The organism is Alteromonas sp. MmMcT2-5, assembly GCF_022348315.1.
In the GTDB taxonomy this organism is placed as follows: domain Bacteria; phylum Pseudomonadota; class Gammaproteobacteria; order Enterobacterales; family Alteromonadaceae; genus Alteromonas; species Alteromonas macleodii.
Window position 1 is genome coordinate 1 of the sequence record NZ_JAKRFB010000009.1, and the last position, 57,671, is coordinate 57,671.

At 44.4% G+C, this 57,671-nt stretch carries 57 protein-coding genes and 1 other annotated feature (1 of these 58 running past the window's edge); of the genes, 26 read left to right on the plus strand and 31 right to left on the minus strand.

The window, feature by feature from the left end:
- Window positions 1-147 precede the first annotated feature (147 nt).
- Window positions 148-2,190, minus strand: coding sequence for an NADPH-dependent 2,4-dienoyl-CoA reductase (locus MHN09_RS06235; RefSeq protein ID WP_049587748.1), 2,043 nt, complete (start codon window positions 2,188-2,190; stop codon window positions 148-150).
- Window positions 2,191-2,308: 118 nt separating this feature from the next.
- Window positions 2,309-3,148 carry a crotonase/enoyl-CoA hydratase family protein gene (locus MHN09_RS06240; RefSeq protein ID WP_110288609.1) on the minus strand — a complete coding sequence of 280 codons (840 nt, stop codon included), beginning with the start codon at window positions 3,146-3,148 and terminating at the stop codon, window positions 2,309-2,311.
- 137 nt (window positions 3,149-3,285) lie between these two features.
- Between MHN09_RS06240 and MHN09_RS06245 the strand changes: the two genes are divergently transcribed.
- Complete coding sequence (locus tag MHN09_RS06245) at window positions 3,286-3,906, plus strand: TetR/AcrR family transcriptional regulator (protein WP_014949985.1); 621 nt, start codon at window positions 3,286-3,288, stop codon at window positions 3,904-3,906.
- A 43-nt stretch (window positions 3,907-3,949) separates the two neighbouring features.
- On the opposite strand, the gene MHN09_RS06250 is transcribed toward MHN09_RS06245, so the two are convergent.
- Window positions 3,950-5,602 carry a choline dehydrogenase gene (locus tag MHN09_RS06250; protein WP_239239654.1) on the minus strand — a complete coding sequence of 551 codons (1,653 nt, stop codon included), beginning with the start codon at window positions 5,600-5,602 and terminating at the stop codon, window positions 3,950-3,952.
- A 213-nt stretch (window positions 5,603-5,815) separates the two neighbouring features.
- On the opposite strand from MHN09_RS06250, the gene MHN09_RS06255 reads away from it, so the two are divergent.
- Window positions 5,816-6,541: a DUF1439 domain-containing protein gene (locus tag MHN09_RS06255; protein WP_239219124.1), complete on the plus strand. Its 726-nt coding sequence runs from the start codon at window positions 5,816-5,818 to the stop codon at window positions 6,539-6,541.
- A gap of 28 nt (window positions 6,542-6,569) precedes the next feature.
- Here the strand turns inward: MHN09_RS06255 and MHN09_RS06260 are convergent, their stop codons facing one another.
- The 3 genes from MHN09_RS06260 to MHN09_RS06270 are packed head-to-tail and all read right to left on the minus strand — an operon-like array spanning window position 6,570 to window position 9,951.
- Window positions 6,570-8,009, minus strand: a complete 1,440-nt coding sequence (locus MHN09_RS06260) for a wax ester/triacylglycerol synthase domain-containing protein (protein ID WP_239219126.1) — start codon at window positions 8,007-8,009, stop codon at window positions 6,570-6,572.
- A 10-nt stretch (window positions 8,010-8,019) separates the two neighbouring features.
- Window positions 8,020-8,685, minus strand: coding sequence for a TetR/AcrR family transcriptional regulator (locus tag MHN09_RS06265; RefSeq protein ID WP_014976915.1), 666 nt, complete (start codon window positions 8,683-8,685; stop codon window positions 8,020-8,022).
- 57 nt (window positions 8,686-8,742) lie between these two features.
- The gene (locus MHN09_RS06270; RefSeq protein ID WP_014976916.1) at window positions 8,743-9,951 is read right to left on the minus strand and encodes a DUF445 family protein; all 1,209 of its coding nucleotides are present in this window, start codon (window positions 9,949-9,951) and stop codon (window positions 8,743-8,745) included.
- Between the two features lie 414 nt (window positions 9,952-10,365).
- On the opposite strand from MHN09_RS06270, the gene MHN09_RS06275 reads away from it, so the two are divergent.
- On the plus strand, window positions 10,366-11,826 hold the full coding sequence (locus tag MHN09_RS06275) for a DUF3336 domain-containing protein (protein ID WP_014976917.1): 1,461 nt from the start codon (window positions 10,366-10,368) through the stop codon (window positions 11,824-11,826).
- A 78-nt stretch (window positions 11,827-11,904) separates the two neighbouring features.
- Window positions 11,905-13,338, plus strand: a complete 1,434-nt coding sequence (locus tag MHN09_RS06280) for a hypothetical protein (protein WP_049587740.1) — start codon at window positions 11,905-11,907, stop codon at window positions 13,336-13,338.
- A 228-nt stretch (window positions 13,339-13,566) separates the two neighbouring features.
- On the opposite strand, the gene MHN09_RS06285 is transcribed toward MHN09_RS06280, so the two are convergent.
- From MHN09_RS06285 to fadR, 4 genes are all read right to left on the minus strand, one after another.
- A complete protein-coding gene (locus MHN09_RS06285) occupies window positions 13,567-14,316 on the minus strand; it encodes a hypothetical protein (protein WP_049587739.1) in 750 nt (249 codons plus the stop codon).
- A 183-nt stretch (window positions 14,317-14,499) separates the two neighbouring features.
- On the minus strand, window positions 14,500-14,859 hold the full coding sequence (locus MHN09_RS06290; protein ID WP_014949994.1) for a phasin family protein: 360 nt from the start codon (window positions 14,857-14,859) through the stop codon (window positions 14,500-14,502).
- A gap of 174 nt (window positions 14,860-15,033) precedes the next feature.
- Entirely contained in the window at window positions 15,034-17,211 is a 2,178-nt protein-coding gene (locus MHN09_RS06295; RefSeq protein ID WP_049587737.1) for an oligopeptidase B, read from the minus strand.
- A 354-nt stretch (window positions 17,212-17,565) separates the two neighbouring features.
- Entirely contained in the window at window positions 17,566-18,276 is a 711-nt protein-coding gene (gene fadR, locus MHN09_RS06300; protein ID WP_014949996.1) for a fatty acid metabolism transcriptional regulator FadR, read from the minus strand.
- A gap of 430 nt (window positions 18,277-18,706) precedes the next feature.
- On the opposite strand from fadR, the gene nhaB reads away from it, so the two are divergent.
- The 3 genes from nhaB to MHN09_RS06315 are packed head-to-tail and all read left to right on the plus strand — an operon-like array spanning window position 18,707 to window position 21,363.
- On the plus strand, window positions 18,707-20,281 hold the full coding sequence (nhaB, locus tag MHN09_RS06305; RefSeq protein ID WP_049587735.1) for a sodium/proton antiporter NhaB: 1,575 nt from the start codon (window positions 18,707-18,709) through the stop codon (window positions 20,279-20,281).
- 3 nt (window positions 20,282-20,284) lie between these two features.
- Window positions 20,285-20,812, plus strand: coding sequence for a disulfide bond formation protein DsbB (gene dsbB / locus MHN09_RS06310; RefSeq protein WP_049587733.1), 528 nt, complete (start codon window positions 20,285-20,287; stop codon window positions 20,810-20,812).
- Window positions 20,809-21,363 (plus strand): GNAT family N-acetyltransferase, encoded by a 555-nt coding sequence (locus MHN09_RS06315; RefSeq protein WP_049587731.1) that lies wholly within the window; start codon window positions 20,809-20,811, stop codon window positions 21,361-21,363. The genes dsbB and MHN09_RS06315 overlap by 4 nt, the downstream gene beginning before the upstream one ends.
- A 15-nt stretch (window positions 21,364-21,378) precedes the next feature.
- On the opposite strand, the gene MHN09_RS06320 is transcribed toward MHN09_RS06315, so the two are convergent.
- The 11 genes from MHN09_RS06320 to MHN09_RS06370 all read right to left on the minus strand — a co-directional run bounded on the left by MHN09_RS06320 (window position 21,379) and on the right by MHN09_RS06370 (window position 32,110).
- Window positions 21,379-21,873: a YcgN family cysteine cluster protein gene (locus MHN09_RS06320; RefSeq protein WP_049587729.1), complete on the minus strand. Its 495-nt coding sequence runs from the start codon at window positions 21,871-21,873 to the stop codon at window positions 21,379-21,381.
- A complete protein-coding gene (locus MHN09_RS06325) occupies window positions 21,870-22,538 on the minus strand; it encodes a fumarylacetoacetate hydrolase family protein (protein WP_049587727.1) in 669 nt (222 codons plus the stop codon). The genes MHN09_RS06320 and MHN09_RS06325 overlap by 4 nt, the downstream gene beginning before the upstream one ends.
- Complete coding sequence (locus MHN09_RS06330; protein WP_239239656.1) at window positions 22,538-23,620, minus strand: lytic murein transglycosylase; 1,083 nt, start codon at window positions 23,618-23,620, stop codon at window positions 22,538-22,540. Before MHN09_RS06330 ends, MHN09_RS06325 begins: the two co-directional genes overlap by 1 nt.
- A gap of 6 nt (window positions 23,621-23,626) precedes the next feature.
- Window positions 23,627-23,923, minus strand: a complete 297-nt coding sequence (locus tag MHN09_RS06335; RefSeq protein WP_014950003.1) for a YcgL domain-containing protein — start codon at window positions 23,921-23,923, stop codon at window positions 23,627-23,629.
- Between the two features lie 120 nt (window positions 23,924-24,043).
- Window positions 24,044-25,201, minus strand: coding sequence for a ribonuclease D (rnd, locus tag MHN09_RS06340; RefSeq protein WP_014950004.1), 1,158 nt, complete (start codon window positions 25,199-25,201; stop codon window positions 24,044-24,046).
- A 62-nt stretch (window positions 25,202-25,263) separates the two neighbouring features.
- Window positions 25,264-26,916 (minus strand): long-chain-fatty-acid--CoA ligase FadD, encoded by a 1,653-nt coding sequence (gene fadD / locus MHN09_RS06345; RefSeq protein ID WP_014950005.1) that lies wholly within the window; start codon window positions 26,914-26,916, stop codon window positions 25,264-25,266.
- Between the two features lie 121 nt (window positions 26,917-27,037).
- Window positions 27,038-27,877, minus strand: coding sequence for an alpha/beta hydrolase (locus tag MHN09_RS06350; protein ID WP_014976929.1), 840 nt, complete (start codon window positions 27,875-27,877; stop codon window positions 27,038-27,040).
- Between the two features lie 99 nt (window positions 27,878-27,976).
- Window positions 27,977-28,630, minus strand: a complete 654-nt coding sequence (locus MHN09_RS06355; RefSeq protein ID WP_014950007.1) for a Slp family lipoprotein — start codon at window positions 28,628-28,630, stop codon at window positions 27,977-27,979.
- 343 nt (window positions 28,631-28,973) lie between these two features.
- Window positions 28,974-29,267 carry a hypothetical protein gene (locus MHN09_RS06360; protein WP_239239658.1) on the minus strand — a complete coding sequence of 98 codons (294 nt, stop codon included), beginning with the start codon at window positions 29,265-29,267 and terminating at the stop codon, window positions 28,974-28,976.
- Window positions 29,268-29,395: 128 nt separating this feature from the next.
- Window positions 29,396-30,112 (minus strand): tRNA (adenosine(37)-N6)-threonylcarbamoyltransferase complex dimerization subunit type 1 TsaB, encoded by a 717-nt coding sequence (tsaB, locus tag MHN09_RS06365; RefSeq protein WP_239239661.1) that lies wholly within the window; start codon window positions 30,110-30,112, stop codon window positions 29,396-29,398.
- Window positions 30,113-30,190: 78 nt separating this feature from the next.
- Window positions 30,191-32,110: an ATP-dependent DNA helicase gene (locus MHN09_RS06370; protein ID WP_014976931.1), complete on the minus strand. Its 1,920-nt coding sequence runs from the start codon at window positions 32,108-32,110 to the stop codon at window positions 30,191-30,193.
- A gap of 252 nt (window positions 32,111-32,362) precedes the next feature.
- On the opposite strand from MHN09_RS06370, the gene MHN09_RS06375 reads away from it, so the two are divergent.
- Both MHN09_RS06375 and MHN09_RS06380 read left to right on the plus strand, forming a co-directional pair.
- On the plus strand, window positions 32,363-32,602 hold the full coding sequence (locus MHN09_RS06375) for a hypothetical protein (RefSeq protein WP_150141446.1): 240 nt from the start codon (window positions 32,363-32,365) through the stop codon (window positions 32,600-32,602).
- A 297-nt stretch (window positions 32,603-32,899) separates the two neighbouring features.
- Window positions 32,900-33,706, plus strand: coding sequence for an EAL domain-containing protein (locus MHN09_RS06380; protein ID WP_239219137.1), 807 nt, complete (start codon window positions 32,900-32,902; stop codon window positions 33,704-33,706).
- 75 nt (window positions 33,707-33,781) lie between these two features.
- Here the strand turns inward: MHN09_RS06380 and MHN09_RS06385 are convergent, their stop codons facing one another.
- Window positions 33,782-34,213: a hypothetical protein gene (locus MHN09_RS06385; RefSeq protein ID WP_239239664.1), complete on the minus strand. Its 432-nt coding sequence runs from the start codon at window positions 34,211-34,213 to the stop codon at window positions 33,782-33,784.
- 1 nt (window position 34,214) lies between these two features.
- Window positions 34,215-35,135, minus strand: coding sequence for a cation diffusion facilitator family transporter (locus MHN09_RS06390; RefSeq protein WP_239239667.1), 921 nt, complete (start codon window positions 35,133-35,135; stop codon window positions 34,215-34,217).
- Between the two features lie 162 nt (window positions 35,136-35,297).
- On the opposite strand from MHN09_RS06390, the gene MHN09_RS06395 reads away from it, so the two are divergent.
- From MHN09_RS06395 to MHN09_RS06405, 3 genes are all read left to right on the plus strand, one after another.
- Window positions 35,298-36,353: an SRPBCC family protein gene (locus MHN09_RS06395; protein ID WP_239239669.1), complete on the plus strand. Its 1,056-nt coding sequence runs from the start codon at window positions 35,298-35,300 to the stop codon at window positions 36,351-36,353.
- A 47-nt stretch (window positions 36,354-36,400) separates the two neighbouring features.
- Window positions 36,401-36,802, plus strand: coding sequence for a GFA family protein (locus MHN09_RS06400; protein ID WP_239239671.1), 402 nt, complete (start codon window positions 36,401-36,403; stop codon window positions 36,800-36,802).
- A 317-nt stretch (window positions 36,803-37,119) separates the two neighbouring features.
- A complete protein-coding gene (locus MHN09_RS06405) occupies window positions 37,120-37,815 on the plus strand; it encodes an EF-hand domain-containing protein (protein ID WP_239239674.1) in 696 nt (231 codons plus the stop codon).
- A 50-nt stretch (window positions 37,816-37,865) separates the two neighbouring features.
- On the opposite strand, the gene MHN09_RS06410 is transcribed toward MHN09_RS06405, so the two are convergent.
- The 3 genes from MHN09_RS06410 to MHN09_RS06420 form a co-directional block, all read right to left on the minus strand.
- Window positions 37,866-38,084, minus strand: coding sequence for a hypothetical protein (locus MHN09_RS06410; RefSeq protein WP_110288592.1), 219 nt, complete (start codon window positions 38,082-38,084; stop codon window positions 37,866-37,868).
- Window positions 38,085-38,169: 85 nt separating this feature from the next.
- Window positions 38,170-39,474, minus strand: a complete 1,305-nt coding sequence (locus MHN09_RS06415; RefSeq protein ID WP_239239677.1) for an alpha-amylase family glycosyl hydrolase — start codon at window positions 39,472-39,474, stop codon at window positions 38,170-38,172.
- Window positions 39,475-39,587: 113 nt separating this feature from the next.
- Window positions 39,588-40,496, minus strand: coding sequence for a sulfite exporter TauE/SafE family protein (locus tag MHN09_RS06420; protein WP_014976941.1), 909 nt, complete (start codon window positions 40,494-40,496; stop codon window positions 39,588-39,590).
- Window positions 40,497-40,649: 153 nt separating this feature from the next.
- On the opposite strand from MHN09_RS06420, the gene MHN09_RS06425 reads away from it, so the two are divergent.
- The 4 genes from MHN09_RS06425 (at window position 40,650) to MHN09_RS06440 (ending at window position 42,941) form a co-directional block, all read left to right on the plus strand.
- The gene (locus tag MHN09_RS06425; RefSeq protein ID WP_239239680.1) at window positions 40,650-41,132 is read left to right on the plus strand and encodes a DUF2244 domain-containing protein; all 483 of its coding nucleotides are present in this window, start codon (window positions 40,650-40,652) and stop codon (window positions 41,130-41,132) included.
- A 116-nt stretch (window positions 41,133-41,248) separates the two neighbouring features.
- Window positions 41,249-41,518, plus strand: coding sequence for a DUF6482 family protein (locus tag MHN09_RS06430; RefSeq protein WP_257721543.1), 270 nt, complete (start codon window positions 41,249-41,251; stop codon window positions 41,516-41,518).
- 180 nt (window positions 41,519-41,698) lie between these two features.
- Window positions 41,699-42,271 carry a YSC84-related protein gene (locus MHN09_RS06435; protein WP_239239683.1) on the plus strand — a complete coding sequence of 191 codons (573 nt, stop codon included), beginning with the start codon at window positions 41,699-41,701 and terminating at the stop codon, window positions 42,269-42,271.
- Window positions 42,272-42,644: 373 nt separating this feature from the next.
- Window positions 42,645-42,941, plus strand: a complete 297-nt coding sequence (locus MHN09_RS06440; protein ID WP_336246532.1) for a hypothetical protein — start codon at window positions 42,645-42,647, stop codon at window positions 42,939-42,941.
- A gap of 15 nt (window positions 42,942-42,956) precedes the next feature.
- Here MHN09_RS06440 and MHN09_RS06445 read toward each other — a convergent pair whose 3' ends face one another.
- Window positions 42,957-43,196, minus strand: a complete 240-nt coding sequence (locus MHN09_RS06445; protein WP_239239686.1) for a hypothetical protein — start codon at window positions 43,194-43,196, stop codon at window positions 42,957-42,959.
- Window positions 43,197-43,426: 230 nt separating this feature from the next.
- Window positions 43,427-43,545 (plus strand) — a sequence feature (His leader region).
- Window positions 43,546-43,595: 50 nt separating this feature from the next.
- On the opposite strand from MHN09_RS06445, the gene hisG reads away from it, so the two are divergent.
- The 8 genes from hisG to hisIE are packed head-to-tail and all read left to right on the plus strand — an operon-like array spanning window position 43,596 to window position 50,736.
- Window positions 43,596-44,498: an ATP phosphoribosyltransferase gene (gene hisG / locus MHN09_RS06450; protein WP_239239689.1), complete on the plus strand. Its 903-nt coding sequence runs from the start codon at window positions 43,596-43,598 to the stop codon at window positions 44,496-44,498.
- 13 nt (window positions 44,499-44,511) lie between these two features.
- Window positions 44,512-45,816 (plus strand): histidinol dehydrogenase, encoded by a 1,305-nt coding sequence (gene hisD, locus MHN09_RS06455; protein ID WP_239239692.1) that lies wholly within the window; start codon window positions 44,512-44,514, stop codon window positions 45,814-45,816.
- Window positions 45,816-46,895 carry a histidinol-phosphate transaminase gene (gene hisC / locus MHN09_RS06460; protein ID WP_049588647.1) on the plus strand — a complete coding sequence of 360 codons (1,080 nt, stop codon included), beginning with the start codon at window positions 45,816-45,818 and terminating at the stop codon, window positions 46,893-46,895. The genes hisD and hisC overlap by 1 nt, the downstream gene beginning before the upstream one ends.
- The gene (gene hisB / locus MHN09_RS06465; RefSeq protein ID WP_239239694.1) at window positions 46,892-47,962 is read left to right on the plus strand and encodes a bifunctional histidinol-phosphatase/imidazoleglycerol-phosphate dehydratase HisB; all 1,071 of its coding nucleotides are present in this window, start codon (window positions 46,892-46,894) and stop codon (window positions 47,960-47,962) included. The genes hisC and hisB overlap by 4 nt, the downstream gene beginning before the upstream one ends.
- The gene (gene hisH / locus MHN09_RS06470; protein ID WP_239219142.1) at window positions 47,962-48,591 is read left to right on the plus strand and encodes an imidazole glycerol phosphate synthase subunit HisH; all 630 of its coding nucleotides are present in this window, start codon (window positions 47,962-47,964) and stop codon (window positions 48,589-48,591) included. The genes hisB and hisH overlap by 1 nt, the downstream gene beginning before the upstream one ends.
- Window positions 48,591-49,328: a 1-(5-phosphoribosyl)-5-[(5-phosphoribosylamino)methylideneamino]imidazole-4-carboxamide isomerase gene (hisA, locus tag MHN09_RS06475; protein WP_049588644.1), complete on the plus strand. Its 738-nt coding sequence runs from the start codon at window positions 48,591-48,593 to the stop codon at window positions 49,326-49,328. The genes hisH and hisA overlap by 1 nt, the downstream gene beginning before the upstream one ends.
- Entirely contained in the window at window positions 49,310-50,122 is an 813-nt protein-coding gene (gene hisF / locus MHN09_RS06480) for an imidazole glycerol phosphate synthase subunit HisF (RefSeq protein WP_039222819.1), read from the plus strand. The genes hisA and hisF overlap by 19 nt, the downstream gene beginning before the upstream one ends.
- Window positions 50,119-50,736 (plus strand): bifunctional phosphoribosyl-AMP cyclohydrolase/phosphoribosyl-ATP diphosphatase HisIE, encoded by a 618-nt coding sequence (gene hisIE, locus MHN09_RS06485; RefSeq protein WP_015067587.1) that lies wholly within the window; start codon window positions 50,119-50,121, stop codon window positions 50,734-50,736. The genes hisF and hisIE overlap by 4 nt, the downstream gene beginning before the upstream one ends.
- A gap of 157 nt (window positions 50,737-50,893) precedes the next feature.
- Here hisIE and MHN09_RS06490 read toward each other — a convergent pair whose 3' ends face one another.
- The 4 genes from MHN09_RS06490 to MHN09_RS06505 all read right to left on the minus strand — a co-directional run bounded on the left by MHN09_RS06490 (window position 50,894) and on the right by MHN09_RS06505 (window position 55,865).
- On the minus strand, window positions 50,894-51,754 hold the full coding sequence (locus tag MHN09_RS06490) for an alpha/beta hydrolase-fold protein (RefSeq protein WP_239239696.1): 861 nt from the start codon (window positions 51,752-51,754) through the stop codon (window positions 50,894-50,896).
- Between the two features lie 91 nt (window positions 51,755-51,845).
- On the minus strand, window positions 51,846-52,691 hold the full coding sequence (locus MHN09_RS06495) for a formate/nitrite transporter family protein (protein WP_187446635.1): 846 nt from the start codon (window positions 52,689-52,691) through the stop codon (window positions 51,846-51,848).
- On the minus strand, window positions 52,660-52,860 hold the full coding sequence (locus MHN09_RS06500) for a hypothetical protein (protein WP_155279853.1): 201 nt from the start codon (window positions 52,858-52,860) through the stop codon (window positions 52,660-52,662). The genes MHN09_RS06495 and MHN09_RS06500 overlap by 32 nt, the downstream gene beginning before the upstream one ends.
- 89 nt (window positions 52,861-52,949) lie before the next feature.
- Entirely contained in the window at window positions 52,950-55,865 is a 2,916-nt protein-coding gene (locus MHN09_RS06505; RefSeq protein ID WP_342340032.1) for a pitrilysin family protein, read from the minus strand.
- A 329-nt stretch (window positions 55,866-56,194) separates the two neighbouring features.
- Between MHN09_RS06505 and lepB the strand changes: the two genes are divergently transcribed.
- On the plus strand, window positions 56,195-56,848 hold the full coding sequence (gene lepB, locus MHN09_RS06510) for a signal peptidase I (RefSeq protein ID WP_049588638.1): 654 nt from the start codon (window positions 56,195-56,197) through the stop codon (window positions 56,846-56,848).
- 444 nt (window positions 56,849-57,292) lie between these two features.
- On the plus strand, window positions 57,293-57,671 hold the start of the coding sequence (locus MHN09_RS06515) for a TonB-dependent receptor (RefSeq protein WP_239239701.1). Its footprint extends 2,216 nt past the window's final position; the window shows 379 of its 2,595 coding nt (coding positions 1-379); the start codon lies at window positions 57,293-57,295; its stop codon lies off the right edge, out of view.

A 57,671-nucleotide genomic window follows, 5' to 3' on the forward strand; every position in this document is an offset into this window, starting at 1 on the left:
TCCACGGCGAGAACGCAGCTTCCCCCGAACAGTTAAGAAGAGACCACAGCGATACAGCAGAAAGAAAAATGCCGCTCACCTTAAGTGAACGGCATTACCTCTCCATGAGGCGCTTATAATGCTAACAAGGTTGGGTTTACTAGCTCGTTAAACCGCAGCGCACACGCGCGTTCCCTGATCGATGGCCCGTTTTGCATCTAGCTCTAATGCTTCGTCTGCACCACCAATTAAGTGATAAGGCATGTTTAAGCCTTCAACGATATCACGCATCGGCTCTTGGCCTGCACAGATGATAATGTTGTCTACCGGCAATACTTGGCTGTTACCATCAACCGTAATATGTAGCCCTTCGTCATCAATTTTATCGTAGCTTACACCTGGGATCATGGTCACGCCTTTGGCTAGTAGACCCACTCGGTGTGCCCACCCCGTTGTTTTGCCTAGACCCGCGCCAACTTTGGTTGTCTTGCGCTGCAACAGGAAAATCTCTCTTGGCGATGGCTCAGGCTGCGGCTTAACGCCTTCGATGCCCGCGCGAGCAGAGAAGGTCATATCAATACCCCACTCTTTCATAAATGCAGGAATATCTTGGCTTGGCGTTTCTTTGCCATGAGACAAGTACTCAGCGGTATCAAAACCAATTCCACCAGCGCCGATAATGGCCACTTTATTGCCAACGGGTTTCTTTTCCTTCAATACTTCGATATAGGTCAGCACTTTTTCGTGCTCAATGCCTTCAATCGCTGGCGTACGCGGCTTGATCCCCGTCGCAATCATCACTTCATCGAAACCTTCGTCGTTTAGCGCAGCCGCATCAACATAAGTATTCAATTTAAGGGTAATGTTTTTATGAAGCTCGATTTGGCGCTTGAAATAACGCAGCGTTTCGTAGAACTCCTCTTTGCCTGGAATTTGTTTGGCGATATTAAATTGACCACCAATTTCACTAGATGCATCATAAATCACCACGTCGTGACCGCGCTTGGCAGAAGTCACTGCCGCTGCTAATCCAGCTGGGCCCGCACCTACCACTGCAACACGCTTTTTGGTTTCTGCAGGCTTGATGTTAATTTCAAGCTCGTGACAGGCTCGTGGATTTACCAAACAGCTGGTCATTTTGCCGTTAAAGACATGGTCTAGGCATGCTTGGTTGCAGCCAATACAGGTATTAATTTCGTCGGCTTTATTTTGCTGGGCTTTGCGGACGAAGTCAGGGTCTGCCAAGAACGGACGTGCCATAGACACCATATCTGCATCGCCGCGAGACAACACTTCTTCAGCAACTTCAGGCGTGTTAATACGGTTCGATGTGATCACTGGAATTGAAAGCGCCTCTCTGAATTTTGCGGTAACCCACGTAAATGCCGCTCGCGGTACTTTAGTGGCAATGGTTGGAATACGCGCTTCGTGCCAACCAATGCCGGTGTTAATAATAGTTGCACCGGCTTTTTCAATTTCTTTGCCAAGCTGCACGACTTCATCATAAGTAGAGCCACCTTCCACCAGGTCTAGCATCGATAAGCGATAAATAATGATGAAGTTCTTACCTACCGCCTCGCGCACGCGGCGTACCACTTCAATAGGCAGACGGATACGATTCTCGTATTCGCCCCCCCACTGATCGTCACGGTGGTTTGTGCGCTTTGCAATAAACTGATTAAGGAAATAGCCTTCAGACCCCATGATCTCAACACCATCATAACCCGCGCGCTGGGCTTGAGTTGCGGCTGTAATGAAATCTTTAACTTGCTTCTCAATCTCGTCAGCTTCAAGTGCCTTGGGCTTAAACGGATTAATAGGCGCTTGTACCGCAGAAGGTGCAACAAGCTTAGGGCTATACGCATAGCGCCCCGTGTGCAGAATTTGCATACAGATTTTACCGCCAGCAATGTGCACCGCGTCAGTCACTTCTTTGTGGTTTTTCACCGCTTCGTCTGTATCTAAACGAAACGTTGACGGATGGGTAGCGCCCTCTTCGTTTGGTCCTATACCACCTGTAACGATAAGCCCTACGCCACCTCTGGCACGTTCACCATAAAATGCCGCCATACGTTTATGGCCGTCGGGTAATTCCTCTAAGCCCGTGTGCATAGAACCCATGAGCACGCGGTTCTTTAGGGTAGTGAAGCCTAAGTCTAAAGGACGAAATAAATGAGGGTAAACGGGATGATCGGTAACGGTCTGATTCATGATACATTCCTGAAAGTCGTTTTGGCTTGGTAAAAGCCGTTAAAAAGCCTGTTTAAATATTCTTATCTAATGCGCTCATTCTCTGAAGGCGCTATGTAATTCAACGAATTACATTCACTTACGAATTCATTTTCTTAATGGCTGGGTGTAATGGCGGATATTCCGGCAGCGTTTTGGTTTTCTGTGCTTCCATGGCTTTAAACACATCTTCCATTTGGAACATGCCCGCTTGCCATGTGGCCATATAGGTCAAGCTCTCTGCCACCGTGTGTTCTACCGCGTAGTTAATCATAGTCTTAGTGCCTGAAACTGCTAACGGCGAATTCATTGCAATCTGCTGAGCTATTTTCATTACCGCGTCTAGCATGGCAGTTTGGTCATCGAATACCTGATTCACAAAGCCAAGTTGCTGCGCTTCTGCGGCACCAAAGTTGCGCCCGGTATAAGCCAGTTCTTTAACTATGCCAATGGGAATAAGTTTTGGAAGTCGCTGAAGTGTGCCTACGTCCGCCGTCATACCTAACTGGGTTTCTTTTATGGTGAAAAAGGCGTCTTGGGTGCAATAGCGCATGTCGCATGCACTAAGCAAATCTACTGCACCACCAATTGCCCCGCCCTGCACGGCACCAATAACCGGCATACGCGCCTGCTCTATGGCGGTAAAGCTATCTTGAAGCAACATCACCATACGGCGCATACGCTCTGCTCTGCGCGACGGGTCGCCCTTGAAGTCTTCTTTCATATTCAGGAACACCGATAAGTCCATACCGGCAGAGAAATGCTTACCCGTTGATGAAATAACAATGACACGGGCGTTGCCTTCATCGTCTATTTCACGAATAGCCGCTGGCAATTCGGTCCAGAACTCTGGGATCATGCTGTTCATTGCGTCGGGGCGGTTTAGTACTACGTGGGCAATATGACCCTCTTGTTTTACTTCTAATGTAGAGTACTTCATGGTTTGCGCTGTCTCCTTGGGCTGTTCCTGTTAACAAATTTGCAAACTAGACAGCGTCAAGATAAAAGGCTATGTTGACAGTGTCAAGATAAAACGTTATCTATTCGTCTCAATTTGAAAATGGAAACATCGGGTTTATGGCTAATGCAGTACAAAGCTACCATCACGGCGACTTGCGCAGCGCACTGATAGAGGCGGCAACGGCGCGTCTGTCTGAATACGGCGTTGATAGTTTATCTCTCAGAAAGCTGGCAGAAGATGCCGGAGTGTCACGTACTGCGCCCTATCACCATTTCAAAGACAAGAGTGCGCTTTTAAGCGCCATTGCAGCCAAAGGCTTTAGCGATTGGCATACCGCAGCTAAACGAATCTTCGAACAAGAAGACAAAACACCGCAGGCACGTTTCCGCGAATTTGTGCACGAATACATTGGCTACGCTGCCGACAACCCAGAGATGTACGAATTGATGTTTGGTCGCACAATTTGGCAAAACCAAGCGGCGACCAACGATCTGAAAGAGGTTGCATTTCCCTGCTTTCAGTTTCAAGTGACGATGACGCGCTATTGGCAAGATAAAGGGCTTCTCCCAAATAATCAGGATGCGCTGAGACTCGCACAGGTTACTTGGGGCACGTTACACGGGATTGCACGATTGCTTATTGATGGTATCTACGCTGACAGCAGTCATATCGAGGAAATGTGTGATTGTGCAGCAGATTTGTTTATGCAAAAGCAAATGGATGCTTATAACGGATGAATTGCCAGAGCGAGACGAAGACTCGCTCGTAGCACTTTTTTAGTTACGCCGATTCCGCTTTAGCCATAGATACTGGCTGGCCTTCGTGCGTCGCTTTAATAAACTCAGCAGCACGTTCAGCAATCATGACGGTGGGCGCATTGGTATTGCCGCCAATTAGGCTGGGCATCACAGAAGCATCTACCACTCTAAGACCTGCTATACCTCTTACCCGCAATTGGGTATCAACCACTGCCATCTCATCGTCATTACTGCCCATTTTACAGGTACCAATTGGGTGATAGATGGTTTCAGCACGCTCACGTAAAAACTCTAAAATTTCTTCATCTGTTTGTGCTTCTACCCCAGGATATAGTTCACTGCCTTGGAACTTGTCGAAGTCTGGTGCAGATAGCAGCTTACGAGCAATGCGCACACCTTCAATCATGACTTGCTGATCTTCCTCTGCAGTCAAATAATTGGGGTCAATAAGGGCTTGATCAGCAGGATGGTTGCTTTGAAGCGAAATAGTGCCGCGACTTTTGGGGTATAGACAGCATACGTGAAGGCCATAACCGTAACCAAAAGCTAACTGTCTTCCATGGTCGTTTAAAATTGCCGGTAGAAAGTGAAACTGAATGTCTGGGCCTTGTGTCGCTAAGCTTGAGCTAACAAAGCCACCTGCTTCGGCTATGTTGGACGAGAAAATACCTTTGCGCCTAAACGCATAGTCTGCGGTGGCTTTTACGTAGGAAGGTAATGCCCCTAATGCCACGGCATAGCCCTCTCTCGCTTTACAAGTATATTGTACAATTGCATCAAGATGGTCTTGTAAGTTTTGGCCCACACCAGGCAAATCTTGCTGAACAAAAATCCCCTTTTCTTCTAGCTCTGCTCTGGGTCCTATACCTGAAAGCATCAGAAGTTGTGGTGAATTAATCGCGCCGCCACACAGGATAACTTCGCTTTTAGCAAAATAGCGATTTACTACGCCTTTTTCACGTACCTGAACGCCAATTGCACGCCCCTCTTTTAACAGCACTTTTTCGGCTGCGACTCTAGTAAGTACAGTTAAATTGTTGCGATGCTTGGCCTGCGTTAAATACCCCTTCGCCGTTGAACAGCGTTGCCCCTTGGCCTGTGTAACATGGTAATACCCTAACCCTTCCCTGTCGTCTCGGTTAAAGTCGTCAAGCTGTTGATAGCCTGCAATCGACGCTGAGTTCACAAATGCGTCTGACAGCACGCTGGTATGCCTAAGCTTGCTAACATTGAGTGGGCCGCCTGTGCCGTGGTATTCATCAGCACCTTCTTCAAAGTTCTCAGAGCGTTTGAAATAAGGCAGTACATCATCAAACGACCAACCTTCAGCCCCTTCTTCGTTAGCCCAGCGGTCGTAGTCTTCTTTTTGCCCGCGAATATAACACATCGCATTAACCGAACTGCTGCCGCCCAAGGTTTTACCGCGGGGCCAGAACAGTTCTCTGTCATACATCTCTTTTTGGGGTGCTGTGTGATAACCCCAGCCAATCCCCTCAAATCTACTGAGTAAAGACAACCCAAACGGGATATGAATAAGCGGATTAGTGTCCTTTGAGCCAGCCTCTAATAGCAAAACATCTAACGCGGGGTTTTCTGATAAACGGGTGGCAAGCACCGCGCCCGCAGAACCGCCGCCTACAATAATGTAATCGTATTTGCTCAGTACTTCGCTCATTTCGCTAACTCCTTGAGGGCAAGACTATTAAATGTTAAAAAAATGTTGTGGTACGACCAGATTACCAAACAACACTTCGCCGAGAAAAGACTTAAATTGTAAGATTTAAAAAATCTAATAATCCTGATAACTTAAGTCTATATCGAAGTAGCCCCTACTCTGAAAAAACTAACAACAAGCCACCGCCTAGTAGATTTAGGCTAAGAATGAACGTTGACCAAAAACCTATCGTTTAAAGACAAATGTAAAGTCTACCTTGCACAATGGCTTGTGAAATGGGGCAAGCTGAAGCACGACGACTTCACGAAATCAGAGCTTCATGACCTCGTAAAAGGCAGCTTTCCTTACTCATTCACTTTCGATATCCCCATGGGAACTGGCACGGTTACCGTGCTTGAAGGAAACATCACGCTAGATAGTGAAAGCAACCGTATTGGTCTGCAGTGCCTCGCTGCGCTTAATATTGTGGTTGCCACCACGACTATTTATCGCGCTCATGTTGTATTTACCGTGTCAGCTTCACCCTATTACGACAAAAATATGAGTACACTCTATTTGACAGGCGTCGCCACTGACAGCGTCACCTTAGTTAACGATGATTACGCGTTGATTAAAGACACGCAATTTCTGATGTCGCGACTCTTCCCCAAAAGCGTTAATTCTTTGCTTGGTGGCTCTTTAAAATCAGCGTTATCACTGTTTAGCGCCGGCACATCCGATATAGCTGCAGACTATCTAAAGGTCTATTTATCTGGCTCGAAACAAGCCGTGTTGGACTACCACATCCCTCTCATTAACAACGCCATTAAAAAGCAAATTAAGCAGGAAGACTTAAGCCATACCATGCGTAACGACCATTGGCGCGAGGTTCTGTTCTCAAAAGCTGGCCAAAACGTGCGTATAGAAGACGACGTGCTGCGCTTCTACCTCATTGAATGACAACGCTTACTGTTTGGAACAATGCACGCTAGTGATCTGACACAATAGAAACAGGGACGGTATCCACCTGTTCACCAATATCGACGATGTTTAACCTGGGATCGTCCACACTTGCTTCTAGCATATCGAACGCCTCTTTGACGTAGCGCGCTAACGGCTGTAGCGATTCAATATTCTTATTGCAGCACACTAATCCCACATTTGCCGTGCCTGCATATGTCATAAGCGTAATATTTACCCCGCCACCAGGCGTCATGGTAGAAATGGGGTAACAAGCCAGAAGCTCTGCATCTTTTAGATACCGCGTATCTTTTGGCCCAGGTACATTGGAGATTAAGATGTTGGCAATGGGTTTGACTACGCTAGATAGCCTTAACCACTCAAAGACCAGTGCAAGCGATTGAATCACAATGGTATAGCCGCTAAATGCTGCGGGCCGCGCGTGCTGCGCTGCATGTTTTACAATGCGGTGATTCACTACGATTTGGCGCAAACGTAAATAAGGATCAGTTTCGCCGTGAGCAAGCTGCACCGGCACAATAGCTATCTTATTACCCGTGGTTTTCTCGCCGGGTTTACGCAAGTTGATTGGCATATTGGTGAACAAGGCTTTTTTAAATACTTGCCCGTGGTCTTGCAGCAGTTTATGTACGCCAATATCGAAGGCACATAGTAATACCTCGTTTGCCGTAGAGCGCGTTCGCCTTGCCAGGGCTTTCACACGCTTAAAGTCTAAGTCCATGGTAGCCACAGCCCTTCCCGCTTTCACTTGTCCAGTCAGCACTGTTTTCGTACCAGTGAAAGGAATAGGCATATAGTGTGGGTTCACTCGCAGCACTTTCATGAATATACGAATAAAGATAATTAGCAAATCAAGCGCGGTTTTAAGCGCGTAACCCACTCCCACTAAGCGCTTGTAAAAGCTCACAGGCTCTCTGCGCTTATGGCGCAGTCGTTTTACTGCCCATACTGGTGTGAACTTAGTCTCGTGAGAGTTTGATACATATCCCGCTTGGAACCAGCGCACTAATGTTGCCCCATCGCCATACATATGATGAACCCGCGCATAAATAGCAAACGTCTCGCTGTTGTCATCAAAGATGAAATGGTATTGCCAAAGGGGCTTGTCGGGATCTAACCGCGAAGCATGTAATCTTGCTACAAACGCATCGAGTTCTTCGCGGTTTGTAACATCAGCCACACGATGAATTTGAACATGATAATCCATGTTGAGCTTTTTTACCGGCGCAAACCCCACTGGGTACCCCAATACCGTTTTTACCGCACAATTGAAGGGAGAAGTAGCACGGGCAAAGCTTCTTATTTCTTGGAATAATTGAGGGACATATTCGGTACTTTTTGCCCCTTTAGGTATGGCAAGTAGCTGCAAGCAAGCTACGTGTTTTGGATTCTCGTCTGACTCGGTTATCCAAAATGACTTATCTAAGAAACTGAGCGTTTTTGCCATTACTATTCCTTTACGCGAAGTCGAGGGGTGACGGGGTTGAGGCATCTCTCATAAAGTCATGAGAGTCGAGCATCTGTTCTAACTGCTGTTTTTGTTCATCGGACAGTGCCAACCTTGGCAATACGCTTACCATCATTAGCGACAAAGCATGATAGCGCTGCATCGTACTATCCATATGGCTGTTTAATTCATCAAATTGACAAGACTGTGTGATGATTAAGGACATTAAATCCACCATAAGTGCCCTGTCGGCCTTTGAGGCAATAAGAATGTCTCGTTTCGATAGTGACTCAAAAAGAAACGCTAATTGCTTATTCAAGCTAGACAATATGTGCTGTCTAGGGCGCACGATACTGGGATATTTTTCTGCTAAGTCAGCCGGGCTACGGTAGAAAAAGCGAAATACATGGATACTGTCTATAAGCAAATACAGGTAATACATAATTTCTTCAGGATGAAGTGTATCGAGCTTTTCTCGGCTTAGTATCTTCTGCATCTGCTGCTCATGCATTTTCATCAACGCGTTAACCAGGCTGTCCTTGCCTTTAAAGTGGTAGTAGAGATTCCCCGGACTAATATCCAGCTCAATAGCGATATCAACACTGGTAACGGTGTTTTCGCCGTGCTCATTAAATAAGGTTAGCGCGGTGAGTAGTATTTTCTGCGCGGTTTTCATAATTTAGTTCAATCCTTTGCCAACCCAGTGCGTTAATTTTTTTATTCGTGAAACACGCTACATAAACACCAGATAGAGTTGAGCAATACCAGCTACCATACCTAGAATAGCGCCGGTTACGATGAGCTTCCACTCATCCTGTTGATATGCTGGGCGCAAAACGCCTTCAAATTCTTCAACACTTAACGCCTGCATGCGCTCGCTTAAATCGTGCCCAATCTGCATAGCATTATTAGCGTAATCAAACGCATAAAGCAGATACTTATCAGAATTATCAAATATCTGACGCACCGCTAGTGCCTTCATTTTATGGTAATTTTCTGACCCCACACCCAACGCAAAATACGGTTGCGCTATGGCAACATAGCGTTCAATAGCGTCGTTGACATGAAGCTCAATGAGTTCTAAAAGCTGGGCTGAGCCTGAACCATGCAAGATTACATGGGTGATGTTTTTAGGCGTTATAAGCTTTTCTTCAATAATGTTTGAATAGACTTCGGACACTTCTTTTTGGCGCTTTAAAAACATTCCTTGAATAGTAATCGGCCCCAGTTTTCTTGGGCGTTTGGGTTCGAATATGATTTTGATAGCAATCCAATTAGTGGCATAACCCACAAGCAGCCCACCTAACGGCAGAATCCACCATGCTTGGTAGAAATACCAAAGTAGCATGGTGGGCAAACCAAACAAAAAGCCAAAATAGAAGCCAGAACGTACAATAAACGGAAACTCTTTGCTGCCTGCCGTTAAGAAAATTTCATTAACGAGCTCGGGCGCATTCACCAGCTGCTCTACCACCAGCTCTTTAATATCTAAAATTTCTGAAACATTGTGCTGAAAGTCGTCCACCATTTTATGAACCACATTAGGAATGTCGTTTTCGATACGTTGATAGACTAAATTTTTGCCCTGTACAGGTAACGCAGCCCAAAGTTGAGGCGCAGATTCTGCCATTACATCGTTAACGACTTTGCGAATAACTTGACTTAAACGCCGCTCAATTGCTTTAGTGAGCTCGTCTGCGTCTAAACGCTGTGCTAACTCTTCAACACTAAGCAGTTTGCCTAGCACTAGCTCAACCTCAATCTCGGCCATTTGGCGGCGCTTCGCAGGAATGAGTCCCTGCCACCCTAAGAAAGGCTTAATACCAACAAACTCAATGGGGTAAAACATCATTTTTACCGCCAGATAGTTGGTTAGCCATCCAACAATAGCGCTAATTAAAGGAATTGATAGCAGACTTAGCGTTTCAAAGTTCCATTCCATACTACGAACATGTGGTCCAATTTGTTATTTTCTCTCTCAGGCTACTGAGTGCTTATGAAATGGTCAATGTAAAAAGTGAAATTACTGCTAATTGTTGATTGAAAACAGCTAAATGAAAGTCTAAAAGTTAGAACGTTTGACCTTGTGTGATTCACCTAATGTGCATCAGTTTTCTCAACAACAAACGATTAGGTAGTGAATTCTAAATTTACGCCATACACTCAAAATAGTGTATGAACCGCTGTTCTCAAGCCCGTGCTTTGAGTCTTCGCTATATGGACATTTAAAGACCTGCAATTTTTGAGAACTGCGTTTTAAATGAAAACTATCGTTTTGCTGGTGTTTTTTGGGTCAGTGTACTTTTTCCAATGAGTAGAAGGTACAGCCCTCATCAATCAAAAATAGGTACTCGTCATGGCAGTATTCGACTTGCGGTTAAAAAAGCTTGAACATGAAATCGAGCATGCAGGCAATTATGATGAATATGAGGCCGCGTGCTTAGCGCACGATGCATTGTCTGGTGCAGAGGAATGGAAAGCCGAAGACGCTAGCGATGATTACGACTACAAACTAATTCGCAAACGGGTTCAGCGCCTACAGCTTGCCAGAGGCAAAGGCGATTTACATGCGCTTATGTCGATTCTGCACGAGGGGCTACACGGCAATTTAGGCAATATTGCCAACCCCGTATTACTTACCCAGTGTAAAATAGGCACTAAATATCTTATTGAACAGTTTATTGACGAAGTGATATTGGCGCTAGAGCAAATTTATCACGCCGATGAACAAGACGTAGACTTTTACGAGAAACTGTCATTTTTTGAAGAGACTGCACACGCCTTCGGGCGCAGCTGCCTTATGCTTTCAGGTGGCGCAGGCTTAGGCTTTTTCCATGCTGGCGTGGTTAAGTCATTAAACGAAAAGAATTTGTTACCTACCGTAGTGTCTGGCTCTAGCGCTGGTTCTATCATCGCAGCCATGTTGGGTACACGAACTCACGACCAGTTATTAGAAGCACTCAGCGCCGACTTTATTTACGAGACTTTTAAACACTGGCGAAGCTTTGCCGGTCTTGGAAAGAAAGGGCTATTTGATAGTTCCGTGCTCGAAAATGCGCTGATTGAACTTTTCGACCTTACCACTTTTGAGGAAGCCTTTAAGAAAACAGGTCGACACATTACTGTGACGGTATCCCCTGCCGACCTCCATCAACATTCGCGCTTGTTAAATGCTAAAACCTCACCGAATGCAATTATTACTCAAGCGGTACGTGCATCCTGTGCAGTTCCCATCATTTTTAGCCCTGTACAGTTAAGAGCGAAGACGCCTTCGGGCGATATTGTGCCTTATATTCCCAACCGTCGTTTTGCCGATGGCTCATTAATGGCCGACCTTCCCTTCGAGCGCTTAGCGAGGCTATATGGTGTAAATCACAGTATCGTGAGCCAAACAAACCCGTTGGCAGTACCATTCATTTCCGCAAACCGCATTGACCCCAACTCGCTGTGGGACATGTCTGCGCGCCATCTTGGCCAACTAGCGAAAACTAACAGTATTTTCGCCATTGATATCATTGAAAGGTTAACCGGTAATAAAAGTGCCAAATTGGCTATTCATAAAGTTCGTTCTATCATTGATCAGCAATACGTAGGTAACATCAATATTTTACCCAAGCGCCAAATTAGAAATTTATCGCAGGTTTTGTCTAATCCAACGCGCGAAAGCATCAATCAGTTGATTGTCAGTGGCGAACGGGCATCATGGCCGCAACTTCATGTTATTAAAAGAAATACCAAAATTAGCGAAAATTTACGGTATCATCTAGGCCAATTGAAAAAACGTGAGGCAGTAGAGCTTGGGCACGAAGTAAGATAGCGTGTGCGTCGCTTGACCTGTCTTGAATTGCCAATAGCAAAGTAATGGCAATTCACAGCATCTTTTGAAAGGAAAACGGTGAGCGCACAAAGCCAAAACCCCGACAGCATTTACACGCAGCAAGTAAAACAACTAATCAATATGATTTATCCTCAAGAAACGGGCTACGGTTCGGTGTTCGAGGATGCGAGTCACTATTTTTCGCTTACCCCCTCTCTTGAGCAGCACATTGAAGACTTGAAAGCTCAGCTTAAGAAAATTGAGGGAAATAAAAACAAAGAGGTGCTTGCAGAGCAACTGACCAAGCAAATAACAAACAGCACTGAAAAGCTTGAAGAAGAGCGTCTGGCAAGGATAGAGCGGCTTGACGCTGTAAGCACCAAAATTATTGAGCTTTGTGAGGGCGATAACTGGCAAGAAACACAACAGCTCAGCGCTAAGTTGCTTGGTACACTTATGCTGCTCACACGAGGACCAGAGGGCAACTTTGCACGTGTGCACATGCGCTTCAAACCGCTCTACAAAGCGGTGCTTACACTGCGCTTAGTCGATAGACTGTTAGAGCACGACACGATTGCTCACAAATATCTCTCGAAGTATCGCGAAGCTGCATCCCGGTTTCGTGGGAACCGCTATTGGCGCGATAAATGGAAAACTGAGCTTGGGCGACCACTAATAACCGCAGCGTTACTTCAAGATATTGGCCTGCAAAGCCCTGCCGCACTCACCATCTTGAAAGGGGAAAATGGCGATCTAGACGAATTTCGTTTGCTGGAAGAGTCGCAGCGAAAGGATCTTCTGAAGCTAAACTATCACTTCACTTTAAAGTACTTGTCTGAGGGGTTAGGCCTACCTAAGTATGTAGGAAACAACAAAGAAGAAAGGGATCGCTTTGTTCAAACTCACAAAGAAGCCAATGAATTTTTGCAGCAGCTGGTAAAAGATGCATTTGTGTCGAAAACGGGGCTGGGAGAGATTGTAAAGATCCCTCAAATTTATGTTTCGATTGTGCTTTCAACTAAGTCTGACTACTCACGTATGAGCTTGCCTAAAGGCTACATGCTCATTGAACAACTAGCGAAAAAAGGCGGCTTAAATAAGCAGTTAGCGCAGGACTTTGTTGAGCTTGTGGGGTATTTCCCACAAGGGTTCGGCATTACCTACATACCGATGAATGAGAAAGGTCATGAAAAGGACCAGTACGAATGTGCAATAGTGATTGGCCTCAACCCTGCAAATCCAGCTGAGCCTTTATGTAAAGTGGTAACAAGAAATCAGAAGTACATTACCAGCGGTACGCAAGAAATCATTCCCAAAGGAAGAAACCTTTATTTCCCAGCTAACCGCAAGAAACTCATGCGCGTAGGGAAAGACAGATTAAGTGAAATTATGAGTCAATTGTCGAGCAACTTCACTCCAGACGCACTTGACGATTTAGTACCGAGTTTCTGGGAACCCTATGACTTCTTCGGTTTTAAAAAGCATCAGAATTTGTGGGCGAAAAATAAATAGTGGGCTTAGTTACGTGAAGTTTGTGATGAAAAAATTGAAGTTTCACTTCAATAAAAGCTCATAGTACAACTTCTACAAAACACCTCTCAAGAAAATGTAAAACTAAACTTAGCTATAGCTATCACTATGTCTATCTAAAGCGTTTCTGGACGAAGCTGCGCCAATTAACCACATATGTAGTTAATTGGCGCTCATGCCGAAAGCGAGGTTTATCTTTAGGAAGTGCTTTTATTCGTCGTTCTTGGTTGTATCAGTCGCGCTCTTAGTCGACGTTGCTTCTGCACTAGCCGCTTTCTTTTGTGCCGCACTCTTAGTAGTTGTCGATTTGGCCGCAGTACGCTTATTAGTTGTTCCCGCAGAAGCTTTTTTAGTCGTACTTGATGATGCAGATGCCGATTTGGTTGTACTGGCTTTGCGAGCACGAGAAGTTGAAGAAGCGGTCGAAGACGACTTTGTCGATGTACTCCTCGTTGCTTGCGTAGACTTTGGTGAGGTATTCTTGGGCGCTGCAGTCTTGCTAGCAGCGCTTTTAGCCTCGGCTTTTTTAGCAGCTTCTTTTGCTGCTAAAAGGGCTACCTGCTCTACAAGCAAGTCAACTTTTGCGCTTAATAGTTCAAGCTGCTGCTCTTTTTGCTGGCGCTTCTGGCCGCCTGAGAATGCAGAAAAAAGCGGCGTTGACGCCACTAATTTCTGAGCAGCATCAACCAAGGCAAAGGGATTAAGTGTTCGTCTTAACTCGCTTTCAACCTCAAGCCCTTTCGCCTGCATCGAATTTATGGTTTCTTGCGTGTCATCAATTTTCTGACTAACAACGCCTGCAGCGTGGTCTAATTTCGCCGATAACAAATCTGAGCCAGCGTAAAGCCAACCAAATAGAGGTGACGATTTAAGAGGTGAAGTAGCAGTACCGTTAAGTACCGATGAATCTTGATCGACTGTCGACACAGATTCTGTAGATGGAATTTTTTTGTTGCTCATAACGCCTCCAATACGGAGATTTACTAAGCATGACAGCATAAAACGGTTTCTACAGTCATTGAACTTTGTAAAAATGCTTCGCTGTCACTCAATTGCAGCTTTTAAAACGCGCTTTCAGCACTGAAAAGCTTATGAAAACTGCATGGAGGGCACCACAAAATGGTGCCCGGAAGGAAAACCGTTTTACTTGCTGGCAGCTAGCTTTGCAACCGCTTCAGTCAAGGCATCGATTTTTGCTGAAAGCTCTTCGATGCGCTGATCAGCTGGCTCTGAATCAAGGCCAAGCTTCTTGCGCACGTCTGCAACGCGATTTTCAACATCGTTAGTCGTAGATTTGAACTTACTCTTTGCGTCTTCTTCTAGCGTTTCGCCCTTTGTCACTAGCTCGTCAAACATTTTGTTCGCTTCTTCGCTTAGCTTCTCGTAACGCCCCTGCGCTTCTTCAACGCTCTTGCCATAAGCGCCTAGGCCTGCTAACCAAATTTTACGTGCCATTTCTTCGGCTTCGTTGATTTTACCTTTAATTGTGTCAGTAGTAGTCATGTTCAGCTCCTATGAATGCTAAATGAGAGTGTATTTCAACACCATGGCTTTACTTTACGATTAACAATTAGAATCCGCATACTAAAAACACAAAAAATAAAAATGCCCGAAAAAGCGCTAACTTGTTCGGGCGAAATACCAGAGGAGACTGGTTTTAAAAAGGTGGGTGTAGAGTTAGAGTGGAACACCTGCGAGATGCAATACGAACGCATATTCAAGCGCGGTAGACTCGAATCGTTTAAACCGTCCTGAAGCTCCACCGTGACCCGCTTCCATGTCGGTTTTGAATAGCAGTAAATTATCGTCTGTTTTGTATTCTCTTAGCTTCGCCACCCACTTCATTGGCTCAAAGTACTGCACTTGTGAGTCGTGTAGTCCGGTTGTGACCAACATATGTGGATAGTCTTTTGCTTCAATCTGATCGTAAGGCGAGTAGGAAAGCATATAGTCAAACTCAGCTTTATTGGCTGGGTTACCCCACTCGGTATATTCGCCGGTAGTCAGCGGAATAGACGCATCGCTCATCGTGGTCACTACATCAACAAATGGAACGTGCGCGCTCACACCTTGATAGAGTTCAGGTGCCATATTTACGATTGCGCCCATTAATAAGCCACCCGCGCTGCCGCCCATAGCAAAGACGCGTTCTTTGTCTGCGTACTGCTTTGCCACAAGTCCTTTTGAAACGTCAATAAAGTCAGTAAAGGTATTTATTTTCTGATGCATTTTGCCGTCTTCATACCACTCGCGCCCCAACATTTGACCTCCGCGAATGTGTGCGATCGCGACAACAAAACCTCTGTCTATCAAAGATAACCAGCTGCTTCTAAACGTTGGGTCTACAGTCGAACCGTATGAGCCATAGGCGTATTGATATAATGGATTGGTGCCGTCTTTCTTAAACTTATCTTTGCGATAAACCAACGAAACGGGAACCGACGTACCGTCTCTCGCTTCAATCATCACGCGCTCAGAGGCATAGAGAGAGGAGTCAAAAGTGTCAGATACACGGGTTTGTTTCATCACCTCGCTTTCAAGGGTATCTAAGTTGATATCAATGATAGAACCAGGCGTGGTCAACGAGCTGTAATAAATTCTAAGCTTATTGGTATCCATTTCAGGGTTTGCGTTAAAATACGCACCGTAAATTGGATCTTGAGTTGGAATAACTTTCTCTTCGTTTGTCGTCAGATTGCGAACGACTAAGCGCAGCATCCCGTTTTCTTTTTCTTTAACCACTAAGTGGTTGTTCATTACTTCAATACTTTGAAGGAAAACGTCTGGACGATGTGCAATCACTTCTTGCCATTTCGACACATCGTTAGTGGCGTCTAATGGTGCTTTCATCACTCTAAAATTCTTCGCACCAATATTAGTCAACACAAAATAACCGTCACTCGCTTTTGCTACACTGTATTCTTGTCCGTCTTCAATGGGCAAGAATACTTTTGTTTGAGACGTTGGGTTATTCGCATCAATCAAAGTCACACCTGTTTTTTCGGTGTTGTCATGGTGAATGTATATGACACTATCGTCTTTACTTTTACTGATATAGGTATAAAAGGTAGGGTCGCTTTCTTCATAAACTAAAACATCTTCGCTTTGAGACGTGCCCAATTTATGGCGATAGACTTGGTATCCTAAAAGAGTCTGCGGGTCTTTCTTCACGTAAAAGAGGTGGGTATTATCGTTCGCCCAAACTACACTTCCAGACGTACCTTCTAAAATGTCATCAAGCTTTTCTTCACTCTCTAGGCTTTTGACATACACAGTGTAGATGCGTCGGCTAAGCGTATCTTCAGAATACGCAAGCAACTTGTTGTTGCTGCTCACCGCGTAACTGCCAATACTGAAATAATCATGCCCTTCAGACATTCGGTTTGCATCAAGCAATACTTGCGGTTCAGCGTCAAGTGAAGGTTTTCTTAAATAAATAGGATACTCGTTTTCACCTGAGTAGCTGGTGTAGTACCAGTAACCATTGTCGAGAACGGGAACGGTTGAGTCGTCCTTCTCAATCCGAGACACGAGCTCCTCATAAAGCGCTTCTCGGTTTTTCTTAAGAGGAGCCAAAACAGTCTCAACATAGCTGTTTTCTTGTTCTAAATGGGACAATATCTCTTCATCGGTGCGGGAGTCATCACGCATCCAATAGTAATTGTCATTACGGGTGACACCATGCGCGGTCATTTCATGCGGCACTTTTTTCGCCACAGGCGCACTTACTTGAGTATTTAGCATAACGGATGGCGCTGCACTTTCAGCTACTTGTTGAGGATTTTCAGTTTTATTTTCGACGCCACAGCCTGCTACCAAGCCACCTGCGGCAAGTGCTATCCATAGATATTTCATTATTATTCCTGTTGTGCACTTTTATTGGCGCTTTGTTTACCGCCAAGCGATTGAAGACAATCGACTTTTGATCATTGAAGATTTAAGAAAGCAGCTAAACTAAGCGAAGTTTATAAGTAAAGTGAGTATATATAATTACGATTTAGGGTCTAGCGTTACTTAACGCGAATGAGACTAAGTAAGGGTTAAAATATTACAAGATATGTGAAACTGTGTTTCATCGCTGTAAATTCACCAACGAGCGTTAGTAGAAAGCGATAAAAAAACGCCGCATATTCAGAAATAATGCGGCGCTTTTGTTGTTTATTGTAAAAGCCGTTGTATGGAAACCAACAGCCTTTGGCAGCCTAGTGTTTAGTCGACCAAATCCTTAGGCATGTCATCACGAATAGCAAGCCACACCTTTCCACTTTCTATACCGTACTTTCTAACTACTACAGGGACACGGTCGTATTCGCCTTTCTCAGCAACATCAAGCAAGTCTGCGTAATACTTGTTTGCCACGTCGCGTGCTTGTTGGTGCGAGAAGAAATAGCCACCAATACGCGAGTACAAACCACGGAAACCGTTCATCATCAAAACAAATACGTTATTGTTAGACGCTAACGCCAAGTCATGTGACATTTGATAGTCGAACTGGGCAAAAGCTAAACCTTCTTGCTCCACATTTTTATAACGGGCAATAATTTCAGCAGACTCTTGAGGGTTGTTTCGAATTGCGCCTCGAATGAAAACCGCACTTAAATTAGTGCGCGCTGCTAATAAATTATCAACCAGTTCTGGGATCCCTTCTTGGTCTAAACGAGCGAGAGTTTCTAAAATGTTTAACCCACACGTTTCCCAGAAATTGTTAACCTTGGTTGGCTTTCCGTGTTGAATTGTTAACCAACCATCACGAGCTAGACGCTGAAGTACTTCACGCAGTGTAGTACGCGTTACACCAATTAACTCAGAAAGCTCTCTTTCTGCAGGCAAAATGGTGCCAGGTGGAAATCTTCCACTCCAAATAGATTCAACAATATATTCTTCGGCGAATCCAGCTGGACTCTGTGCCTTATAAATCATAACTAATCGCCTGCACGTTATTGTTATTTTGCAACTGATTGTACCAGATGCTGTTTTATTATCACAATGAATTATACCTCGTCCACTAAAGCTTTTAACAACTTGTTAAAATTAACGTGTTATTTCAAACACCATTAAATACTGCTTGTACATTTTATGTTCGAAATATTACGTATTTTCAAATTCAATGATAACTATCATAAAAAAAGTGATAAATATTCAGTGACTTTCACATGGTGGGGTCTGTGAATTGCTTTCTCAAGACGTTAATATCATGTACGCTTAATTTCCGACTATAATGACAGCAGTAAAACCGCGGTAAGGCGAAATAAATCGCATAGCGCCAGCAGTTTATGTATGCAATAACCGGAACTACACAGTATAAAGATGCGCAAAAATGCGTGCTTTGTTGTAAAAGGAACAGGAACTCATGCAAACCTCAATGATCGCGGCGATCTATAAGAATTTCCTGGGACATGCGCCCGACTGGTATAAAAAAACCATTATTGCCTTTCTCATTGTTAATCCCTTCATCTTTATGGTGGACCCATATGTAGCTGGCTGGACGCTTGTAATCCAATTCATCTTTACCTTAGCGATGGCATTGAAATGTTACCCGCTTCAACCAGGCGGCCTGTTGCTCATCGAAGCGATGTTTATAGGCATGACATCGCCTGGCCATATGATGCATGAGATTGAAGTTAACTTAGAGGTGCTATTGCTACTGGTATTCATGGTAGCGGGCATTTACTTCATGAAAGACCTGCTTATGTACTTGTTCACCAAATTAGTGATTAAGGTTCGCAACAAGTTAATTTTATCCCTATCGTTTATTTTTGCATCTGCATTTCTATCGGCGTTTCTCGATGCATTAACGGTAGTTGCTGTAATTATCAGTGTAGGTCTGGGCTTTTACTCTATCTATCACAAAGTAGCGTCGGGCAAGGAGTTTCATTCTGATCACGACCACACAAGCGACGACGAGCTGGGAAGCCACGACTTAGAAGACTTCAGAGCTTTCCTACGCAACCTTATGATGCACTCAGCGGTAGGTACTGCCCTTGGTGGTGTTATGACCATGGTAGGTGAACCACAAAACCTGATTATTGCAGACAAAGCCGGCTGGGACTTCGTTGAATTTTTCATCCGTATGGCACCTGTTACTATCCCAGTATTCGTATTTGGACTACTTACCACCGTAATTCTGGAAAAAACCGGTATGTTTTCATACGGCGCAAAATTACCTGCAGCGGTAAGACAGATTTTGGTCGACTATAACGACCATATGGACAAGGGCCGCAGTAAGCGTGAAACCGCTAAACTGATAGTACAAGCTCTAATTGGTGTTTGGTTAATCATTGGCCTTGCTACGCATATGGCGTCAGTGGGTCTTATCGGTCTGTCAGTTATTGTACTTGCTACTTCAATGAGCGGTGTTATCGAAGAGCACGCACTTGGTAAAGCATTCGAGGAAGCACTGCCATTTACCGCACTACTTTGCGTATTCTTCGGCGTAGTAGCCGTTATCATTGACCAAGGCCTTTTCCAGCCGGTAATCCATTGGGTACTGTCGTTTGAAGGCGAAACGCAAATGGTTATGTTCTATCTTGCTAACGGTGTGCTTTCGATGGTGAGTGACAACGTGTTTGTGGGCTCTGTTTATATCACTGAAGTCACAGCTGCTCTACAGGCCGGTCAAATCACACGTGACCAGTATGATATGCTTGCTGTAGCAATCAATACAGGAACCAACTTACCCAGTGTGGCAACACCAAACGGTCAAGCTGCTTTCCTATTCTTGCTGACCTCAGCCATCGCGCCACTGCTTCGTTTGTCGTACGGCCGTATGGTTATGATGGCATTGCCATATACCATCGTGCTGACCATCGTTGGTTTGTTAGCAACTTACATTGGACTTGCTGATGCTACTCAGGTGCTTTACGACATGCACCTCATTGAACACCATTCCGCTGCTGAAGCGGGTGCTCAAGCGGTAGGTCACTAGTCTATGCGCGGAATCATTCACAGTATTAGCCAATGGGCAGAGCACAAGTCTTCATGGCTTGTGCTTTTCGCCACGTCATTGGCATTAGAAATTGCTGCGCTTTACTTTCAGTATGGCATGGGTTTAAAGCCGTGCATTATGTGCATTTATCAACGAACCGCCATGTACGGTATTGTGTTGTCAGCACTTATTGTCGTTATTAAAAACAATGGCTTTACACGCATGCTTGGTTTCGCTGGCTGGGCTGTATCTGCAGGATGGGGCGTCTTAATTGCCAAAGAGCACGTTGGCATTCTCAATGCTGCGAACCCATTTTTTGCCAGCTGTGAAATTGTGCCAAACTTCCCTTCTTGGTTACAACTTCACGAGTGGCTACCCGCTGTATTTGCTGCTGAAGGTGACTGTTTAGAAGATTCGTGGCAGTTTTTGTCTATGGGAATGGCTGAGTGGATGCAAATTATTTTTGCTGCCTACTTTGCTGTGTTCGCTATTGTGTTTGCATGTCGATTATTGGATAAGAAACCCTTTTGATCGACTTATCCATTCTACCGTCTCGCCTACCTCCGATACATACGGAACAAGGCCCCATTTCCATTCAGCGCATTGCAGAGAAACACTGCTATGCGCTTTGTGAGGCGGGGCAACAGTCTATCCATCACGTAAAACCTTGGTTTGGTTCAGCGGTTTGCCCTGTTACGCCGGCACTGTCTAAGCAGTGCATCACCAACATGGAAAAAGCACGAGATACAGGATATGGACTTACCTACTTACTAATGCACGAAGAAAAATGCTTAGGTATGGGCATTATCAACCACATTCACCACACGCACCTTACCGCTAATCTTGGCTACTGGCTTAAACCAGACGCGTGCGGAAAAGGTTTAGCTACCGCGATTTGTGAAGCCTTGAAGAAGCTTGCGTTCTCTCAAATGAATTTGCATAGATTGGAATGCTTTATAGAGCCTAACAACAAGGCAAGTATACGTGTAGCAGAGCGAATTGGTGGTATAAAAGAAGGGCTTTGTCGCAAACGCGTATTCGGGCGCGATGCGTTGCTTTATGCGATTGTTAATGGCGATTAACGCGCGTTCTGCGCGTTAATCTAAGTCTTCTAAAGGCCAAATGGCTATATAGTCTTCAAAGTCATTTAAATCCACATCGGTTTCAAAAACAGTCTTATTGCGTACCGACATTCCCTTTGCGTGCATCACGTGCTTCTTCCCTTTGTTTAGTAATGGGTGCCACGACGGAATGCCCCTTCCCTCATAAAGGCGACGATAGGTGCAGCTATTTGGCATAAAAAAGATATCCTTCAGATTCTCTTTTGTCAGCTTCACGCAATCAGGCACCAGCTCCGTACGCCTTTCATATTGGGTACATTCACATTTTTTTGTGTTCAAATACGTACACACAATATTGGTATAGTGAATCTTCTCATTATCGTTAATATGGTCGGTCACTTCGTATGCTTCTACCGCGTCATCATCGATAAATTTTTGCAGACAACATTTACCACATCCATCACAAAGTGATTCCCATTCCTTTTGGGTCATCTCCTCTAAAGATTTGGTTTCCCAAAACGCTGCCGTCATTCTGCTATTACCTCAGTTTCCACAGTTAAATGATTGTCTAGCGTTGCAACAATCGTATCTTGCGAACAAAGCTTACCTACCCCTTTGGGCGTGCCTGTAAGAATCACGTCACCACTATCTAACGTAAATATAGATGACATATGGGCGATAAGTGGGATGATTTTGTGCAGCATCAGCTCGGTATGTCCCTGCTGTCTAACCACCCCGTTTATGGTTAAGGTAAAACGCAGGTCTTCCAAGTTTTCTATTTCACTTAACGGCACAAAGCCTGACAGCGGTGCACTGTTGTCGAAAGACTTCGCTCTTTCCCAAGGCTGGCCTTGCTTCTTAAGCTCGGCTTGAACCTCGCGAAGGGTTAAATCGAGACCAAGTCCAATACCCCATATCGCGGCTTTTACGTCATCTACACTCGCATTCTTCAATGATGATTTTAGCAGCACAGCGACTTCAAGCTCGTTGTGACACTCGCCTTTGTCGGTAGGAATGGCAATAGGCTTCTGCATATAACATAAGGCAGCCTTTGGCTTCATAAACAGCAAGGGTGCTTCAGATACGGTAGAATTCATTTCTTCTATGTGGTCGAGGTAATTTCTACCTATACACACTACTTTACTAACGGGTAGTGATATTTCATTGCCTTGAGAATCGATGTGACGATAAGCCATTAGTAACCTCGTTTTATCCGCTCTGATAAATACCCAACCGAAACGCCAAAGTAAGACGAGCGGTTCCACTTCATCAGTGTGTGAAAATTGTTATACACCAAGTAAATTCGGCCTTGCTCACCATCTGGCATCATAAGCGATGCACTGATTTCTGCATTGGGGAGTTCATTTCCGTTGTAGCGCTTGACGCCATTCTGCTGCCAAAAGGCCAACGGCTTCATGTTAGATTTCGCTAACCCTGAAAAAGGTACTGGTTTGGTTAGTATTACTTGGCGTCCCCACGTCCCTTCACTATCCCAACCTTCAGATGATAGATAGTTGGCGATTGACGCAAATACGTCTGCCTTGGTCCCCCAAATATCCTTTCTGCCGTCGCCGTCGTAGTCCACTGCGTAATTTAGAAAGGATATGGGCATAAACTGTGTTTGTCCCATCGCACCGGCCCAAGAGCCTTTAAGCGCCTCTACAGAAATATGCCCTTCATCTAGAATCTGAAGTGCCGCAAAAAAATTGTCTTTAAACAGCTTTTCTCTTCGCCCTTCATACGCCAAAGATGCCAGTGCAGACAGCACACTAAAGTTGCCCTGAATTTTACCAAAGTTAGACTCATTACCCCACAGCGCAACAATAAAGCGGGCCTGAACCCCATATTTTTGAGCAATTTCATCAAGCAGCACTTTGTGTTCATTGTACTGATCAACCGCCTGCTTTACTTTCCAGTCGGGTACTCGCGTTGCTAGATAATCATCTAACGTTATTTTTTTCTCTGGCTGGCTTTTGTCAGACTTGACGACCGTGGGCCTAAAAGTAATGTCAGCAAACGCTAAATCTAACTTAGTCTTATCTATGCCCTTTTCGGCCGCTTCTTTTTTCAGTTGAGCAACGTAGCTTTTGAAGCTCGCCTCGCTAAGCCCACTGCCATTACTTGGTTGATTTTCGGCATTAACTGCCAGTGAAAAGCTTAAGGTTATACTCGATAAAACTAGGGCAATATTGCGCAGTTGAGGAAATAAACTACGATTTTTGCGCTTAGCTATAAAGGTAATTCGGCTAACTAAGCGGTTTAGAGTCTTTAATAACATGGATATTTAAAACTTCTTATCGGGCGTTTTTGAAAGCCCAAGAGATTCACGGTGTTGCTCTAGCAAATTATCTTCTTTTGGCGGCATTTGAAGGTAAAAGCCTTTTTCATTAAGCTCGTCGATAAGCTTTTGCTTGTCAACCAGGCCAAGTTTCTCACGCTTTTCTAGGGCGATGATAGTCACTAGCTCTGGGCGACCAAACTTCGCCATAAGCGGCTCTGGCACGTCTTCAAAATGGTCTTTCTTTGGCACGTACAAATACATGCCGTCTTTCTTTCGCGTTTTATAAACTGCGCATAACATAGAATTTTTACTCTTTCTTAATTCGTTTGTTTAGTTCTTTTGGGGTCACTATGCAGATTTAATTGGCCAGAGAACATACACCTCTCGCCAATACTGCTCACCCATATTGCTTTTAAGGCACTATTGGGCCGGAGCGTCGCCAAGTAGACGAGTTACGTGAGAGCGAAACAATGGCTCTCTCCACGTCGACAGTACATCGGGCATTAGTCCCTGCACGCGGGTCTCATCAACCGAAAACCAGTACCATTTTAACAGTTGATTCAGCTGTTTTTTAGAGGCAATAACATCACTATTTACAGCATTGTCTTTCGCTATCTGGTCGCTAATAACTTTAAGCTCGGCCAGCGTTTTTTTGTACTTGGCGATATCAATTAACCGCAGCACAACCGGAAGTCTGAGCTTTTCTGGTGTTTGCGCGTACTTTGCTCTCGCCTCTTCAATTAGCGTGATGATGGTGTCGCCGTAGCGGCGTACCGATTGATGATTCACGCCGTTAATACGCGAAAGGCCAGATTTACTATCGATAAGACGCTGCGCCGCTTCAAACAAATGCCCTTCTTTGAACACGAAGTTTAGGGCCAGATCTTTTTTTCGTGCGGTATTCAAGCGCCATGCCGCTAGTGCCTGTAATACGGTGAGCTGCTCGCTGTTCAATCGCCAGTTATTCTTAATGCTTAAGTACGCAAAATCTTCAGGCATTTGAGCGCGCTTCTTATCAACTAGCAAAGCGATCTCTTGGTAAATCCAGTGCACTTTCCCCGCCTCTTGTACTTTACTGGCTAACTGTTGGTAGCAAGGCAGTAAATACAGCACATCATTCGCTGCGTAGCTAAGCTGCGCTTCACGTAGAGGTCTGGCTAACCAATCGGTTCGCGACTCCCCTTTGTCCAAACTGATATCACACAGCAACTCTACAAGCTTTGCATAGCCAAGTGACGGTCCCATGTCCAAAATACTTCCCGCAAGCTGCGTGTCGAACACAGGCGTTGGTACGGTATCAAAAGCGGTAAGGAACGCCTCAATGTCTTCAGAACACGAGTGCAGTACTTTTACGACTTCGGTATTCTCCATGAGATCGATAAATGGCTGCATATTGTCTATGGCGAGCGGATCAATGAGTACCAGCTGATGGCCATCATAGAGCTGGATAAGGCCTAAATGAGGAGTGAGGGTTTTCGTTCTTACGAATTCGGTGTCTAAGGCTACCGCCTCTTGACGCTGTGCGGCAGTGCACACTTTTTCGAGTTGTTCAGATGTTGTAATTAATTGATATTGCATATTTTTGCACAGTAATAAAAAAGCCGGCTTACGCCGGCTTTCACAAAACTATTTCAACGAAATTAGTCTCGAAGCTCCCGACGCAGTATTTTACCTACATTGGTTTTTGGTAAGTCGTCTTTGAAAACAACTTGCTTAGGCACTTTGTAACCCGTTAAGTGATTACGGCAATGCGCGATAACGTCTTTTTCAGTAAGTGAGTCGCTATTTCGAACTACGAATAATTTCACAACTTCACCACTGACTTCATGAGGAACCCCAACCGCAGCTGCTTCAACAATGTTTTCATGCATTGCAGCCACTTCTTCAATCTCGTTAGGAAACACGTTAAAGCCTGAAACTAGGATCATATCCTTTTTACGGTCAACAATATAGAAGTAACCTTCATCATCTACCGTTGCGATGTCACCTGTGGCTAACCAACCGTCTTTTAGAATTTCTTCTGTTGCTTCTGGTCGGTTCAAATATCCTTTCATTACCTGAGGGCCTTTCACCCACATTTCACCAGGCTCACCTTTTTCAACAGGATTACCGTCGTCATCAAGAAGCTTAATGTCTGTAGAAGGAACAGGCATACCGATTGCGCCTTTATAAGCTTCAATCTGTGGTGGGTTAACCGCTACCACAGGCGAACACTCTGTTAGCCCGTATCCTTCAAGAAGCACTGTACCGGTGACCTTTTCCCACTTTTCTGCTACGGGACGTTGAACAGCCATACCGCCGCCTAAACCAAACTTAAACTTGCTGAAATCAAGTTCGCTGAATCCAGGCGTATTTAACAGGCCATTAAACAAGGTATTTACGCCAGGTAAAATGGTGAACGGATATTTGCTAAGTTCGTTTACAAAAGCCGGCATGTCACGCGGGTTGGTGATAAGCAAGTTACGGCAGCCGTATTTAACGAACATCAAGCAGTTCGCCAGTAGCGCAAAAATATGGTAAAGCGGAAGCGCGGTAACAACAAAGTCTTCGCCTTCTTCAATCACTGTTTCTAAGATACCTGACACTTGCTCTAAATTCGCTACCATATTGCGATGAGTAAGCATGGCACCTTTAGAAACACCCGTTGTGCCACCTGTGTATTGAAGAAACGCTAAATCACCGCTATCAATATCTGGGCGTTTATATTCAAGGGATTGCCCTTTTTTAACCGCAGACATAAACGATGTCGTTTCAGGTAGATTAAACGAAGGCACCATCTTTTTAACGTACTTCACAACTGCGTTCACAATCCAGCGCTTAGGTGCCGGAAGCATATCGCCTAAAGCGGTCAGAAAGACTTCTTGTAGATTTGTATCTGCGATGACTTCTTCTAGAGTACACGCGAAGTTTTCAACAATAACGATGGCTTTCGCATTAGCATCATTTAGTTGGTGCTTTAACTCACGAGCTGTATAGAGAGGATTTACATTAACCACAACCATCCCTGCGCGCAGAATACCAAACATGGCAACAGGGTATTGAAGAAGGTTGGGCATCATGATTGCCACAGCATCACCGCGTTTTAGTCCGCTTGCTTGCAAATAAGCAGCAAACTGAGCTGATAAAGTATCTAACTCTTCAAACGTGATTGAATGCCCCATATTTATGAAGGCTTCTTTATTTTTGAACTTCTTTACCGACTGCTCGAAAATGTCTACTACAGATGCGTAACGATCGGCATCAATTTCTGCGGAAACGCGAGGGTCGTAATGCTTAAGCCAGGTTTTTTCCACCAAAACCTCCTCTACTTTATTCTTATACTATTTTATAAGCGCATGGGGAGCTGCACTTATATAACTGGTCTGATAACTTGCGAATAGTATAGGATGTGTAAAAAAAAATAAACGGCACAATTTACAATTGCTCAACAAAATGACGAATTAATACCCCTACATCGTCAGTATTTTCCATGTGAATATGGTGACCGCCTACTAATTGTTCGTATTGCGCATTTAAAAACCACCCCTTGCGATTGGGGAAAACAGTCTCAAGGTTTTTAAAACTGTTAGATGCACCAATAAAAAGAATTGGGCATACAATAGCACGCATTAGCGATTCTGCCTGCTTTTCTGTGAGTCTTAGTGTAGATTTTGTACGAAGCTTCGGGTCGCTCGACCAGAAGCAATGTCCCCCTGCATCTTGGGTCAAATTTCTCGATAAAATAGAACGCGCGTGTTCGGCAGGAATATCGGATACCTTGCACCTGGCTTTAACTGCGTCGTCTAAATCAACGATTCGCAGTTTATTTCGCGACTTCGCGTGACGACTCATTATTGCGTCACGCATTTGTGCTGCGGTTGTTTCTTCAGTTTCGGTAAGCGGCCCACAAGCATCAATACTTATTACAGCAGTGACTTTTTCCGGAAAAAGTGCAGCGAAAAGGCTCGCTAGTATTCCGCCGAGAGAATGTCCTAATAAAATGACTTCTTCCCACTCTTGAGATTCTATTAGCGCATAAAGGTCTTGCAGGTAATCAGCTTGATTGTAATGTGCGCCTAGTGCACGGTGACCAGAACGACCATGACCAGCTAGGTCTAGCGCAATAAAGCGGTGAGTTTGTAGGTAGGGTGCTAACAGCCGTAAGCTCTCTGCGTTATCCAAGTAGCCGTGTAAACCAAGTACGACTTTGCCGGCACCTTGATTATCTAACGCAGCTAAATGTAATGCCCCAATGTTAAATTCTGTTTCAATCATCTTTCATCCTTTGCGGCAATAAATCGCCGCGCGCTTTCCATGACCGTCCTAAAAATAAAAAAAAGGCGGCAATATTTTGCCGCCTCCATGATGAGATTTTTACTTCGCTTTATCCTGCCTTGCGGGCTGTATCGTTGCCTTTGTCTTGCTTCGTGTAGACTTAGATTTAGAAGGAAGCGTGGCCTTGCTCGGCGCATTTTCGTAACGAATTACGCGCGTTCGATTAAAATGCGGATACATCCAAGGGCCATTGAAGCGATAAAAAGGTGAATACCAACCTGTGTGGTAATTGAAGAAGTAAGTATTTACATCATAAACCTCTTGCTTCCTCCACATGTGGTAGTCATCGGCAATGATCGTGGGATAAATGTAGGGCTGCTCACCCACCATGCCCGCAGTTGGAGCGGTAACTGTACCTAGAAACGTTGCCGCACGCCCTTCTTCAAAAACAATTGGGTCGACGAAGCCATCAATTTGTACTTTGAATCGACCCGACGTCTCTCCATTTGTTGAAGGCTTGCCATAATGATTTAGCGGAAAATGAGCGAGTTCAATGAACGTTTTGTTGGGCTTATTTTCAACACCAACAATCATTCCTCCCCATCTGGCCTTTTGGCCTTGCGCGTTTGCCCCCGACGTGACCGCTTTCGAATAGCTAACTAGCTGCGTTCCTTCAGGCACTTCTATGCTATCTGGGACTATTGTGCAGCCCGCAAATAAAAAGACTGTAAGTAAAACTAAATACCGAGACATCGACGAGCTCCTATAAATCCTAGAAAATGCTGCGTTTGAATAAAAGTCAGTCTACAAGCACTGGGTTGTTTAAAAAATACAGTGAAATTTCGATTACAACCCGCCTCTACTTTCATGTATCTCTTTATGAGAAAAAGAAAAACCGAATACCAACAACCAAACATTAGCATTTATACGAATGGACAACCACTGCCGTTCAAACACTATGTCGCTTAAATGAGATAGATCATCCCAACCAACAATTTGTAGAGTATGTACGGTAGGCTTTTGTTCAAAATAAACAGCGGGTTTTAACAATTTGTTAAATTTATCTACGGTGTGAATTATGGTGCTTGGAATTGAACTACGCGTAGATGTCCACGCCGAACATAGATTTAATAGACTCGCGTTGCTGCTGCTTTTCAAAGCTTGTGTATGACGCTATGGCATTTTGAGAATACGTGTTGCCATCTTCACGAATGAATTGTTGGTACGCTTTGGCGTTATCCGTTCCCTGTTCGTCGGGCGCAACAACAATCGCCCTAGCAGACGATTCGCTTTGCCCTTTACTTTGCTGTTCAGGGTCTTTGTTAATTTTAGCGACACGGCCTTGCGAAGGTTCGGAAGACGGTACGGCGAAATTATTATTGATAATCATACAGAGTTAACTGAGGCAAGAATCATACCATTGGGAAGCGAGCTTTAACCTTAAGACTCGCTCCTCTTTTCCCGTTGCTCGATTTATTTATTGTTAGTAATGGGCGCCCAATATTTGGCAGCGTGTCGTTACTCTCTGCCTGGTAATTTTTTCCACGTAACTTTATCGCGCAGATATACAGGTTCTACATTCACAGCATCAGATACTTCGCCTTTACTATGTGCATCTATTGCAAGTTTAAGCATGTATTGCGCGTTTGGAAGTGTGATGTCAGACGCTACCTCACCACATACTTCAGACTTCCAGTTATCAAGCTCCTCGTAGGCAGACCAGCCGGTGCCAGCTGCAATTACAGCCGCGCCGTTTTCTTCTCTAAGTACTTTTAGCTGTTCAATAGCCAATTCGGGCGGACAAACTTGCTCTTCAATGCAAAGTACAAGCCCATTTTGCGACTGAGAGTAAACCGCGAAGTACACTTCATCCATACGCGCATCAGACGCAACGGCAATCAATGCATCTTCATGCTGAGTTTTAGACGCTACTTCAAACGCCATAGCTTCAAGCGTACTCACGCCCGCTACGTTTAAGCCTGTTCCTAACGCTAAACCTTGAATCATTCCCGTCGCTATGCGAACACCGGTAAAGCTGCCTGGGCCTCGACCAAAAGCCAGTAAATCTAGGTCGCCCAGCGAAACCTTTGCTTCTTTTAACACCTCATCGACCATGGGAAGAAGTCGCTGACTATGCTGCTGTGGGCATATCTCGAAACGCGTTATGACGGTGTCTTTGAATTGAAGCGCAACCGAACAAGCTTCGGTTGCGGTATCTATAGCTAAAATGTTCATGTTTATCTCTTATTTCATATAAGCTGAAAACGGGGCTAATGGCGTAATACACGCCTACCGCTTTTTCAGTGCTTTAACTTAGGCTTCATCAATGCCGGCTAAAAATTTTTCCACTTCGTCCAAGCTTCTTGTTCTTTTCATATCTGGCAAGCTTCCGACGAAGGTTTTGGCGTAAGGCTTCGTCACTAATCGATTGTCACATATAACCAGCACGCCTTTATCTGAAGGATCTCGGATGAGTCTTCCCGCGCCCTGTTTTAACGTAATAACAGCTTGGGGAATTTGAATAACACCAAACGGGTTTGCTCCACGTTTTTTTACATCTTCCATACGGGCTTGAAGCAGCGGGTCATCAGGTGACGCAAAGGGCAGCTTATCAATCATCACGCAAACCAAGTCGTTGCCGCGCACGTCTACACCTTCCCAAAACGCGCCTGTGCCCATTAATACCGCTTTTTCATCTGCAAGGTACGCATCCAGCAATGCTTGCTTGGTGGTAGTCCCTTGCACCAGTAGCGGATTATCTATCTCATCTTCTAGCTTCTGCGCAATTTCTCGAAGCATAGCGTGACTAGTAAACAACAAGAAACATCTCCCGCGACTTGCTTTGATTAGCCGTTTGGCTGTTTCTAGCAAAGTTTCGCGCATAGCGTAGCTGTTTGGTTCTGGTAAATAGCGGGGCACGCACAGCATGGCCTGTTCAGGATAATTAAACGGGCTATCTAATCCTAACGTTTCTGCGTCTTCTAAGCCCATGCGGCGCTGAAAGTGATCAAAACCGCCGTTTACCATTAAGGTTGCAGAGGTAAAAATCCACCCGCGCGGCGGCGATGATACGAAACGTCTGAATTTAGCGGCAATTGATAAGGGCGTTAAATGCATAATGAGGTGGCGCTGAGTAGTTTCATACCACAAACTTACATTTTCTTGCTTATTATCGCTTAGCGCATCTAACTGCTCTCTTGCAGCCACAACACGTTCGTACATGTTGTCTAAATCTTTATCGCGGCCAATATGGAGTTTACACACTTCATGCAGTACACCTAGCGCTTCGGACAGCTTGCCCACCTGCATGCGCACGTCGTCACGGTCTAACGCCTCAGCCCAGTTGCCGCGTTCAGCCGTATCCGGGAATAATAACCGTAAGTCAGAGGCAATCATCCTGCATTTGTCAGCCGCTTTATCTAGCTGCCCAGCATCTTTTAGCACTGTTCTAAACAACAGCGTGATATCTTTCGCAATATCGTGAATTTGTCTTGTCGAAAGTGACTCGCCAAAGTAATCGCTGGCAATATCGGGAATTTGATGAGCCTCATCAAAAATAATCGCATCAGCTTCTGGGATAAGTTCGCCAAACCCTGTGTCTTTCAGTGCCATATCAGCAAAGAAAAGGTGGTGGTTTACCACAATAATATCAGCATCCAGCGCCTTTCTGCGCGCTTTTACCAAGTAGCAATCTTCATAATCTGGGCAATCGCGTCCCAAGCAGTTATCCACTGTAGAGGTAACCAGCGGTAAAACACGGGCATCTTCGGGAAGGGTTTTAAGCTCCCCCATATCACCTGTTTTCGTAGTACTAGACCAACGTTTCACTTCTGAAAGCTGACCCAATACCTCTTTTTCAACCAGCGTAGAGTTGCCGCTGTGCTGCGCTACACGGTGTAGACAAAGATAGTTTGAACGGCCTTTTAACAGTGCAGTTTTTCGCTTGCTGCCTAAGGCCTTTTTTACCAGCGGTAAGTCGCGGTGAAATAGCTGCTCTTGTAAGTTTTTAGTCCCTGTAGAAACAATGGCTTTTCCGTCGCTCAACAATGCCGGAGCGAGATAAGCGAAAGTCTTTCCCGTTCCTGTACCGGCCTCTACTATTAAACTACCTGTGGTATCAATAGCGCGCTTAACCGCCTTTGCCATTTCAGTTTGAGCTTCGCGAGGTACAAACCCCTTGATAGCACCTGCAAGGAGGCCATCTGAAGAGAATACGTTATTTATTGTGGGCATGGTTTAAGCGCTGTCATTACTTTTCTACTTTAGGCCGCGCATTATGCCAAAAAGCCTATGGAATGCCCATTAAAGGTTTGCATTTTAGCGTCAGCATTTGCTACCTGACGCCTTTTAGAGTCAAAACAATTGTTAAATTTTTGATGAAAAGAATTTGTCTTCTAGAACAAAAAAATTAGCTTTTTAATCTTAACACTTAGGCGCAATATCCAGCTCGTAAATGTTTATACTCAACTATTAAACGAGGTAATTATGAAAGGTTTACGCTTGATAGGTTTAGGCTTAGTAGGTTTAAGCGCAATGGCGTTCTCTGTAATTGCAGCTGCATCAGACGAAGCACCTGCAGAGCTGGTAGCGGAATTAACTCAGTTCTGCAAAGAAATCGCTGAAGAAGAAGGCACAAAAGGCAAGTCGGAAGACGTATTTGTATTAGAGTGCGTAAATGATGAGCTAGAAGCTGAAGGTTATCAAAAGCTGAAGTCTTTAAACTAATACAATAGTTCGATTAGTATGGAAGCCTTGACGTATGCGTTGAGGCTTTTTTATGCCCTTTTTTACAAAAAGAAAGTATTAAATTGCGCTTACCACGCAATCAACTCCAGTCTACTTACTAAGGTTTATAAGCGCTGAAATGAACTTATCGCCAGTAAGGCTGCAGCTACCCAAACGAGAATTACTCTCCGAGAATTCTCAACGTCGAATCAAACAGTTACCTTGCCACTTGACTTAATAAGTGTGGTCATTCTAAGGTCAAGTTACACTTTATTAATTCCTAACCAAGTTGGCCTCATGAATTTTAACGGTATTTCAGCCTCAGAACTTCCCATATACATCAAAGAGCAAGAAGCGAGAGAACTATCGTGTGAAGGCTGCCTCAACGGAGAAGCACTTGATTTTGACTTTAGCATGGCGTTTCAGCCTCTTATTGACCTGTCACAAAAACGCACGTTTGGTTTTGAAGGATTGGTAAGAGGGCTAAATAATGAGCCTGCTCTCACCGTTATAAGTCAGGTCACAGCTCAAAACGTTTATAAATTTGACCAGTCTTGCAGAGTTAAAGCCATTGCGTTAGCCGCAGAAGCTAAGATTAAAGAGCGGCTAAGTATAAATTTTATGCCCGGGGCTGTTTATAAACCTAACATTTGCATTCGCACCACACTCGCCGCAGCTGATAAATATGGCTTCCCAAGGGAGCAAATTACGTTTGAGGTAGTTGAAGGAGAAAAAATAGCTGACACTGCTCACCTTCAAAATATTATCGATTATTATAAAGAAATCGGCTTTAAGGTTGCTATTGACGACTTCGGCTCGGGCTTTGCCAATTTAGACTGGTTAGCTAAACTCGCCCCAGACAGTATCAAGATCGATATGAGCCTAATTCGTGGCATAGACACAAGCAATAGGAAAACGTTAATTGTAAAGGCACTTGCCGAGCTTTGTTCAGCATTAAACATCGATGTGCTTGCGGAAGGTGTAGAGACCAAAGCTGAACGAGATACATTGGCGGAATTAAATATAGTAAAACAGCAAGGATACTTTTTCTCTCCTCCGCTTTTTGAAACATTTCCAAGCGTACCTGAGAAGAAGTTTAATTAAGTAGGCTTGATTACAATCTAATCCAGCCTGGATCTTACCGTAAAAACGCTGAAAGTTAATTTGAGCAAGGCCGGTTCATCGTTCGAAAAACGCGTCAACCAAATCTGCCAGCGACTCTTCTAACTCTTCTTCAAATGCGTCAATATCAATGTTGAAGCTATCCATGTACTTAGCGGCATTATCACGCGAAACCACGCCGTTTTTTATTTGAAACTCTAACTCAGGTAGTGTTTTGTCATAGCGCGGCTTAATCGTCCATCGTAAGCAATGACCGTGTTTGTCTTTTAGCCGCTTTTTGGCGAATACACAAAACTCTTCGACGTAGTCTGTACCTTGCGGCCCTAGACACCCCGGCTCTATTCTGTACATTACCAGCAGCTTTTTGTATAGCGGAAGTCGAGTTTCCATCATATCTTCGAATAGCTTAAAGATTTGATTATCGGAAAATTTTGAGCAATTTGCCAGTTCGCTTTTGCGGTGAATGCAATAATTGGCATACACCTTCATCCTATTCTGCGAGTTCTGGATCTTTGATAAACAGAATATCCATAATTATTGCAGGGTCCCACTCGCGCATCTCTGCTTCGCACTTGAGCCTAATTTCATCCAATTCACTAATAGTGGCGATTGAAAATGCATCATCAACAATAATGTGGACTAATAAATAAACGTCTCTGCCTCGTTTACTAATACGTACCTCTACATGCTCGTAGGGAACGTCTGCTAAGGTCTTTTTGAATTTTTTCTCGATTACCGCTGAAATAGACTCAGGAGGAGCTTTATTGATCACTTCATTTAAACTTTCGCGCAAAATTTTAAACGGTACAGGAAGCATTGCCGAACCAAGTATAATCAACAATACCGGGTCTACATACGGCGCCCATGTTTTATACTCAGTCGATTCCAACGCGTAAGCTAAAATAAAAGCGAACAAAATAGAGGCGCTCAACACACCATCTATCATCCACGTATGCGAATCAACTTTGACTAAATCAGACACCAAGTGCTTACCTTTGACGCGCATATAAATAGATATACTGAAACAGCCAACTGTCGCTACCACGCCGTAAAACATACCAATACCATATTCAGCAGCATGTCCACCCGCCAACAAACTCTGAACTGAACTTGCAACGGCATACACACATGTGGCAATGATGATAAGCGATTTGAACATGTTCAATGTCGGCTCAATGGCCGTGTAACCGAAGTGGAAACGGTCGTCGTCAGGGCGTTGAACTAGGTTAGCGACTTTTAGCGTTAGCATTGACATAACAAACGCGATCAAAGAGTACGCTGCATCAAATAAAATTGCGCCTGAACTCGTTAAAATGGCAAAACCAAGCGCGACAATGACAAATGCGCCGGCAATATAAAAAGAAAGCGTTAACAGACGCTTTTCTTCAAGGTAATGGAAGCCAATGTCCATGTAAATCACTATAAAATTGAGGTGCGCGGATTCTACTCCGATATTTTGAAAAAAATAGTGCTTCAATCAAAAATATTGCTATTTTTTTAGTCAATTCAGTGATACATAGCGCCTATATAATTTCGACGTAACGCAATGCGTTTTAGGCTCCCTTTTTAAACTATGAATTTAGCCACACATCCTTCTATAAAAAGTTATTTTGACGCTGAAGTGAGCAAGCAAGAAATCGAGCAAGTATTCTCTCGTGGGCTTTCCTATGCGGGCCACTCATTAATGGTTCCAGAGAAATTTAGTTATCAAGTATTGCCCCACCTAAACAATCGGTTTGTACTGTTTAACCAAGGTGATAACTATGAACTTATATCCAATGTTTGCTTACATCGACAAGCTCAACTTCTTGAAGGGCAAGGCCGGGCACGCAGCATAGTTTGTAAACTCCACTGCTGGGGCTATGACAATACAGGCCAGCTTAAAGGTGCGCCCCACTTTAAGGATGCCCCTAGCGGTCAGTTGAAAAAGGAATCACTGTCAGTGTGGAACGGTCTTCTATTTCGAGGGCGATCTCCTAATATGGACTTATCCGCCCTTGGGCTTGAGGACTATCTCGACTTTACCGATTACTTTTACGCCGGTTCTGAAACGTCGGAATATCAATTTAACTGGAAGACATTTATCGAAATCTATCTAGAGAACTATCACGTGTACTCCATGCACCCTGGGCTTCGCCAGTTTGTTAAACCCGATGATTTAGAATGGTCGTTTGGCGATGATTTTTCAGTTCAAAAAGTTGGGCTAGGCGACCAGCTTACCAAGCGCACAACACCGCGTTACAGAGAGTTCCAAGACGCATTATTGGCACGATTCGGGCAAACACTTCCTCGCTTTGGCGCAATATGGTGCTTTTTGTACCCTAATATTATGATTGAGTGGTACCCAGATATTATTGTCGTCAGCACGATTTACCCCAAGGGTGCCGGCGCATGTGTAAACCACGTTGAATTTTATTATCCCGAAGCACTTTATAAAGATATGCCAGACTACTTTGCAGCGGAAAAAGCGGCCTATATGGAAACAGCGGTAGAAGATGAAGAAGCCTGCCTATTGCTAGAAAAAGGTCGACGAGCACTTTATTTATCAGGCGAAGAAGAACACGGTCCCATAGAACCGTTTTTAGAAGCAGGCGTGGCGCATTTTTACGATTGGCTTGCTAAACAGTAGCAGTCTTGGTGCTTTAAATAGTGGTATTTCACAAAAAAGGAGTTTTGATGAACAATTACAAAGGGTCTTGTTTGTGCGGGTCGGTAACTTTTAAAATTGAGGGTGATTTTGACAGTTTTTATCTGTGCCACTGCAAACATTGTCAAAAGGATACAGGTTCGGCCTTCGCAGCCAACCTGTTTTCAAGTTCGGCTATATTAACTTGGGCATCGGGTGTTGACGCTGTAGTCAACTTCACGCTCGAGAACACGCGTCATAGCAAAAGTTTCTGTAAAATTTGTGGTTCAGCCCTTCCGTGTACTCAACTCGGTGACATTCTAGCCGTACCCGCTGGGTGTCTGGATACGAAACTACTGATTAAACCTACTGCACATATCTTCGGCGTAAGCAAAGCTGCGTGGGAAGAAAGCTTAGAAACCATTACAAAATTTGAACGTTTACCGCAATAAACATTGAGTACTCATTCGAAACCTAATGGCTTTATGCTTAACAAAGTTCGCTGCTTGAATAACGGCAGGTCGATTGTTGCTCGCATTCAAAACATTCTCCGCTTAACGTGTTCCGTTTTTGTCAAAAATAGCGAGTAACTTTTTCAGAAAATTCTATAGATCTCACAATTCCGCCTGTCGTCACCCAACCTTTCAAAAAACATAAACCAATGATCTAAAAACATTTTATTGAAATGGCATATGCTGTGAATAACTCCATGTGAATACTCTCCTCCGTTTTTAAGCAGTATGGAGGCCGAAAAACCAAGGAGTTAGATATGAAAAAATTAACAATTGCTACACTAATCAGCGCCGCACTTTCTACTGCCGCGTTTGCCGGCAATGGTATCGAAAAAATAGACACCACATTTGCCGATTTGGATAACGATGACAACGGCTATATTTCACGAGAAGAAGCTGACGACGATGAGATTTATGCGCACTTTTCCAAAATTGATACCAATTCAGACATGCAGCTTTCAATTAAAGAGTTCAATGCTCATGTAACGAAGCACCCTCAACATTTCGATGACGACGTGCTTGCAACGGTAAAATCGATGAAAGAGAGTATGGGTACAGAAGGTACAATGGAAACGGAAGTTAAAGTTGATACTGATGTCGATGAAGTGGTTGCCGCGACGAAAGACAAAAGGCTGACTCACGAACTACGAGCTAAGACTGAGTTGAAGGCTAACGGAAACTTAGAAAAGACAAACGTTGACAAAGTGGCTGAAGATACTGTTGTTCACGATAATACGGTTATCGCAGATGAAGCGGTCATTGCGCGCAGTAAATTTGAGATGATGGACGCTAACAGCGACGGTAAGCCTACTAAAGCTGAAGCCTCGCGAAGTGGTGTAACACGTGATTTTGATAATATTGACGCAAATGACGATGAATTAATTACGCGTACGGAATTTAAGCGTTATCAGAGTAAGTCTGAAAGTAACTCAAGTGATAGTTCTGAAGAGTAATGACTAAGTTGTACTAGCTCAGATTAGGTCTGAGCTAGATTCTTTAGCATCTAACTTTCGGGTGTTGACTTAATCACTTCCTCGATTTCACTGTTACCACTCAAGCGTGCGAGATCGATAAGATAACCTTTTTCTAGCTTATCCAAAGTGTGTCCTTCAAGTCGCGCTTTTACCTCTTCAACATCACCATTGGCAATAGAAGTTTTAAGCGCTGCATGATTATTTAACGAGCGGTCTTCTGTTTTTTCAGCTGAATCATTCACAGTCATAGTCCATCCTTAATTTTCACTTAGTAAAAAAACACTAGTGCTTTTTACCTTTTGTAGTTAAAGATGACACTAAACGATCACACGGTTAAGCAATCCATATCTCGAACTGCCAAGGCGTGATTTTACACACTGAATCAGCTCCGAAGATTTTCTTTTCGTCGCGCTCCCAGTGCGCATACTCACCTTCAAACAATGGTTCTTCAAACGTTACATCAAGCTGCTCATTTGAGAAATTAATCACAACGAACACTTTTTCATTTTCACTACAACGTACAAAACTAAAAACCTTATCCATCTTAGAGTTTGGCACCTGTATCATTCTTGCCCCGTACTCTCCGTTCCCTAGCACGGCTTTGGACTTTTTAATAGCAATTAGCTTGCGGTACAAGTTGCCTATTTCATGTTCTTGCCAGTGTATTGGATCGCGCTCAAAGAACGCTAAACGCTTGGTTTCACCAGCTTCTTGTCCGTTGTGAATGAGCGGCATACCTTCACCTACCACAGACAACGCAATGCAGGCTTCAAGCGCATCACCAAATTGTTCGCGCTGAGTGCCATCCCAGGCATTTTTGTCATGATTACTAACGAAGGTCATTCTGTAAGCGGAGTGAGGCCAGCTGCGTTCGTTCCACGAATAATACTTGCGCAACCTATCCAGCGAACATTGTCCGTGTGCGAGTTCGTGTAGCGTCTCGTTCCAACTCCATGCGTATGTCATATTGAACGCATTTTCGTGAAGATCTCGATTCTCCCATTCAGCCAACATGAAGACTGGTTTGATTGCGCTTAGCGTTTGCACTGCTTGCTGCCAAAAATCGTTGGGGACATACCCCGCTACATCACAGCGAAACCCATCAATGTCGAACTTTTCAACCCAATAACACAACGCGTTAATCATGTATTTGCGAAGGCCAACGTGTTCATAATCAAACTCTATGATATCGCTCCAATCCCACCACGGAGATGGACGAAAATCTCCTTTGTAGTCTTTGGCGTACCACTCGGGGTGCTGTTCAACCAAAGGATTATCCCACGCACTGTGATTTGGCACCCAGTCTATGATGACTTTTAGCGAAAGCTTGTGCGCTTCATCCACCAGCGCTTTGAAATCCTCTTCGCTACCAAATTCAGGGTTAATGGCCAGATAGTCTTTTACTGCATAGGGACTTCCAAGCTCTCCCTTTTTATTCTTCTCACCAATAGGGTGTACAGGCATAAGCCAAACAATATCAGCGCCAAGTGATTTAATGTGGGATAACCCCTTTCTCACTCCTTCAAAATTACCTTGCTCTGAAAACTGTCGTGTGTTGACCTGATAAATAACAGCGTGAGATGACCATTTTGGCTGAAGCACGTTATATCGTTTCTTAGGAACAGGATTGATATCCATATTATCTTTCCTTATCGAGATTAGCGTTTAGAAGAAGAATCTGGTTCTGCATCGCGTTACTTTAGGCTTCAAATTGCAGCGAGCTGGGCTTTTAACTGCCGCAAGCTCGTGGCTTAAAGAATAGGTAAACTTGTAACACCTAAAATTAGTACCCAAATACCGAAAAAAAGTTTTAGACGCTGAACCGAAAATGCTAAAACAACAAACTTTGCAATCGTTCCACCGACTATCGCACCTGCCCCAGCAAACAAAACAACCTGCCATACCACAGACTCGCTTATAAAAGCGTGATACGGCAATGCAGACCACACAGTAAAAGCCGACAAGATAACCGCGCTGGCAATAGACAAAGTTACATTAAACCCTCGAATTATGAGGTAAACAGCGACTAACTCTCCTACTCCTACCGAAAGCCACGCGGTGATAATGCCGCCTAAAAAACCAATGAAAGGTAAAAGCAAAAGATCTTTCGTATGTAAGTCTTTTTTGAAATGGGTACGCTTCATTAGCGGAATAGAAGCAAATATTGCGATTGCTAATAGAATAGAAAAACTACCAAAAGCGATGTGAAGGTTATTGGCCCCACCCCACAAATGCTCTAGAAGCCGTGTACTTTGAGAAGAATACTGAGCGAATCCTATGCCGCATATTGACGAGGGAACCGTTAACATCAGTACACTGGGTAATGCCTTCCAATACTGATCATACTTGTGTTGGTGTTTATAATACGCGGCCCAAGTTAGTGCCCCCGCGGTCATACCACAGCATTGGATGGCGAAACTCGTTGCCACAACGCTTTGCGCAGAAAATGACAGGTAGTTAAAAAACGGAACGAAAACCACGCCACCGCCAGCTCCAGTGGCGTTCGCAAATATAGCACCAATAACGCCAAGAACGCTGAAAAGCCCGAACTCTTTAACAAGCTCAATAGGGGCTGGTTGCGCTAGCAAACTGCCGATCCATAAAAATAAAAGTACTATCAACGCTGTTTTGCCAGCGTTTTGCTTGATGAGAGAAATCACATACGTCCTTAAGGCAGAAAATACGGCAAGTTACACGGCATGACTTTTCTAAGCACGCAGCCAACTAGCACCTGTACAATTTTCAAACTATTGTTATCCCACTACGTATAAGGCTTTACTTACACAGATATCATATACAGCATTTTAAAAAACATGGTTGAAGTATCTACATTTGAGCACCAGGTGCAACTGCATCTTTCGCCAAACCGCTCAGCAACATGGCAACAGACAAAGCACCTTATTGCAGCTTTTGCCCTTTTTATCAGCTCGATAGCTATTGCTTGGTCACTGGCCGGTGCGTGGGTCATATTACCTTTTGCAGGATTGGAGGTCGGGTTGCTGACGCTGGTTATGTATTTAGTTTCTAAAGCAACATACCGCTGGGAGACGCTCTTAATTTCATCAAACAGCATTCAAGTCACTAGCTCGAACGGTATCAGCATAGAATTCTTCCGCCCTGATACGTCCTTGTACTATAAAAAAGACTTGAGCTTAAAATGTGCGCCACAGCTTGTGCTACAAGCCCCTCTGCAGCAATTTGAAGTGGGATCATTTTTAAATTTAGAGGACAAAGAGCGTGTTCATGAATATATGCAAAAGGCGGGGATCGCAGTATGTTCGAATAAGTGGTGGTAATTCGTGTTGCTTTGAAGTGCAACTAATGCGTAAGGCTCCTTATCGTGTATGACACAAAATTAATGATCATTGTGGCTATTTTCGACTAATTAGATATAAGACGCAGCTAAAACGAGTTGCGACCTAATGAGGGTTACACTATGAACTTATACATTGAGTCACTAGAAGGCGGCAATTACCTCGCATCAACCGGTATGGGCGCCTCACGCACCTTGGTTCGCGACAACAAGTCACAACCTAAAACGTTTCACTGTTTAAACGAGATTAGGGAGCATTTTGACTCTCAAGCCTTTGAGAAAGTTTGGCTCCGTCAAAGCACACCGTATGAAGAAATGGTTGGTCAAACCGATCATCCCGGTGCGTTAGAGCTTGAAATTGAGTGGTAGCGACTTGCAGGTGTACTAGCAAGTAAGACCAATAGTTTTCAATGTTCCATGCACCACTTAGCACGTTTTTTGCGTACAACTAATGTGACGTAAATTAAAACGGTATTTTATTGAATTAGAAACAGTAAGAATGGTCTTCTTCTGTAGTTAATAAAATACCTACATGCTAAGGAGAATTGCATGAAAATAAGTAAGTTAGCTATTAAATCTGTGTTTGTGGCTGCCGTGTTAGCCTTGACGGCGTGCGCTTCGATGGGCGACGGAACTGTTGCTGAAAAGCGACAAGCTATTTTAGATATGCAAGATAACGCGCTTGCCCGCCTTTATTCTGAAAAGCCCGATACGCGCTCTCAGGTAAAAGACGCTGCCGGCTACGCCGTATTTACCAATGCTAACATCAACGTATTCTTTGTGGCGGCGGGCACAGGCTACGGTGTTGTAAACAATAATGTAAACGGCGCAAAAACATATATGAATATGGCCGAAGGTGGTGTAGGCCTTGGCTTAGGCGCAAAAGATTACCGAATTGTTATGGTTTTCCACACACAAAAAGCGATGAATCACTTTATTGAAAATGGATGGACCGTAGGTGGTAACGCGGATGTAGCAGCGAAAGCCGGTAACAAAGGCGCATCTGCAGAAGGCGAAGGCTACTTGGGTAACGTCACAGTGTATACTATGACTGAAAGCGGCCTTACATTACAGGCCACTGTTAAAGGCACGAAATTTTGGGTAGATAAAGAACTAAACTAATTCTGCCCTAACTATTTTTAACCATATTAGCGATTAGCGCTCCAACACACCGAAGGCCTCTTGAATGCAAGAGGCCTTTTTATTTTTTCTGCACAACTGCCAGCTACCGCTCTAAATCTTTACAATAAACATATCCCGCGGCTCTTGACTAATATCGCAAAGACTCGCCAATCCAGGAAAATGCTTAGCACTTTTCAGACCTTTATTTGCGTAATATTGCGCAGTGTATACATCGGCTGAGTAAGTATTATTGGACATCCAAACCGCGAGAAGCATTATTGCAAGCCGCCATACAGACTTTTTTATACTAACCATAACGCTTTCCATTCTAGGTATATAAAACCACGTGGTTTTGCGGTGTTGATTTTTTTCGCTGTTTAGTGAGCGTTTACTTGAAAATGCAATGGAACTAAAAGAAGACCACAACCCTGAACTGCGTTTGTTGGGTATTGTTGTTAATCAATTCAATAGCCAAGCAAAGCTTCCAAGAGAGTTAATTGAGACACTTAAGCAGCAAGATTTGCCAGTGTTAGAAAGTTATATAAGTGCCACGGTAAAAGTGAAAGAGTCTCACTCTAAGCGAATGCCGCTGCCTTTTTACTTACCTAAGCACAAAGTGACGAATCAAATTGCGGCTTTATTTGAAGAACTCAATGCGAGCAAAACCTAACGCTAACAAGTTTCGCTAAACATCAATATCAATATGCTTAAGCCCACCCTCGCTGTTACCTCGCTCTTTATCTTTCGAGTTTTCAGCTGATTTTTCGATAATCTCAGTCCGCTTCACGTCTTGAAACTGATCGCTCTCTTCTTCACTGAAATGCTCGGACTTTTTGGTCTTTTGCACTTTCTTCACGCGGTCGTCCGTCTCAATCGGCACTTTTGTGTTGCGAGGCAAAATGGGAAACAGTAGATCGTTGCTCATACGCCCTCCAGAAGTTTGCATTTGTCTCTATAACTTATCGGCAACGAGTTGCCTAAAATTACGGTTCAAAACTAATTCATAACGAATTGTTTTATTATATACACATTAAATTAGAGTTAATGTGCCAAAAGAGTTCACTTTAGCCTTGCAAATCCTAATTCAAAACGCTAATGTTTCAGCCGTTCGAAATTAGGAATTAAAATTTTCAAAATGATTAACTGCGCGACGAAACATCACCATCACCACAAAGCATAACCTTTCAGGTTCGTGCTGGAAGGTCTATGTATCCTTCCAGTGGCGCAGATAAAACAAATTCTCGACCCTCGGAAGGAAACTTCCGGGGGTTTTTCGTTTTAGGCGCAATCAAAAGTTAAAACACAACGTGTAAGGAACGTTTCAATGAGTAACAGCAAAAGACTTCGAATTGCCGTACAGAAATCAGGTCGATTGAGCGATGACAGCATTGCCCTACTGAAAGCTATAGGCATTAAACTCAATATTCGTGATCGCCTGCTGATTGCGCATTCTACGAACCAGCCTATTGATTTGCTTCGCGTGCGTGACGACGATATTCCAGGTCTTGTTATGGATGGTGTAGTAGACCTAGGCTTTATTGGCGAAAATGAGCTAGAAGAGAAAATGCTAGAGCGTAAAGCTGCGGGCAAGCCATTCGAATATGAAGTATTGCGTCGTCTAGACTACGGCGGCTGCCGCCTGTCTATTGCGGTACCTAATGAGATGGATTATCAAGGAATCCAGTCGCTAGAAGGCAAAAAAGTAGCAACAACTTACCCCTACCTACTTGAGCGCTACTTCAAAGAACAGAGCATAAATGCAAAGGCTGTAATGCTACAAGGTTCTGTGGAAGTGGCCCCACGAGCAGGTGTAGCTGACGCTATCTGTGACCTTGTATCTACCGGTGCAACCCTTGAAGCTAACGGTCTTGTTGAAAAAGACGTTATTTTCCGCAGTAAAGCGGTACTTATTAAGCGCGCTGATGGCGAGCTTAGCGACGAGAAAGAAACACTGGTTAACCGACTAATGCCACGTGTTGATGGCGTATTACTAGCAAAAGAAAGCAAGTACATCATGCTACACGCACCAAAAGCGTATTTAGAGCAGGTGAAAAGCCTACTTCCAGGTGCTGAAAATCCTACGGTTCTACCACTTGCTGGAAATGAAGAACAAGTTGCTATCCACGTTGTTTCTACAGAGACCTTGTTCTGGGAAACCATGGAGAAACTTAAAGCCCTTGGTTGTAGCTCTATTCTTGTAATGCCAATCGAAAAAATGATGGGCTAAAAGGCAGGCAATTATGATTACTTGGTCATCTCTTTCGGTAAATGAGAAAAAACAGGCGCTAGCCCGCCCGGCTATGGCCAATAGCCAACAGTTAAAGCAGACCGTGGGCGACATTATCGCCCGCGTTGAAAAAGAAGGCGATGAGGCAGTACTTGATTACACACGTAAATTTGACTGCCCAGACTTAACTAGCCTTGTACTTTCACAAGAAAACATTGATGCTCTTGCTGCGAAGGTAACGCCAGAGGTAGCAAGTGCTATCGATACTGCGTTCAACAACATAAAAATGTTTCACGAAGCGCAAATGCCTAGTGATATCGCGCTAACCACAACGCCTGGTGTTAAATGCGAGCTGCGCTTCACCGCCCTTGATGCAGTGGGTCTTTATATTCCAGGCGGCAGCGCGCCGCTTCCTTCTACCGTATTGATGCTAGGCGTACCTGCATTGGTGGCGGGCTGCGAAAATAAGCTACTTTGTACTCCACCAAACAAAGAACAGCTTATCGCGCCTGAAATTGCGTATGCGGCCAGAAAATGCGGCATCGACAAGATCTTCTTGTGTGGTGGTGCCCAAGCAATCGCCGCTATGGCCTTGGGAACAGACAGCGTTCCTCAAGTAGATAAGATTTTTGGCCCGGGTAACAGCTTTGTGACTGAAGCTAAACAGCAAGTAAGCCAACGTGCTGATGGTGCAGCTATCGATATGCCGGCCGGCCCATCAGAAGTGTTGGTACTTGCTGATGAGTTCGCAAACCCTGAGTTTGTAGCGGCCGACCTGCTTTCCCAAGCCGAGCACGGTCCAGACTCGCAGGCTATTTTGGTGTCTAACAGCGCTACACTTATTGAAGAAGCAAAAGCCGCGGTTGAACGTCAATTAGCAGCCCTATCTCGCGCTGAGATTGCCCGCCCTGCTATGGAAAATGCGCGTTATATTTTGGCTGATTCCATTGAGCAAGCCATTGAAGCAAGTAACGCCTACGCTGCTGAGCACTTAATTGTACAAATAGAGAATGCCCGTGATTATTTGCCAAAAATTAAATACGCAGGCTCTATATTCCTAGGCCCGTGGTCACCAGAATCTGCAGGTGATTACGCGTCGGGCACTAACCACGTACTGCCAACCTATGGCTATGCTAAGAATTACTCTAGCCTTGGATTATTAGACTTTATGCGTCGCTACACTATTCAAGAACTAAGCGCAGACGGCATGCGTAATTTAGGCCCTGCGATTATGGCACTTGCAGCTGCCGAGGGCTTGGATGCACACGAACAGGCCGTTGCACTTCGCATGCAGGCACTTAAGCAAGGAGACGCCTAATGTCGGCACTTATCGATAACTTAATTAACGAAAATTTAGTGCCGCTAAAGCCGTATGAATCGGCTCGTCGCTTGTTTTCAGGTGGTCAAGACTGGCTTAATGCCAACGAGTCACCTTATGCCAACGAATACAGTGTAGATAGCAGCAACTTTAACCGCTATCCGTCATGTCAGCCCGAAGCGGTAGTCAGTGGTTACGCAAACTACGCCGGGCTAGACAAATCGCAGCTTATTGTTACCCGCGGCGCAGATGAAGGCATTGAGTTACTTATTCGCACCTTCTGCACGCCGGGTAAAGACAGCATTCTGATATGCCCGCCTACCTACGGTATGTATGCAATCAGTGCTGAAACCTGTGATGTGGGCGTTAAGAAAGTGCCGCTTAACGACGACTTTAGCCTTAACGTGAATGCTGTATGCGCTGAAGATGACGTTAACGTGATTTTCATCTGTGCGCCCAACAATCCAACCGGTACGCCAGTTGCTCGTGAAGACATTAAAACCGTGCTCAATCACTTTGCCGATAAAGCACTGGTTGTTGTAGATGAAGCGTATATTGAGTTCGATGCCGACAATACGTGGGCAAATGAGATTAACAACTATCCAAACTTGGTGGTACTTCGTACGCTGTCTAAAGCGTTTGCTCTTGCCGGTCTTCGCTGTGGTTTTACACTTGCTCAGGCACCCGTCATCCAAGCACTACTTAAAGTGATAGCGCCCTATCCCATTCCAGAGCCAGTAGCGCAGATTGCTGCACAAGCATTGTCGGCTGAATCGCTAACGTTACTTGAGCTTCAGGTGGCTACCATTAACCGGGAAAAAGAGGCCCTAGCCGAAGCGCTGAATTCTATCGAAGGCTTTGAATTAGTGGGTGATAGACGAGCAAACTTTATCTTATTCCGCTACGCAAAAGCGCAAGCCCTAATGCAGTACTTGGTAAGCCAAGGCATGCTTATTCGCGATCAATCAAAACAGCTTAACTTACAAAACTGTTTACGCGTAAGCATAGGCACTGAAGAGCAAAACCAGCGTTTAATGCAGCTAATTAACGAATTTAAAAATAATGAGGACGCGGCATGAGTCAGCAAGCCATTTTATTTATTGACCGCGACGGTACACTCGTAGAAGAGCCGCCAGTAGATAAGCAATTAGATAGTTTAGAGAAGCTTGTTTTCGAGCCAAATGTTATTCCTGTGCTACTTAAACTAAAGGCAGCTGGGTTTAAACTGGTGATGGTAAGTAACCAAGACGGCTTGGGTACAGACAGTTTCCCGCAAGAAGACTTCGACAAGCCACACAATGCCATGATGGCCATTTTCGAAAGCCAGGGTGTAGTGTTTGACAACGTGCTTATTTGCCCGCACTTCGATGCTGATAACTGCACATGCCGCAAACCAAAGCTTGGCTTAGTACAAGAATACCTACAGCAAGGCAAAGTGGACTTCACTCGTTCGTTTGTTATTGGTGACAGAATTACCGATGTACAGCTTGCTGAAAACATGGGAATTCGCAGTTTTCAGTACAACCGTGAAAGCTTAAACTGGAACGATATTCAGAAAAGCTTGTTAGCGTCTTCACGTATTGCAGAGGTGGTACGTACCACCTCTGAAACCGACATTCGCGTGCGTGTAGATCTTGATTCGCAGGCTAAGTCGACAATTCAAACCGGCATGGGCTTTTTTGACCACATGCTTGACCAAATTGCGACCCACGGTGGCTTCGAGCTAAACCTGACTACCGATGGCGATTTGCACATTGACGATCACCACAGTGTAGAAGACACCGCCCTTGCCCTTGGCGAAGCGCTTAAAAAGGCTCTGGGCGACAAACGCGGTATAGGTCGCTTTGGTTTCGCGTTGCCAATGGATGAGTGTCGTGCGGAATGTATTATGGACATTTCAAACCGCCCACACCTTAAGTTTGACGCTGAATTTAGCCGCGACCAGGTAGGTGAAATGGCCACCGAAATGGTGCCGCACTTCTTCTACTCGCTTGCACAAAGCATGGGACTATCGCTGCACCTTTCCACCAGCGAAGGTAATGCACACCACCAGGTAGAAAGCCTGTTTAAAGTATTTGGCCGTGCGCTACGTCAAGCCATTACGCGCCAAGGTGATGCACTACCAAGTAGTAAAGGAGCCCTGTAATGTCAGTGGTAAACCCCAGGCAGCGACAAAAAATAGTTATAGTAAATACCGGCTGCGCGAACATTTCATCAGTACGCTTTGCCCTTGAGCGCTTAGGCGTTGAAGTGGACGTATCTGACGATGTAAACGTGATAAAAAACGCTGATAAAGTGTTCTTACCCGGCGTAGGAACAGCGGCAGCAGCGATGGCAAGCATTAAGCAAAAAGCGCTAGTGGAAACCCTGCAGTCGCTTACCCAACCTGTGCTAGGCGTATGTTTAGGCATGCAACTTATGGTTGAAACCAGCGCTGAAGGTGGTTTTCAAGGTACAGGCAACATCGACTGTTTGAACCTAATGCCAGGTCATGTGGCTCGCATGGAATCAAAAGGCGTGCGCTTACCTCATATGGGTTGGAACACAGTCTCTCATAAAGAAGAAAGTTTATTTAAGGGCATCCCACAAGATACCTACTTTTACTTTGTGCACAGTTTTGCCGTTCCTGAATACGAGCACACGCTTGCAAGCTGCACTTATGGTAATACGTTTTCAGCAGCTATAAATAAAGACAACTTTTACGGGGTGCAATTTCACCCAGAGCGTTCTGGCGAGGCCGGAGCACAATTACTGACTAACTTTGTGAACCTATAATGATTATTCCAGCGATTGATCTTATTGACGGACGCGTAGTACGCCTTTATCAAGGCGACTACGAGCAGAAAACCCAATACGAACTGGACCCAGTAGACGTGGTTCACGACTATGCCGACCAAGGTGCAACCTGGCTGCACATTGTTGACCTAACAGGCGCTAAAGACACCAGTAAACGTCAGCTTTCACTAATTAAGTCTATGGTCGATACCAAGCGCATGAAGTTTCAAGCCGGCGGCGGTATTCGTAGTGAAGAAGAAGTAGCGCAATTACTAGAAACGGGCGTAAGCCGCGTAGTGATTGGTTCTTTGGCGGTAAAACAACCCGAGCTTGTGAAGTCTTGGGTAGAAAAATACGGCCCAGAGCACATTGTATTGGCCCTTGATATCAATATTAGCGACAGCGGTGAAAAGCTTATTGCTACCCACGGCTGGCAAGAGAATTCTGGCGTAGCCCTTGAAGGCTTGCTTGAAGACTTCGCTACAGTAGGCGCAAAGCATGTGCTGTGTACCGACATTAGCCGCGACGGCACGCTACAAGGTGCGAACACTGAGCTGTATCAAGAAATGGCAGCCCGTTTCCCACACGTTAGCTGGCAAGCGTCTGGCGGTATTGGCAGCATCGCTGATATCGAAGCGCTAAAACCCACAAACGTTGGTGGCGTAATTTTAGGCCGCGCACTACTTGAAGGTAAATTCACGGTGAAGGAGGCTATTGCATGCTGGCAAAGCGCATAATTCCCTGTTTGGATGTACGCGACGGCAAAGTCGTTAAAGGCGTTCAGTTTAGAAATCATGAAATTATTGGTGATATTGTGCCTCTTGCCGAGCAATACGCAAAAGCGGGGGCCGACGAGTTGGTATTTTACGATATCACCGCAAGTTCTGATGCCCGCGTGGTAGACAAAAGCTGGGTAAGCCGTATAGCACAGGTTATTGATATCCCGTTTTGCGTAGCGGGCGGCATTAAGAGCATTGAAGACGCCGGGCGCATTTTGGAAATGGGTGCAGATAAGATTTCGATTAACTCCCCTGCCCTTAATAACCCAGATCTAATTAACCAGCTACACGACGTATACGGTCAACAGTGCGTCGTGATTGGTATCGACAGCTTTTATAACGAAGCAACCGACCAATACGAAGTGTACAAATTCACTGGTGATGAAGCGCGAACGCAAAAAAGCCAGTGGCAAACCATCGATTGGATTAAAGAAGTTCAGTCGCGCGGTGCGGGTGAAATTGTTCTGAACTGCATGAACCAAGACGGCGTGCGCAAAGGCTACGATGTGAAGCAGCTAAAAGCCGTGCGCGATATCTGTGAAGTGCCGCTAATTGCGTCGGGTGGCGCAGGTGAAATTGCCCACTTTACGGATGTGTTTCAACAGGCTGACGTAGATGGCGCGCTTGCAGCATCAGTATTTCACAAGGGCATCATCAATATTGATGAGTTGAAAGCAGAGTTGACCAGCAATGGCGTTGCCATGCGTAAGCGTCACGGATTAACGGCGCAAGCAGAAGGAGTAAACCCGTGATCATTACTAACGAAAACAGCAATAAATTAGCTTGGGACAAAATGGACAACCTACTACCCGCCATTGTGCAAGACGCACTGTCTGGCAAGGTATTAATGCAGGGCTACATGGACCAAGACGCATTGGCGAAAACCCTTGAAACGGGCAAAGTGACATTCTTCAGCCGTTCAAAACAGCGTCTTTGGACCAAGGGTGAAACATCTGGTAACACGCTAGATTTAGTGAGCGTTGCTTGTGACTGCGATCAAGATTCACTGTTGGTACTTGCCAACCCTAACGGCCCGACATGCCACACTGGTGTTGAAAGCTGTTGGTTCGACGGCAACACTCCAGCCTTTACGTTTCTTGCAGATTTAGAGCGTGTATTGGCTGCCCGTAAAGACGCTGACCCTAAAAGTAGCTATACCGCTAGCCTCTACAACAAAGGCATTAAGCGCATAGCGCAGAAGGTGGGCGAAGAAGGTGTAGAAACCGCATTGGCGGCTACTGTGCACGACAAAGAAGAGCTTAAAAACGAAGCCGCTGACTTGTTGTACCACTTAACGGTACTGCTTCAGGCGAGCGATATGTCGCTAAACGATGCACTTGATGTGTTGCGTGAGCGCCACAAGTAATCCGTTGTAAAACTCGTTTATTATTCAAAATGCCCTTCTCGTTTTCTACGCGAAGGGCATTTTTGTATCGCAGAGCTTTGCACTTCATTGCAATTAACATTGTTTAGCCTGCCTAAAAATTGAGCATAAAATAATCCGTCAGTTAAAGAAAACGCGACTAGCGCGGCGTTCCCAATATCCAATCGATCCCTTGGATAGCAACGGTGGGAAACACGGTCGCATGTGACGCACCGCCGATAACATGCAATTGTAGTGTTATGTTTTGATCTGCCTTAGCGATGATTTTACTTGCCAATGCTTTGCTCCCCGCAACCATATCTTGACCCTCGCCAAACTCAGGCGTTTCTAAGCTTCCCACACCAATGTAAACACGCTTGGGCGATTGAGTTTCAGCCATTTCTAAGGTTAGTAAGTAATCGTCATTAAACCACACTGAAGGGCTAACAAGCACATAGTTAGAAAAGGTTTCAGGAGATTGCATGAGCACGTAGCCGCCAAATAGCCCGCCTAATGAATGCCCAATAAAAGTCCGTCGATTGGCGTCTACTCGATATGTAGATTCAATAAATGTTAATACATCTCGTCTAATAAATGACAGGTACTCAGCAGCAAGACCGGTTTCCAGTTTCCAACTATTGGCTATGGCAGGAGTGTAGTCCCTTACTCTACTCTCCACGCCTTTTGATTCTAGGGAATAAGACAACCCCACTATGACCGCTTCTTCCATTTGGCCTACGTTTACTGGCATTCGCATAGAGCCTACGATAATAGGAAAACTGTAAGGCGCATCTGTTGTGTATATTACGGGGTAATCCTTGGAAGGAGATGTGTTATAGCCTTTTGGCAACTGTACAAATAACGTATATTTACGTGCAGTTTCCGTATCTTCTATTGTCACCATTTTGCTTCTAGGTAACGAAACAGACGCTTCAGAAATGATAGGTTTAATGATTGATTCAGCAAAAGCACATGAAAATGCACTTCCGACAAGAATTATTGCTGTTAGAAAGCGAAGCACCGTAATCCCTTAGTGGTTTAAACGGAATGTTATAACGCAGCTAATTTCAATTAACCACTGTTTGCACACCAAGGGTCACTTTTTGACTTCTCTATTTCTCGATTTCTCTTACCACTTGGCCATAAGCCAGCAGCGCGAACAGCCCCGTTCCGCCCACAATATTTCCTAGTAATGTTGCACCAATTAGTGAGAGTGTTTCAAGAACGCTTATTTTATTTTGCAGTGCTAACAAGAAAAGTTCTGTTGAACCGGCTATCACGTGCGTAAAATTTCCTATAGCAATTAAATAAGTAAAAATAACTATCATCAATATTTGAGAATGCTTAACCGAAGGCTTCATCCATACAATAGCGGCAATGATAAACCCAGATATAATGCCGTATGAGAAGGCGTCTGACGGTGATAGCTTGGCATAATGTTCAGAAATAGCGGTCATCCCTTCAACCAGCTCTGGTGGAACAGATTGCAGCGAAAAGCTGAAAAACGCAGCCAAAAAGGTGCCGAACATATTGGCGGCGAAGACAATGCCCCACAAGCGCGCGATGCACACTCCCATGTTAACCGATGGCTTGCTTAGCAAAGGCAGGATAACTGACAGCGTATTTTCGGTAAATAGCTGTAGGCGACCAACAATCACCAGCACGAAACCAACCGTATAGCCCAGGTTTTCGATAACAAACTGATTGGGAGAGTTTGCAAAGAGGTGATGCAGAATTCCTTCAGCAAGAATTGAAATCGAGATGCCAATGCCTGCCGCCACACCAGACCACCACAATGACATCATAGGACGCTGAAGTTCTTCTAACCCTTCCCTGTGGACAATGGCATACAAAGAAACAGAATTTAAGCTCTGATTATCTCGTACATCTTTTTCTTCAGTATGACTAAGGGCAACGCCTTGCTCCCTATGCCCAGACTCCTTCACTTTTTCTGTCACTCATGCCTCCTGCAACTCTTTGCTTAACTAGGACGTTTTCCTCAATTACATAGTATTTGGTCCACGACACAGCTTTTTGGCAGGCATCACCAGACCACCCTATTCGGTTACGTTGATTAAGCACGTTTTTGGTCACAATAATTTTGCCTATTTCAGATATAGCACTCATTTTAATAAAAAAGCCCGCATGAACGCTGTTCACACGGGCTTTGGTTTTATTGACGATAGTTATAATGCTTGCAAAACGTAAAACATGAACTAAGGGTTCAACAAGGTTGGTTGCCCTAACCCAAGCGCATCTAAACGTTCGAACTGGGTATCTTTGTCCCCTACTATCAAATAAATCATTCTATCAGGATGTACATATTTACCGTAAAGGCGCTTTATCTCACCAACGGTTAACGCTTTTACCTCAGCTTCTTGCTGTAAAACGTAATCATTGAGCAAGCCAAAGTCGCTAATTTCGCTAACCATATTCAATTTAGCGCCTAACGTTTCAAACGCCCTAGCGCCAGATTTAAGTGTAAACCCTTTCGTAACGTCTAAATCTTCATCTGAATAGTTTGCACCAAACGCTGCTAATATATCCATGATAGCTTGCGTTGCTTCTAAGGTAACATTCGACCTTACAGCGCTTCGTATGGTGAATTCCCCCGTATATTGATCGCTAGAAAACGACGAACGAATGCCATAGGTGTAGCCTTTGTTTTCACGCAGTTCCTGCATAAGCTGTGAGGCGAAACCGCCCCCGCCTAAACGATAATTCATCACACTGACTTTATAAGCATCATCATGAGTAACATTCGGGGCGGAATGGCCGAAATAAAGCACTGACTGTTTAGCCCCAGGCACGTCATAGAAAAAGACTTGGGCGCTTTCTGGCAGCTTGGGCTCTGGTACCTTCGCAAAAGTAACATCTTTTGGTAACCATCGCGCATTAAGTGGCGCTAGGCTTTTTACAACGTCCTGTTGTTTGATGTCTCCCACAACATGGAACTTTGCCAATGACGGTGTGAAGTATTTCTCGTAATACTTCTTAACATCTTCGAGCGTTGTGTCATCTACAGTTTGCTTATCTCCAAGAACCGTTTGAGCAAACGGATGCGCCTCTCCGTAAAGCAGTGTTTTAAACTCAACCGATGCAATGGCATTAGGGTTCGCTTTTATTTGTTCAATCTGGTTGATTGTATCGTCTTTAGCTAATTCAAACTCTTGTTCATCAAAGCGAGGAGAAAGTATCACTTCAGTGACGAGCTGCATTAAGTCACTGTAGTGCTTAGACAATACCGTTCCGCTAATAGTAATGTCAGTTTCAGAAGCACTGGCCTCCAGAGAAGCGCCTAAAAGCTCAATTTCCTGTTCCAGCTGCTCGGGTGTTTTTTCCGCCGTACCTTTAAGCAAGGTTGCGGCAAGTAAATTGGCGGTTCCTGTTTTACCTTCTGAGTCTAGAAGCATGCCACCATCTAGCTTTAACTCAAACGCGACCAATGGCACTTCGTCATTAGCAATACCTGTTATTTTGATGCCAGACGACAGTGTATTTTGCCAAACCTTAGGTGGTGTAATTTCTATTGATTCACCATAAGCAGGCTCTTTCGTGCGATCAAACGATGACGGAGTACGTTCGTATTCAGCCGCAACTGACGCATCAAAGCTCTCTTCCGCACCCGCGACAATTTGCTCCTCCACTACATTAGCTTCAGTAGAGCCGCTTAACACCAACTCTTGCTGTCCCTTAGGTACAAAGCTGGTGGCCACAAACGGTTTATCCTTAATATAGGTGCTATAAACACGCATTACATCTTGTTGTGAAACGCCCAGAATTTTCTGAACATCTTGGCTGATAAATTCAGCCCCGCCCGCAAAAATTTCGTATTGCGCCAATTGAAAACCTTTACCTAAGACGCTTGAAAGTCCTTGATAAAATTCTGTTTCTTGACCTGCTTTTATACGCGCCAAATCCTTTGAAGAAATCCCGTCTTTCTCAAAGCGGGCGAACGCTTCGTTAACTCCATCTGCAACAGTGTTTAAGTTCACGCCATTAAAGGCCATAACCTGCAGTTGTAGCTGTCCAGCAATCTCAGCATCATAGCCATAAAGATAAACATCACTGGTGAGCTTCTTCTCGTCAACAAGCACCTTGTTCAGCGGAGCATTTTTGCCTTGGCTTAAGTACTGAGAAAGTACTTGAAGTGGATAATAGTCATCGTGATATTCAGGTACGGTTGGCCACACCATAGTTAAAAGTGGCGCTTGTGCAAAATTATCTATATGGAATCGTTTTATAGTCTCATTGAGCTTCGCAGGTTGGGGCGGTAATTTATTGATTTGCTCTCCCGCAGGAATTTCATCGAAATATTTTTTAACCCACGCTTTAGTTTGATTTACGTTAATATCACCCGCGATGGTAAGCACCACATTATTAGGTACATACCATTTTTTGAAAAACTCTTTCACGTCAGCAAGCGTTGCGTTTTGCAGATCTTCTAACGACCCAATCACTTGCCAACTATACGGGTGCCCTTCAGGATAAAGGTTTTTATCAATCACATATTGATTGTGACCATAAGGGCGATTATCCACACTCTGGCGCTTTTCGTTTTTCACCACTTGCTTTTCTTTAGCGAGCACAGGATCTGTCACGGTATTAATGAAGAAACCCAACTTATCGGCCTCAGCCCAGATCATTTTTTCTAAGGCATCAATAGGGACCGTTTGGTAGTAATTGGTACTATCACGACTCGTCGATCCATTTGCACCAGAGCCACCAATTTTGGCGCTGAGTTTATCAAGACCGCCTTTTCCTAAATTCTCTGATTCGAGAAAAAGTAAGTGTTCGAATAAGTGTGCAAAACCCGTTCGCCCTTCCTTTTCTCTGGCTGAGCCTACGTGGGCAGTTAAGGCGACAGCTGCAACAGGGTCAGAGCTGTCAACGTGCAGCACAACAGTAAGCCCGTTATCCAGGGTAAAGCGCTCGTAGTCTACGTTGAATAATGACGTATTCGAGGAAGCGGTAGTTGTATCCGCATTAGAGTTCGCTTCGCTAGTTATGTTGGTAGCTGTTTGTGCATTTTGAGGGTAATTGGTGTTATGCGTACACCCTATCGATACTGAACTTAGCGCTATTACAGCGATTGCAGTGTACATTCTTGTTCGTTTGAATGTTTTAAGCATTGTTTTATTCTTTGCCAATCAAAAACGTAACAAGTACCACAAGTGCACCACCAGTGCCATGACATTCCTTTTTCGGTCATTTTTAGCATGCCTAAAGAAGCAGCGTTCACTTTTTACAGAGAGAAAAATAAATACATGATTTTTATGAGCTTTATTGCTTTTTATCAACACTCAATACCCGGCAGCTAGAGCAAACTTAATTAGCTACCGACATAGTTCGTTACATTTTCCACACCTCAATTTTGAACAAATTAGGTAATTTACAATCTACATCTATTACACAAGCCATGTCGTAATAAAACTTTGAACTAACGAGCAATCTACGAAAAGTGAGAACCGAAGCCGTGTTAAATCTAAAACAGAGCGTTAAGAACAACCTGCCTTTCATTTTATTTATGGTTTTGCTTTTCTCGTTTCGAAGCAGTGTTGCTGATTGGTATTATGTTCCTACAGGCTCTATGGAGCCCACCATTCAAGTAGGCGACCGCGTAGTGGTTGATAAATCAGCCTACACGCTAGAATTACCGTTCACAGACGTTGTTGTCGCGAAAACTGGTAACATCAATCGCGGTGACATTGTAATCATTGACAGTAATGCAGCTGAAACCAGACTCATTAAACGTGTGGTTGCCATTGAAGGTGACAAGGTCAAATTAGAAAACAACGTACTTTTTATCAATGGTGAAAAAGCAACGGTAAGCGCCAAAGATCACAATCTTTATTCCGAGGAGATTTTAGGCCAAACACGAACCATAGCGCTTAACCCATTACCTAGCCCTGCGAAAAACTTTAACTTGGTCACTGTACCTAGAGATCACGTGCTGGCAATGGGGGATAATAGGAACAATAGCGTTGATTCTCGTTATTATGGCTTCATTCCAATTGAAGAAATTCAGGGCAAAGCCAACGCTGTTGCATTTTCACTAGATCCGGACGATATGTATTTACCGCGAAAAGACAGGCTTTTCACTTCTCTTTATTAGATGTCGAGGATAAATTCTCTTTACATTAGTGCAAATAGACCTTTACCTACGCTCAATTTTTAAACACCCGGTCACTGGTCAGATCAGCTGCGTTTACCATCAAAAGTTATCTACACGAAAAAGTAGGCACTATTTTTAATACCTAAAATACTACCATTTGTGCGTTTCTGTTTCTTATCAGAACGCACGGGTTTTATTCCACTTTTTTATTTAGTCTTGTTGTAGAAGCATTGTCCCAAGGCTTTTACGCTTCGCAATAATACCCTATTCCCTTATTTCAAATTCACATTAGTAATACTCGGTTTACACACTTTGTAACCAAGTGTCACATCTTTCGTGTTTTACCCTATTGCAACTTAAGTATTAGGAGTGCTATTGATAAATCTGCAACATCATCGTGTTGCAAAAACACACAACAAGTAAAATGGAAATAAGGAAATAACAATGAAACAAGGTCGTAAAGTAAGTGCAATTGCAGTGGGATTAGCACTTTCAGGATTAACCTCTCTATCTCCTGCGTATGCACAGCAAGCTGACGAAGAAGCAGCCAACCTTGAACGAATTGCAGTCACCGGTTCTCGTATCAAACGTACAGATATGGAAGGCCCTTCACCTATTCAATCAATAGATGCAACAATGATTGAAGGCATGGGCTATGAAAACCTTCAACAACTACTCGAGCGTATGCCGGCCACAGGTGCGGGTACCTTCTCGACGCGCAATAACAGCCAAGACTCTACAGCCAATGGCGCGGCAGCGGTATCCCTCAGAGGTATGGGGCCAGATGCAACGCTTGTTCTAATAAACGGACGTCGCGTGGCAA

What these genes read in the sequence shown, in the direction of transcription:
- MHN09_RS06435 (WP_239239683.1), top strand. Translation starts at nt 41,699, where the DNA reads ATGAAAATAAGTAAGTTAGCTATTAAATCTGTGTTTGTGGCTGCCGTG.
- MHN09_RS06290 (WP_014949994.1), bottom strand. Translation starts at nt 14,859, where the DNA reads ATGACTACTACTGACACAATTAAAGGTAAAATCAACGAAGCCGAAGAA.
- hisB (WP_239239694.1), top strand. Translation starts at nt 46,892, where the DNA reads ATGAGTCAGCAAGCCATTTTATTTATTGACCGCGACGGTACACTCGTA.
- tsaB (WP_239239661.1), bottom strand. Translation starts at nt 30,112, where the DNA reads ATGAACATTTTAGCTATAGATACCGCAACCGAAGCTTGTTCGGTTGCG.
- MHN09_RS06380 (WP_239219137.1), top strand. Translation starts at nt 32,900, where the DNA reads ATGAATTTTAACGGTATTTCAGCCTCAGAACTTCCCATATACATCAAA.
- MHN09_RS06375 (WP_150141446.1), top strand. Translation starts at nt 32,363, where the DNA reads ATGAAAGGTTTACGCTTGATAGGTTTAGGCTTAGTAGGTTTAAGCGCA.
- MHN09_RS06395 (WP_239239669.1), top strand. Translation starts at nt 35,298, where the DNA reads ATGAATTTAGCCACACATCCTTCTATAAAAAGTTATTTTGACGCTGAA.
- MHN09_RS06500 (WP_155279853.1), bottom strand. Translation starts at nt 52,860, where the DNA reads ATGAGTGCTATATCTGAAATAGGCAAAATTATTGTGACCAAAAACGTG.
- MHN09_RS06245 (WP_014949985.1), top strand. Translation starts at nt 3,286, where the DNA reads ATGGCTAATGCAGTACAAAGCTACCATCACGGCGACTTGCGCAGCGCA.
- MHN09_RS06405 (WP_239239674.1), top strand. Translation starts at nt 37,120, where the DNA reads ATGAAAAAATTAACAATTGCTACACTAATCAGCGCCGCACTTTCTACT.
- MHN09_RS06325 (WP_049587727.1), bottom strand. Translation starts at nt 22,538, where the DNA reads ATGGCTTATCGTCACATCGATTCTCAAGGCAATGAAATATCACTACCC.
- MHN09_RS06410 (WP_110288592.1), bottom strand. Translation starts at nt 38,084, where the DNA reads ATGACTGTGAATGATTCAGCTGAAAAAACAGAAGACCGCTCGTTAAAT.
- hisD (WP_239239692.1), top strand. Translation starts at nt 44,512, where the DNA reads ATGATTACTTGGTCATCTCTTTCGGTAAATGAGAAAAAACAGGCGCTA.
- MHN09_RS06385 (WP_239239664.1), bottom strand. Translation starts at nt 34,213, where the DNA reads ATGAAGGTGTATGCCAATTATTGCATTCACCGCAAAAGCGAACTGGCA.
- MHN09_RS06445 (WP_239239686.1), bottom strand. Translation starts at nt 43,196, where the DNA reads ATGAGCAACGATCTACTGTTTCCCATTTTGCCTCGCAACACAAAAGTG.
- MHN09_RS06400 (WP_239239671.1), top strand. Translation starts at nt 36,401, where the DNA reads ATGAACAATTACAAAGGGTCTTGTTTGTGCGGGTCGGTAACTTTTAAA.
- MHN09_RS06285 (WP_049587739.1), bottom strand. Translation starts at nt 14,316, where the DNA reads ATGAGCAACAAAAAAATTCCATCTACAGAATCTGTGTCGACAGTCGAT.
- MHN09_RS06370 (WP_014976931.1), bottom strand. Translation starts at nt 32,110, where the DNA reads ATGCCCACAATAAATAACGTATTCTCTTCAGATGGCCTCCTTGCAGGT.
- MHN09_RS06250 (WP_239239654.1), bottom strand. Translation starts at nt 5,602, where the DNA reads ATGAGCGAAGTACTGAGCAAATACGATTACATTATTGTAGGCGGCGGT.
- MHN09_RS06270 (WP_014976916.1), bottom strand. Translation starts at nt 9,951, where the DNA reads ATGGAATGGAACTTTGAAACGCTAAGTCTGCTATCAATTCCTTTAATT.
- MHN09_RS06275 (WP_014976917.1), top strand. Translation starts at nt 10,366, where the DNA reads ATGGCAGTATTCGACTTGCGGTTAAAAAAGCTTGAACATGAAATCGAG.
- dsbB (WP_049587733.1), top strand. Translation starts at nt 20,285, where the DNA reads ATGCGCGGAATCATTCACAGTATTAGCCAATGGGCAGAGCACAAGTCT.
- hisH (WP_239219142.1), top strand. Translation starts at nt 47,962, where the DNA reads ATGTCAGTGGTAAACCCCAGGCAGCGACAAAAAATAGTTATAGTAAAT.
- MHN09_RS06390 (WP_239239667.1), bottom strand. Translation starts at nt 35,135, where the DNA reads ATGGACATTGGCTTCCATTACCTTGAAGAAAAGCGTCTGTTAACGCTT.
- MHN09_RS06355 (WP_014950007.1), bottom strand. Translation starts at nt 28,630, where the DNA reads ATGTCTCGGTATTTAGTTTTACTTACAGTCTTTTTATTTGCGGGCTGC.
- MHN09_RS06330 (WP_239239656.1), bottom strand. Translation starts at nt 23,620, where the DNA reads ATGTTATTAAAGACTCTAAACCGCTTAGTTAGCCGAATTACCTTTATA.
- MHN09_RS06505 (WP_342340032.1), bottom strand. Translation starts at nt 55,865, where the DNA reads ATGCTTAAAACATTCAAACGAACAAGAATGTACACTGCAATCGCTGTA.
- MHN09_RS06240 (WP_110288609.1), bottom strand. Translation starts at nt 3,148, where the DNA reads ATGAAGTACTCTACATTAGAAGTAAAACAAGAGGGTCATATTGCCCAC.
- MHN09_RS06415 (WP_239239677.1), bottom strand. Translation starts at nt 39,474, where the DNA reads ATGGATATCAATCCTGTTCCTAAGAAACGATATAACGTGCTTCAGCCA.
- hisA (WP_049588644.1), top strand. Translation starts at nt 48,591, where the DNA reads ATGATTATTCCAGCGATTGATCTTATTGACGGACGCGTAGTACGCCTT.
- MHN09_RS06265 (WP_014976915.1), bottom strand. Translation starts at nt 8,685, where the DNA reads ATGAAAACCGCGCAGAAAATACTACTCACCGCGCTAACCTTATTTAAT.
- MHN09_RS06235 (WP_049587748.1), bottom strand. Translation starts at nt 2,190, where the DNA reads ATGAATCAGACCGTTACCGATCATCCCGTTTACCCTCATTTATTTCGT.
- MHN09_RS06425 (WP_239239680.1), top strand. Translation starts at nt 40,650, where the DNA reads ATGGTTGAAGTATCTACATTTGAGCACCAGGTGCAACTGCATCTTTCG.
- hisC (WP_049588647.1), top strand. Translation starts at nt 45,816, where the DNA reads ATGTCGGCACTTATCGATAACTTAATTAACGAAAATTTAGTGCCGCTA.
- hisG (WP_239239689.1), top strand. Translation starts at nt 43,596, where the DNA reads ATGAGTAACAGCAAAAGACTTCGAATTGCCGTACAGAAATCAGGTCGA.
- MHN09_RS06320 (WP_049587729.1), bottom strand. Translation starts at nt 21,873, where the DNA reads ATGACGGCAGCGTTTTGGGAAACCAAATCTTTAGAGGAGATGACCCAA.
- fadR (WP_014949996.1), bottom strand. Translation starts at nt 18,276, where the DNA reads ATGATTTATAAGGCACAGAGTCCAGCTGGATTCGCCGAAGAATATATT.
- nhaB (WP_049587735.1), top strand. Translation starts at nt 18,707, where the DNA reads ATGCAAACCTCAATGATCGCGGCGATCTATAAGAATTTCCTGGGACAT.
- rnd (WP_014950004.1), bottom strand. Translation starts at nt 25,201, where the DNA reads ATGCAATATCAATTAATTACAACATCTGAACAACTCGAAAAAGTGTGC.
- MHN09_RS06335 (WP_014950003.1), bottom strand. Translation starts at nt 23,923, where the DNA reads ATGTTATGCGCAGTTTATAAAACGCGAAAGAAAGACGGCATGTATTTG.
- hisF (WP_039222819.1), top strand. Translation starts at nt 49,310, where the DNA reads ATGCTGGCAAAGCGCATAATTCCCTGTTTGGATGTACGCGACGGCAAA.
- MHN09_RS06295 (WP_049587737.1), bottom strand. Translation starts at nt 17,211, where the DNA reads ATGAAATATCTATGGATAGCACTTGCCGCAGGTGGCTTGGTAGCAGGC.
- MHN09_RS06350 (WP_014976929.1), bottom strand. Translation starts at nt 27,877, where the DNA reads ATGATTGAAACAGAATTTAACATTGGGGCATTACATTTAGCTGCGTTA.
- MHN09_RS06260 (WP_239219126.1), bottom strand. Translation starts at nt 8,009, where the DNA reads ATGGCAAAAACGCTCAGTTTCTTAGATAAGTCATTTTGGATAACCGAG.
- MHN09_RS06360 (WP_239239658.1), bottom strand. Translation starts at nt 29,267, where the DNA reads ATGATTATCAATAATAATTTCGCCGTACCGTCTTCCGAACCTTCGCAA.